44 protein-coding genes, 1 tRNA gene, 3 pseudogenes and 1 riboswitch (2 of these 49 cut by a window edge) are annotated in these 57,671 nt (G+C 61.5%); of the genes and pseudogenes, 23 read left to right on the top strand and 25 right to left on the bottom strand.

Annotated elements, in window-relative coordinates:
- The 5 genes from AB6O04_RS11625 to AB6O04_RS11645 form a co-directional block, all read right to left on the bottom strand.
- A protein-coding gene (locus tag AB6O04_RS11625) for an ABC transporter permease (RefSeq protein ID WP_368564087.1) crosses the window boundary here: on the bottom strand, positions 1 to 1,172 show its 5' portion. The gene continues 49 nt to the left of window position 1, outside the view; only the first 1,172 of its 1,221 coding nucleotides appear in the window; the start codon lies at positions 1,170 to 1,172; its stop codon lies off the left edge, out of view.
- Between the two features lie 68 nt (positions 1,173 to 1,240).
- Positions 1,241 to 2,473 carry an ABC transporter permease gene (locus AB6O04_RS11630; protein WP_368564089.1) on the bottom strand — a complete coding sequence of 411 codons (1,233 nt, stop codon included), beginning with the start codon at positions 2,471 to 2,473 and terminating at the stop codon, positions 1,241 to 1,243.
- A 61-nt stretch (positions 2,474 to 2,534) separates the two neighbouring features.
- Positions 2,535 to 3,839 (bottom strand): ABC transporter permease, encoded by a 1,305-nt coding sequence (locus AB6O04_RS11635; RefSeq protein WP_368564090.1) that lies wholly within the window; start codon positions 3,837 to 3,839, stop codon positions 2,535 to 2,537.
- Between the two features lie 9 nt (positions 3,840 to 3,848).
- Positions 3,849 to 4,583 (bottom strand): ABC transporter ATP-binding protein, encoded by a 735-nt coding sequence (locus tag AB6O04_RS11640; RefSeq protein WP_368564091.1) that lies wholly within the window; start codon positions 4,581 to 4,583, stop codon positions 3,849 to 3,851.
- Positions 4,584 to 4,638: 55 nt separating this feature from the next.
- Complete coding sequence (locus AB6O04_RS11645) at positions 4,639 to 5,910, bottom strand: efflux RND transporter periplasmic adaptor subunit (RefSeq protein WP_368564092.1); 1,272 nt, start codon at positions 5,908 to 5,910, stop codon at positions 4,639 to 4,641.
- 190 nt (positions 5,911 to 6,100) lie between these two features.
- On the opposite strand from AB6O04_RS11645, the gene glmS reads away from it, so the two are divergent.
- From glmS to dinB, 3 genes are all read left to right on the top strand, one after another.
- On the top strand, positions 6,101 to 7,927 hold the full coding sequence (gene glmS, locus AB6O04_RS11650) for a glutamine--fructose-6-phosphate transaminase (isomerizing) (RefSeq protein WP_368564094.1): 1,827 nt from the start codon (positions 6,101 to 6,103) through the stop codon (positions 7,925 to 7,927).
- Positions 7,928 to 8,488: 561 nt separating this feature from the next.
- Entirely contained in the window at positions 8,489 to 9,589 is a 1,101-nt protein-coding gene (locus AB6O04_RS11655) for a glycerophosphodiester phosphodiesterase (RefSeq protein ID WP_368564095.1), read from the top strand.
- A gap of 705 nt (positions 9,590 to 10,294) precedes the next feature.
- The gene (dinB, locus tag AB6O04_RS11660; RefSeq protein WP_368564097.1) at positions 10,295 to 11,362 is read left to right on the top strand and encodes a DNA polymerase IV; all 1,068 of its coding nucleotides are present in this window, start codon (positions 10,295 to 10,297) and stop codon (positions 11,360 to 11,362) included.
- 235 nt (positions 11,363 to 11,597) lie between these two features.
- Here dinB and btuB read toward each other — a convergent pair whose 3' ends face one another.
- From btuB to AB6O04_RS11675, 3 genes are all read right to left on the bottom strand, one after another.
- On the bottom strand, positions 11,598 to 13,475 hold the full coding sequence (gene btuB / locus AB6O04_RS11665; RefSeq protein WP_368564098.1) for a TonB-dependent vitamin B12 receptor: 1,878 nt from the start codon (positions 13,473 to 13,475) through the stop codon (positions 11,598 to 11,600).
- A 113-nt stretch (positions 13,476 to 13,588) separates the two neighbouring features.
- Positions 13,589 to 13,926: riboswitch (cobalamin riboswitch) on the bottom strand.
- A gap of 142 nt (positions 13,927 to 14,068) precedes the next feature.
- Positions 14,069 to 14,452, bottom strand: coding sequence for a TfoX/Sxy family protein (locus AB6O04_RS11670; protein ID WP_368564099.1), 384 nt, complete (start codon positions 14,450 to 14,452; stop codon positions 14,069 to 14,071).
- A complete protein-coding gene (locus AB6O04_RS11675) occupies positions 14,449 to 14,934 on the bottom strand; it encodes a GAF domain-containing protein (RefSeq protein ID WP_368564101.1) in 486 nt (161 codons plus the stop codon). Before AB6O04_RS11675 ends, AB6O04_RS11670 begins: the two co-directional genes overlap by 4 nt.
- A gap of 143 nt (positions 14,935 to 15,077) precedes the next feature.
- Here AB6O04_RS11675 and bioD point away from each other — a divergent pair, with 143 nt between their 5' ends.
- Positions 15,078 to 15,746 carry a dethiobiotin synthase gene (gene bioD / locus AB6O04_RS11680; RefSeq protein ID WP_368564103.1) on the top strand — a complete coding sequence of 223 codons (669 nt, stop codon included), beginning with the start codon at positions 15,078 to 15,080 and terminating at the stop codon, positions 15,744 to 15,746.
- A gap of 457 nt (positions 15,747 to 16,203) precedes the next feature.
- Here the strand turns inward: bioD and AB6O04_RS11685 are convergent, their stop codons facing one another.
- The 5 genes and pseudogenes from AB6O04_RS11685 to cydD all read right to left on the bottom strand — a co-directional run bounded on the left by AB6O04_RS11685 (position 16,204) and on the right by cydD (position 22,688).
- Positions 16,204 to 16,596: a phasin family protein gene (locus AB6O04_RS11685; protein ID WP_368564105.1), complete on the bottom strand. Its 393-nt coding sequence runs from the start codon at positions 16,594 to 16,596 to the stop codon at positions 16,204 to 16,206.
- Between the two features lie 372 nt (positions 16,597 to 16,968).
- Positions 16,969 to 17,322: a 6-carboxytetrahydropterin synthase QueD gene (queD, locus tag AB6O04_RS11690; RefSeq protein WP_368564107.1), complete on the bottom strand. Its 354-nt coding sequence runs from the start codon at positions 17,320 to 17,322 to the stop codon at positions 16,969 to 16,971.
- A gap of 195 nt (positions 17,323 to 17,517) precedes the next feature.
- Positions 17,518 to 18,789 (bottom strand): annotated as a pseudogene (locus AB6O04_RS11695) (DEAD/DEAH box helicase); the annotation flags it as partial.
- A gap of 492 nt (positions 18,790 to 19,281) precedes the next feature.
- Positions 19,282 to 20,955 carry a thiol reductant ABC exporter subunit CydC gene (cydC, locus tag AB6O04_RS11700; protein ID WP_368564110.1) on the bottom strand — a complete coding sequence of 558 codons (1,674 nt, stop codon included), beginning with the start codon at positions 20,953 to 20,955 and terminating at the stop codon, positions 19,282 to 19,284.
- Positions 20,952 to 22,688 carry a thiol reductant ABC exporter subunit CydD gene (cydD, locus tag AB6O04_RS11705; RefSeq protein ID WP_368564113.1) on the bottom strand — a complete coding sequence of 579 codons (1,737 nt, stop codon included), beginning with the start codon at positions 22,686 to 22,688 and terminating at the stop codon, positions 20,952 to 20,954. The genes cydC and cydD overlap by 4 nt, the downstream gene beginning before the upstream one ends.
- Before the next feature lie 142 nt (positions 22,689 to 22,830).
- Between cydD and AB6O04_RS11710 the strand changes: the two genes are divergently transcribed.
- The 6 genes from AB6O04_RS11710 to AB6O04_RS11735 all read left to right on the top strand — a co-directional run bounded on the left by AB6O04_RS11710 (position 22,831) and on the right by AB6O04_RS11735 (position 30,632).
- Positions 22,831 to 24,399: a cytochrome ubiquinol oxidase subunit I gene (locus tag AB6O04_RS11710; protein WP_368564114.1), complete on the top strand. Its 1,569-nt coding sequence runs from the start codon at positions 22,831 to 22,833 to the stop codon at positions 24,397 to 24,399.
- A gap of 193 nt (positions 24,400 to 24,592) precedes the next feature.
- The gene (gene cydB / locus AB6O04_RS11715; RefSeq protein ID WP_368564115.1) at positions 24,593 to 25,741 is read left to right on the top strand and encodes a cytochrome d ubiquinol oxidase subunit II; all 1,149 of its coding nucleotides are present in this window, start codon (positions 24,593 to 24,595) and stop codon (positions 25,739 to 25,741) included.
- Between the two features lie 12 nt (positions 25,742 to 25,753).
- Complete coding sequence (cydX, locus tag AB6O04_RS11720) at positions 25,754 to 25,858, top strand: cytochrome bd-I oxidase subunit CydX (RefSeq protein ID WP_368564116.1); 105 nt, start codon at positions 25,754 to 25,756, stop codon at positions 25,856 to 25,858.
- A gap of 271 nt (positions 25,859 to 26,129) precedes the next feature.
- Positions 26,130 to 27,029, top strand: coding sequence for a BRCT domain-containing protein (locus AB6O04_RS11725; protein WP_368564117.1), 900 nt, complete (start codon positions 26,130 to 26,132; stop codon positions 27,027 to 27,029).
- 496 nt (positions 27,030 to 27,525) lie between these two features.
- Positions 27,526 to 29,442, top strand: coding sequence for an AAA family ATPase (locus tag AB6O04_RS11730; RefSeq protein WP_368564118.1), 1,917 nt, complete (start codon positions 27,526 to 27,528; stop codon positions 29,440 to 29,442).
- Positions 29,443 to 29,777: 335 nt separating this feature from the next.
- Complete coding sequence (locus AB6O04_RS11735; RefSeq protein WP_368564119.1) at positions 29,778 to 30,632, top strand: alpha/beta fold hydrolase; 855 nt, start codon at positions 29,778 to 29,780, stop codon at positions 30,630 to 30,632.
- Positions 30,633 to 30,747: 115 nt separating this feature from the next.
- On the opposite strand, the gene AB6O04_RS11740 is transcribed toward AB6O04_RS11735, so the two are convergent.
- The 4 genes from AB6O04_RS11740 to AB6O04_RS11755 form a co-directional block, all read right to left on the bottom strand.
- Positions 30,748 to 32,004, bottom strand: coding sequence for a type II toxin-antitoxin system HipA family toxin (locus AB6O04_RS11740; protein WP_368564120.1), 1,257 nt, complete (start codon positions 32,002 to 32,004; stop codon positions 30,748 to 30,750).
- Complete coding sequence (locus AB6O04_RS11745) at positions 32,001 to 32,384, bottom strand: helix-turn-helix transcriptional regulator (protein WP_368564121.1); 384 nt, start codon at positions 32,382 to 32,384, stop codon at positions 32,001 to 32,003. Before AB6O04_RS11745 ends, AB6O04_RS11740 begins: the two co-directional genes overlap by 4 nt.
- Before the next feature lie 484 nt (positions 32,385 to 32,868).
- Positions 32,869 to 34,038, bottom strand: coding sequence for an IS256 family transposase (locus tag AB6O04_RS11750; protein WP_368564123.1), 1,170 nt, complete (start codon positions 34,036 to 34,038; stop codon positions 32,869 to 32,871).
- Between the two features lie 1,070 nt (positions 34,039 to 35,108).
- Complete coding sequence (locus tag AB6O04_RS11755; RefSeq protein WP_368564124.1) at positions 35,109 to 36,506, bottom strand: hypothetical protein; 1,398 nt, start codon at positions 36,504 to 36,506, stop codon at positions 35,109 to 35,111.
- A gap of 327 nt (positions 36,507 to 36,833) precedes the next feature.
- On the opposite strand from AB6O04_RS11755, the gene AB6O04_RS11760 reads away from it, so the two are divergent.
- The 4 genes from AB6O04_RS11760 to AB6O04_RS11775 all read left to right on the top strand — a co-directional run bounded on the left by AB6O04_RS11760 (position 36,834) and on the right by AB6O04_RS11775 (position 40,801).
- Positions 36,834 to 38,072: a DNA cytosine methyltransferase gene (locus AB6O04_RS11760; protein WP_368564126.1), complete on the top strand. Its 1,239-nt coding sequence runs from the start codon at positions 36,834 to 36,836 to the stop codon at positions 38,070 to 38,072.
- Positions 38,065 to 39,111: a hypothetical protein gene (locus AB6O04_RS11765; protein ID WP_368564128.1), complete on the top strand. Its 1,047-nt coding sequence runs from the start codon at positions 38,065 to 38,067 to the stop codon at positions 39,109 to 39,111. Before AB6O04_RS11760 ends, AB6O04_RS11765 begins: the two co-directional genes overlap by 8 nt.
- A gap of 175 nt (positions 39,112 to 39,286) precedes the next feature.
- Positions 39,287 to 39,964, top strand: coding sequence for a recombinase family protein (locus AB6O04_RS11770; protein ID WP_368564130.1), 678 nt, complete (start codon positions 39,287 to 39,289; stop codon positions 39,962 to 39,964).
- A gap of 162 nt (positions 39,965 to 40,126) precedes the next feature.
- Entirely contained in the window at positions 40,127 to 40,801 is a 675-nt protein-coding gene (locus tag AB6O04_RS11775; protein ID WP_368564132.1) for a hypothetical protein, read from the top strand.
- Positions 40,802 to 41,072: 271 nt separating this feature from the next.
- On the opposite strand, the gene AB6O04_RS11780 is transcribed toward AB6O04_RS11775, so the two are convergent.
- The 5 genes and pseudogenes from AB6O04_RS11780 to AB6O04_RS11800 form a co-directional block, all read right to left on the bottom strand.
- Positions 41,073 to 43,025, bottom strand: a complete 1,953-nt coding sequence (locus AB6O04_RS11780) for an ATP-binding protein (protein WP_368564133.1) — start codon at positions 43,023 to 43,025, stop codon at positions 41,073 to 41,075.
- Positions 43,022 to 44,245: an SIR2 family protein gene (locus AB6O04_RS11785; protein ID WP_368564134.1), complete on the bottom strand. Its 1,224-nt coding sequence runs from the start codon at positions 44,243 to 44,245 to the stop codon at positions 43,022 to 43,024. Before AB6O04_RS11785 ends, AB6O04_RS11780 begins: the two co-directional genes overlap by 4 nt.
- 284 nt (positions 44,246 to 44,529) lie before the next feature.
- A complete protein-coding gene (locus AB6O04_RS11790) occupies positions 44,530 to 45,906 on the bottom strand; it encodes a tyrosine-type recombinase/integrase (RefSeq protein WP_368564158.1) in 1,377 nt (458 codons plus the stop codon).
- A 63-nt stretch (positions 45,907 to 45,969) separates the two neighbouring features.
- Positions 45,970 to 46,098 (bottom strand): annotated as a pseudogene (locus AB6O04_RS11795) (DUF6538 domain-containing protein); the annotation flags it as partial.
- A gap of 85 nt (positions 46,099 to 46,183) precedes the next feature.
- Positions 46,184 to 46,260 (bottom strand) — tRNA-Met (locus AB6O04_RS11800).
- A gap of 119 nt (positions 46,261 to 46,379) precedes the next feature.
- Between AB6O04_RS11800 and AB6O04_RS11805 the strand changes: the two are divergent.
- From AB6O04_RS11805 to bfr, 3 genes and pseudogenes are all read left to right on the top strand, one after another.
- Positions 46,380 to 46,871 (top strand): annotated as a pseudogene (locus tag AB6O04_RS11805) (RNA pyrophosphohydrolase); the annotation flags it as partial.
- Between the two features lie 172 nt (positions 46,872 to 47,043).
- Positions 47,044 to 47,259, top strand: coding sequence for a bacterioferritin-associated ferredoxin (locus AB6O04_RS11810; RefSeq protein WP_368564135.1), 216 nt, complete (start codon positions 47,044 to 47,046; stop codon positions 47,257 to 47,259).
- A gap of 264 nt (positions 47,260 to 47,523) precedes the next feature.
- Positions 47,524 to 47,997 (top strand): bacterioferritin, encoded by a 474-nt coding sequence (gene bfr, locus AB6O04_RS11815; RefSeq protein ID WP_337344194.1) that lies wholly within the window; start codon positions 47,524 to 47,526, stop codon positions 47,995 to 47,997.
- Here the strand turns inward: bfr and AB6O04_RS11820 are convergent.
- The 3 genes from AB6O04_RS11820 to AB6O04_RS11830 all read right to left on the bottom strand — a co-directional run bounded on the left by AB6O04_RS11820 (position 47,967) and on the right by AB6O04_RS11830 (position 53,121).
- Positions 47,967 to 50,402, bottom strand: coding sequence for an ATP-binding protein (locus AB6O04_RS11820; protein ID WP_368564136.1), 2,436 nt, complete (start codon positions 50,400 to 50,402; stop codon positions 47,967 to 47,969). The two genes, bfr and AB6O04_RS11820, sit on opposite strands and share 31 nt — an antisense overlap.
- A 2-nt stretch (positions 50,403 to 50,404) precedes the next feature.
- The gene (locus AB6O04_RS11825) at positions 50,405 to 52,432 is read right to left on the bottom strand and encodes an EAL domain-containing protein (RefSeq protein WP_368564137.1); all 2,028 of its coding nucleotides are present in this window, start codon (positions 52,430 to 52,432) and stop codon (positions 50,405 to 50,407) included.
- 83 nt (positions 52,433 to 52,515) lie between these two features.
- Positions 52,516 to 53,121 carry a DUF4126 domain-containing protein gene (locus AB6O04_RS11830; protein ID WP_368564138.1) on the bottom strand — a complete coding sequence of 202 codons (606 nt, stop codon included), beginning with the start codon at positions 53,119 to 53,121 and terminating at the stop codon, positions 52,516 to 52,518.
- Positions 53,122 to 53,215: 94 nt separating this feature from the next.
- Between AB6O04_RS11830 and AB6O04_RS11835 the strand changes: the two genes are divergently transcribed.
- From AB6O04_RS11835 to AB6O04_RS11860, 6 genes are all read left to right on the top strand, one after another.
- The gene (locus AB6O04_RS11835) at positions 53,216 to 53,947 is read left to right on the top strand and encodes a DUF6776 family protein (RefSeq protein WP_368564139.1); all 732 of its coding nucleotides are present in this window, start codon (positions 53,216 to 53,218) and stop codon (positions 53,945 to 53,947) included.
- 2 nt (positions 53,948 to 53,949) lie between these two features.
- On the top strand, positions 53,950 to 54,378 hold the full coding sequence (locus AB6O04_RS11840) for a polymer-forming cytoskeletal protein (protein ID WP_368564140.1): 429 nt from the start codon (positions 53,950 to 53,952) through the stop codon (positions 54,376 to 54,378).
- 89 nt (positions 54,379 to 54,467) lie between these two features.
- Complete coding sequence (locus tag AB6O04_RS11845) at positions 54,468 to 55,190, top strand: DUF6776 family protein (protein WP_368564141.1); 723 nt, start codon at positions 54,468 to 54,470, stop codon at positions 55,188 to 55,190.
- Between the two features lie 26 nt (positions 55,191 to 55,216).
- Complete coding sequence (gene erpA, locus AB6O04_RS11850; protein WP_368564142.1) at positions 55,217 to 55,603, top strand: iron-sulfur cluster insertion protein ErpA; 387 nt, start codon at positions 55,217 to 55,219, stop codon at positions 55,601 to 55,603.
- A 268-nt stretch (positions 55,604 to 55,871) separates the two neighbouring features.
- A complete protein-coding gene (gene nudC / locus AB6O04_RS11855) occupies positions 55,872 to 56,798 on the top strand; it encodes an NAD(+) diphosphatase (RefSeq protein WP_368564143.1) in 927 nt (308 codons plus the stop codon).
- 77 nt (positions 56,799 to 56,875) lie between these two features.
- Positions 56,876 to 57,671 carry the 5' portion of a cobalamin biosynthesis protein gene (locus tag AB6O04_RS11860; RefSeq protein ID WP_368564144.1) on the top strand. The gene runs 104 nt beyond the window's last position, so 796 of the gene's 900 nt are visible here — the first part of the coding sequence; the start codon lies at positions 56,876 to 56,878; its stop codon lies beyond the right edge, outside the window.

Consider the following 57,671-nt stretch of genomic DNA (forward strand, 5'->3'; position numbering starts at 1 on the left):
GCGCGCCGCGCGGGCCAGGTGACGGCCAGTTGGGTGAAAAGTCCGATGGCCAGCACCGCCAGCGCCTGCCAGTAAGCCGGCATCGGCTCCGCCGTCCACGGCATGGGCATACGGTCGATGGCGAAGGGGAACAACAGCCAGCCAAGCGCAATACCACCGCCTGCCAACAGGAGATTCTCCAACCGCACGACCCGCACAATCTGCCTTTGCGTCGCGCCGACGGCGCGGTGCAAGCTGATGCGCAATGCGCTGTGCTGCACCCATAGATTGCCGGCCACGGCGATGCTCAGCAGGGTCAGCAGCCACCAGCCCGCGGCGCATGCGGCGATGGTCCAAGCCCATCGGCGGTCGTCCTGAAAGTAGGTGTGCCGCAGCTGCTCAAGCGTCACCGCCTTGGTCACGGCGCGTTCGGGGAACAGGCGGGCGAGGTAAGCCTGCACGGAGGCGGCCACTTCGGTACGCCGGTGCGCGTCGGCACGGACCATCAAGAACCAGCTTGCTGCATCCGTCGGCTTCAACGGAAGGACGAATGTGGCTGATTCCATCGCACGTCCGTGGCTCGCTTTTGGTTGCGGCAGCCGCTCGATGACGCCGACTATCCTTAGCCGTTGCGGCATGCCGTAGATGGGGCGATCCAAAGCGGACCCATCCGGATAGAGACGGTGCGCCAGCCCGGTGGTGACGAGTGCCGGAAGTTCCTTATGCACCATGTGTGTTGGCGAAGCAGGGATCATCGTGTACTCGGTGGGTTGGAACAAGCGCCCTTGTGATAGCCGCAAACCCAATGTCTGCGCCAATGAACCGCTGTCGAAGTAGACGTTCGCGACTAGATGCTCTTTGTCCATCTTGGGGTGGGACGACACCGCGGAACTCCAAGCGTTAGGCCCATACGGCGCTTGATTGCTCAGCGTCGCCTCGCGCACTCCAGGTATTTCCCGAAGGCGGTTCACCAGCTCATCGGGGTCGATGGGCGATGCGCCTTTCACCAGCGGATAGAACGCCAGCAGTTCAGCATCGGCGATGCCGCTAGGCACCGCGATTCTGGCTTGATAGCCAACACCCGCCTGCCACGCCAGACACAGCAGGACGAAGCCAATAGCGATCTCCACCACAAGTAATGTGGCGGTTCCCTTGTGGCGGCATAACACGAAAAAGGGTGAACGGAATCCCATGACCCACCCCATCAGGCCAAGAAGTCGCTGCCTTCCCGCACGCAGCGGGAAGGCACGAACAGAGATCGTCAGACGCTGCGAGTCGCCACCGCCGGCGGCACCGCTGCGGCACGAATAGCAGGACCCAATACGGAAGCCTGACCCAGCAACCACAACAGAACCGCGCCTACGGGCAGGTAGAAAAGCGGCAACCGGGGCAGCTCGTATTTGCCCATCAGCAACTGATTGATGCCGTAGGCCAGGGTCATGCCGATGACGATACCCAGTGTCGCCAACAGGAAGTTTTCGGTCTGGAAGTAACGCAGGATCTGACGCCGGGTGGCGCCCAGCGCCCGGCGTATGCCGATCTGCTTGGAACGCTGCTGCACCCAGAAACTGGCCAGCCCGACGATACCCAGCGCCGTAACGAAGAGCAGCAGCACGCAAACCGCGCCCAGCAACCAGGCCATCGAGCGTGGCGCCTGATAGAACTCGTGACGCAACTCCTCGAAGGTCTTGGTGTTTTCGTCAAGGATGATCCGGTTTGAACTGTTGGCGCGCAGCGTGGCCACCGCCGTCTTCAGGACCTCGTCGCGCCTGTCCGGGGCAGTGCGGATTACATAGTTGCCGCCGACGTTGTAGTGAGTCCTGACCGGGAAAATCGTCGAGTACTCGCGTGCGCTGGGCCCGCCCTGCATGCTGGGCCGCACCAGGTGTTCGACGACGCCAACGATGCGGATAGGCGCATCGCCCCAGCTATAGAACGACTTGCCCACTGCATCCTCACCCGGGAACAGCTTGTCCGCCATCTTGCGGGTGATGATGGCGGCAGGAATGTTGCCCGGCGAATCCGGTTTGTTCAGATCCTCGAACTCAATGAATTCGTCAGGCTCGAAAACGCGTCCGGCAACCAGCTTTAGTCCCAGGGTTTCGATGAACTGGTCTTCGGCCATGTAATTGGTCGCGCTGAGCGTGGACTGCTGTTGGTCCTGGCTCAGGCGAACGCCGCTGTTCCAGGACGAATTGACGAACGGCACCTGATTGATCACGGTCGCAGCGGTGACGCCAGGAATGCCGCGCAGCGCGGCCAGATCGGCCTTGGTCTGCGCCGCGGCGTTGTCATCGCTGCCGATGCCGGTGAGTTGCACACGGACCAGTTCTTTTTCGGCGATGCCGCTGACTTCGCGGACCTGCGTGATTCGCTCGCTGATCATGAACAAGGCATTGCAGATGATCGCGCAGGTCAGCGCGATCTCGACCACGATCAGCGCAGCGGCGGTCTTGTGGCGCATCAGCGTGGAGAGGATGGGGCGGAATTCCATGACGGTTCCTCGGTATTTGCGTCGCCCTCTCCCACGTGCGGGAGAAGGTGGATGGGTGGGATTACTGTGATTTCAGCTGTAACGCCGGCGCTACCTGCATTGCGCGCCAGGCAGGCAGCAACCCCGCCAACAGGCTCGCGGCGATCGCCAGCACGAACGTGGTCAGCAACATACCCAGGTCCAGGTGCGCGAGTTCCGCATAGCTCGAAGGTTGCTGGCGCACGGCCCACAAACCCAGCAGCGAGAGTCCCAGGCCGAGGATGCCACCGGCCAGTCCGATCGTGCCCGCCTCGACCAGGCACTGCGCGAAGACGGCGCGACGCGACGCACCCAGGGCACGGCGTACGCCGATCTCGCTGCCGCGGCGCAGGAACTTCGCTAGCAGCAAGCCCACCGTATTGACCAGGCAGACCAGCAGGAACGCGAAGCCAAGCCAAAGCTGCATCACCACGTCGCTGGGTACGACCTTGTTGTGGTCCAGCCATTCCATCACGTGGCGGAGGCGCACATTGGTCGGCCGCTCATAGCGGCCCGATGCGCGCTGCTGGTCGGAATAGTTGGTCAGGTAGTTTTTGTACTCGGAGACTTTTTCCGGCGAACTCAACTGCACCCAATACTGGATCCAGACGCAGGGGGCATTGACGCCGGTGGAATCGCCGTTGCTGTCTCCCCAGCAGTCCATGCTGCCGCTACGGCCCATCTCGAGATCCCGCGAGGTGGTGAAAGGCAGGAACACGTTTTCCAGTTCACCATAGCGATCGCTGTTCATGTCGTAGAAGCGCGGGGTCGGGCGCCACTCGTCTTCGATGATGCCCACGATAGTGAAATCGGCCTTATCCAACCGCACCGCTTTGCCGACGTTGTTGCCGCCACCGAACAGTTTTTCGTTGAGCGAATTTGAGATCACCGCCACCCGCGCGCGCGCATCGTCCTCCTTCGCTGTCCAGCCGGTGCCGTACAGGAACGGAACCTCGAACATCGGGAAGAAGTCGGCGGAGGTGTAGCGCGAATCAGAGAAGAATGGCGCCAGGCCCTGGCGGTTCGGCGTGATCGATAGCCCGCCGCCCGTCATCATTGCCTGGCGCTCGCCGCGCTTCTCGCGCAGCAGGGTTTCCGCATCGAGGCGAGTTACCTGCTGGGCAGGCTCCTCGCCGGCGACATAACCCTGCATGACTTCCGGATCGAGTTGCGGATAGAACAACGTATGGCTCTTGCCGGGCAGGGGGTCGCCGGACAGCACGTAGAACACGGTCAACGTGGTCATGCAGGCGCCGATACCCAGTGCGATGGCCAGCACCATCAATGCGGTCAGCGCCTTGTTACGTTTGAAGCTGCGCAGGGCGAGATTGAAGTAATAACCGAACATGGCGGTTTCTCAGATAGAAGTGGAGGCCGACAGGCTGGATTCGGCCGAATGCGCCGCGCGGATCAAGGCAGGTTCCACCGACAGGTCGGTGGCCATGCCGTCGACGATGTGCACATTGCGTTGCGCGCGCGCGGCCAATTCCGGGTCGTGGGTGACCATGATGATCGTGGTGCCCTGCCGGTTGATTTCTTCCAGCAGTTCCAGCACGCCGCGTGCCATCTGCGAGTCCAGGTTGCCGGTAGGTTCGTCGGCCAGGAGCAATTTCGGGCTGCCGGCCAAAGCGCGTGCGATGGCGGTGCGTTGCTGCTGTCCGCCAGAGAGTTCAGACGGGAAGTGCTTCATGCGTGAGCCCAGGCCCACGCGTCCCAACGCATCCTCGATACGCTGCTTGCGTTCGCTCGCCGGCATACCGCGATAGCGCAGCGGCACGTCGACGTTATCGAACAGATTCAGGTCTGGAATCAGATTGAAGCCTTGGAAAATGAAACCGATCTTCTGATTGCGCATGCGTGAACGCGCGTCGTCATTCAAACCGCTCACGTCCTGGCCGTCCAGCAGGAACTGGCCGCTGGTGAAGGTTTCCAACAAGCCGGCGATATTGAGGAAGGTGGTCTTGCCGGAACCTGACGGACCGGTGACGGCAACGAACTCGCCGTCGCGGACGTGCAGCTCCAGCGAACGCAGCGCGTGCGTTTCCACTTGTTCGGTACGGTAGATCTTGGACACCTGGCGCATTTCAAGCATGGCGGATTCCTTTTTTGTGTGCGTGGCGGTATAGCGAATGAAATTGACGAATGGATCAGTTGACGGATACGCGCGCGGCATCGCCAAACTGGTCGCTGCCGGAAACCACAATCTTGTCGCCGGCTTGCAGACCGCCCAGGATTTCGACGGCGTTGAGGCTGCTGACGCCCAGCTGCACCGGCCGGCGCACGGCGGAGCTGCCCTCCATGACATAGGCGTAGCGACCATTGCCTTGATCGACGAATGGACCGCGTTCGACCAGCAACACGTTGCGGCGCGTATCCATCAGGATGCGCGCGCTCAGGCGCTGGTTCTGGCGCAGGCCGGGCGGCTGCTTGTCGCTAAAGCGCAGGCGCGCGTTGACTTCGCCGTTGACCACTTCCGGCGAGACGGCGGAGACTTCACCTGGATAAGGTTCGCCGCTGCCGCTGGTGAGCTTGGCCGGCATGCCGATGGCCAGATCGCGAGCGAAGCTCTCCGGCACCTTGATCTCCACTTCGAACGCCGACAGATCGACCACGCTCAGTACCGGCGCATTGATCGCTACGTTGGAGCGCTGCACAGCCTGCACCTGCCCGACCTGGCCGTCGAAGGGCGCGCGTAGCGTCAGCGCGTCGACCTGTCGCTGCACTTCCATCACTACGGCGCGTTGGCGGTCGGCCAGCAGTCGCTTGTTGCGGGTGTCCAGGCCGGCGCCTTCGCTTTGCAGTCCGAAATCCTTGCTGGCATGGGCCAAGCCGATCTCGGCCTTGCGCAATTCATCCTGCGCTTTCATCACTTCGATCTTAGGTACGGCGCCCCCGTCGAATCCCTGCTGGTAACGCTGCAGGTCGCGCTGCGCGGCCTGCCGATCGATCTCGGCCTGGTCCAGCAGCTTGCGAGCATTGGCGCGAGCCAAGGTGGCATCCAGGGTGGCGCGGCTGGCTTCGGCTTCCAGGCTGGCCAGCGTGGCCTGTTCCTGCGCCAGCTTGCTGCGCAGCTCGGGGCTGTCTATTTCGGCCAGTGGCTGGCCTTGCTTCACCACGTCGCCGGCCACGACCTTCAAGGTGACCACGCCGCCAGCGATGGCATAGAGCGTGGGGCTGTTGGAGGCGATCACCCGGCCATCGCCGGCGATGTCGCGGACCAGGTCGCCGCGCTTCACTTCGGCAATGCGGACCCGGCTGGCATCGAACGAACTGGAGCCGGACAGCCATCCGCGCGCTGCGAAGACGATGCAGATCAGCAGCACCAGACCGCCGCCGGCAGGCAGGACCCAGCGGCGCCACGGCGCGCTGCTTTGCGAGTGGCTGAGAGGGCGGTCTTGAGCGGAAGTGTCCCGAATCATCGATGGCATGCGTTATGTAAGGTGTCCCGCTCTTGTAAGCAGGATGCATGCCATATGTAAGGCATTGATTTAAAGGGGATTGTCTTGCTCCGTATTGGTGTCCGCGTGTCCGCGGACACTTGCCGGACACGCGTCGATGACGCCGGACAAGTAGAATTTCGGTCTATTCAACACAGGATGGTAGTGGCCTATGTGCGGCATTGTCGGCGCGATTGCGGATCGCGATGTGGTCCCGGTACTGATCGAAGGACTGAAGCGGCTGGAATACCGCGGCTACGACTCGGCCGGCATCGCCGTGGTGGAGGCTCATGACGTACGCCGCGTGCGCCGCACCGGCCGCGTGTCGGAGATGGAAAATGCCGCGGCCGCCGAAGGCTTCAACGCCCAGCTGGGCATCGGCCACACCCGCTGGGCGACGCACGGCGGAGTGACGGAAGCCAATGCGCATCCGCACATCAGTTACGGCGTGGCGCTGGTGCACAACGGCATCATCGAAAACCACGAAGAACAGCGCGAGCGCCTGCGCCAGCTGGGCTACGAGTTCGAATCGCAGACCGATACCGAAGTCATCGCGCACCTGATCCACCACTACCTGAAGCAAGGCGACGATCTGTTGGGCGCCCTGCAACGCACGGTCAAGGAACTGACCGGCGCCTATGCGCTGGCGGTGGTGAGCCGCAAGGAACCCGAGCGCATGGTCTGCGCGCGCATGGGTTGCCCGCTGCTGATCGGTGTGGGCGAAGGCGAAAACTTCATTGCTTCGGACGTATCGGCCATCCTCCAGGCGACCCGCCAGGTGATCTTCCTGGAAGAAGGCGATACCGCCGAAGTGACGCGCGATGCCGTGCGCGTGTTCGATGGCAACAACCAACCGATCGAGCGCGAAATCCATGTCTCCGACGTGTCGCTGGCCTCGCTGGAGCTGGGCCCGTACCGCCATTTCATGCAGAAGGAAATCCACGAGCAGCCGCGCGCCATTGCCGACACCATCGAGGCAGTGATCGAGGAAGGCTTCTCGCCCCGGTTGTTCGGCGCCAATGCCGAAGCGGTGCTGAAGGACGTGGAAGGCGTGCAGATTCTGGCGTGCGGCACCAGCTACTACGCCGGCCTGACCGCTCGCTACTGGATAGAAGCCATCGCGGGCCTGCCGTGCAGCGTGGAGATCGCCAGCGAATACCGTTATCGCGCCGCCTACGCCAATCCCAAGCATCTGGTGGTCACCATCTCCCAGTCCGGCGAAACGCTGGACACGATGGAAGCGCTGAAATACGCCAAATCGCTGGGCCACAGGCACACGATGTCGATCTGCAACGTGCCGGAGAGCGCCATCCCGCGCGCCAGCGACCTGGTCTGCTACACCCGTGCCGGTGCGGAAATCGGTGTCGCGTCGACCAAGGCGTTCACCACGCAGCTGGCGGCGCTGTTCCAGCTGACGGTGGTACTCGGCAAGTTGCATGGCCGGGTAACGCCGGAACAGGAAGCCGACTATCTGGAGCAGCTGCGTTTCCTTCCCGGCAGCGTGCAGCACGCGTTGAACCTGGAGCCGCAGATCGCCGTGTGGGCGGAGCGCTTCGCACCCAAGTCCGATGCATTGTTCCTAGGCCGCGGCCTGCACTATCCCATCGCCCTGGAAGGCGCGTTGAAGCTGAAGGAAATCTCATACATCCACGCCGAGGCCTATCCCGCCGGCGAGCTCAAGCACGGCCCGCTGGCGTTGGTGGACGCCAACATGCCGGTGGTCGTCATCGCGCCCAATGACAAGCTATTGGAGAAGGTCAAATCCAACATGCAGGAAGTGCGCGCGCGCGGTGGCGAGCTGTTTGTGTTTGCCGACCAAGACAGCAACTTCACTGAATCCGAAGGCGTCCACGTCATCCGCACGCCCCGCCATACCGGCGTGCTGAGCCCGGTGGTGCACACCATTCCCGTGCAGCTGCTGGCCTATCACACCGCCCTGGCGCGCGGTACCGACGTGGACAAGCCACGCAATCTGGCCAAGTCGGTGACGGTGGAATAGCCAAGAATCGCGGTTGACCCACGCAGAGCCGAGCTTGCTCGGCTGCCTTTCCCGACGCCAGGTGATTCATGGTTTGTGCGAAGAGCAGCGGAGCAAGCTCCGCTCTACGAGGAACGAATAGGCGTGGGTGACTTACGTAGAGCCAAGCTTGCTCGGCTGCTTTTCCTGACGCCAGGTGGTTCATGGTTCGTGCGGAGAGCAGCGGAGTCCCCCAAGGGGATGTAACAAGCTCCGCTCTACGAGGAACGAATAGGCGTGGGTGACTTACGTAGAGCCGAGCTTGCTCGGCTGCTCTTTCCGACGTCACGGTGGTTCATGGCTCGGCCGCCTTCATGGGCGGATATCATCGACGCAGCGGCGTGGCAGATCTGGCGTTGTCAGCGACGCTGGAATGAAAGCCGTCGCCATGCTGTAACAATCGGCGTGGAGAATACGCTTCGCAACGCGGCACCTCTCTCCTCCCGCGTTGCACTCAAAGCCCGGCTTCTGTCGGGCTTTGCGCTTTTTACGCTGGCGCGGTGTTGCCAATGCGCGCTATATCTTCGCCATGAGGACCGGATCATGCAGCGGGTCTTGTTTGCCATTGTCGTCGCCGCGGCCGGGTGGATCACCGTGACGGCTTCCCCCGCCATTGCCGCGGAGCGCCCGATCGCAGAACGGGTGGTGGTTATCGGCCACCGCGGGGCCAGCGCGCTGCGTCCGGAGCACACGCTAGTAGCGTATCGGCAGGCGATCGAAGACGGCGCGGATGTGGTCGAGCCGGACCTGGTGTCCACGCGCGACGGCGTGCTGGTGGCGCGTCATGAAAACGAGATCAGCGGCACCACCGACGTGGCGGGGCGGCCCGAGTTCGCCGATCGAAAGCGCATGCGCGTTATCGATGGCCAAGAAGTCGAAGGTTGGTTCGTCGAGGATTTCACGCTGGCCGAGTTGAAGACCCTGCGTGCCCGCGAGCGCCTGCCGCAGCTGCGCAGCACTGACCACGACGGCCAGTATGAAATACCCACGCTGGAAGAAATCATCGCCCTGGTGGCCGCTGAATCTGCCGCACGTGATCGGGTCATCGGCTTGATTCCGGAGATCAAGCACCCGTCTTATTTCCAGAGCATCGGTCTGGCGATGGAAGACAAACTGTTGGCGACGCTGGCGGCGCACGCGTACACGCGCACGGCGCCGGTGACCATTCAATCCTTCGAGATCGCCAATCTGCGCGAGCTGCGCGGGAAGCTGGGGGATTCGCCGGGCAATATTCGCTTGCTGCAATTGCTGGGCGACCCCGAAGAACGGCCAGGCGATGTACTGGCTGCTGGCGGCGAACTTCGCTACGCCGAGATGATGACGCCGGCCGGACTACGAACCATCGCGAAGTACGCCGACGCCATCGGGCCGTATTCGCGCAGCGTCATCGCCGTCGACAAGCGGGGCCAGCTGGGCGAACCGACCTCGCTCGTACGCGACGCGCATGCGGCAGGGTTGCAGGTGCAGCCGTATACCTTCCGGCCGGAGAATCAATTCCTGCCACGCGCGCTTTGGCTGGGCGAAGATCCACGGACCCGCAACGAAGCCGGCTCCATCGCCGAAATCCGCGCGTATCTGAAGACCGGCATCGATGGTTTCTTTACCGATGATCCGGCGGTGGGGCGCAAAGCCGTGGATCGGTAGAAATCCGTACGGGCGATGGGATTTTTTGCCGTATCCAGCGCCGAATCATCGTCATACCCCTGTAGGAGCGGCGTCCCGCCGCGAGCTTTTCCCGTTAGATTGCGACACAAGCGAAGAGCTCGCGCCGAGACGGCGCTCCTACAGGAGATGAGATGTCGTAGGAGCGGCGTCCCGCCGCGAACTCTTCCCGTCAGATCGCGATAGAAGCGAAGAGCGATTGAAGCCCTCCGTTCGCCATCTGGACGCGCTGCGGCGCGTTCTTGGCCGCGCGCGCTGAATGGCTATCGGGGCGCGGAGCGGCGTCCCGCCGCGAGCTCTTCCTGTCAGATTGCGATAGAAGCGAAGAGCGATTGAAGTCCTCCGTTCGCCATCTGGACGCGCTGCGGCGCGCTCTTGATCGCGCGCGCTGAATGGCTATCGGGGCGCGGAGCGGCGTCCCGCCGCGAGCTCTTCCTGTCAGATTGCGATAGAAGCGAAGAGCGATTGAAGCCCTCCGTTCGCCATCTGGACGCGCTGCGGCGCGTTCTTGGTCGCGCGCGCTGAATGGCTATCGGGGCGCGGAGCGGCGTCCCGCCGCGAGCTCTTCCTGTCAGATGCGATAGAAGCGAAGAGCTCGCGCCGAGACGGCGCTCCTACATGGTTCTATGGTTGAACCTAGAAGCCTTGATAGCACCCACTGCGACGCTCCGGCGGCACAATGGGCGCATGCGCAAGATCATCCACATCGACATGGACGCGTTCTACGCCTCGGTGGAGCAGCGCGACGATCCGTCGTTGCGCGGCAAGCCGGTGGTGGTGGCGTGGCGCGGGAGTCGTTCGGTGGTGTGCGCGGCCTCATATGAGGCGCGGAAGTTCGGCGTCCGTTCGGCCATGCCGGCCGTACGCGCTGAGCGGCTGTGTCCGCAGGCGGTGTTCGTGCCGCCGGATTTCAGCCGCTACAAGGCCGTGTCGCGGCATGTGCGGGAAATCTTTCTGCGCCATACCGACTTGGTGGAACCGCTGTCGCTGGACGAAGCGTACCTGGACGTCACCGAGCCAAAGTCCGAGCTACCCACCGCGACCGCCATCGCCGAAACCATCCGCACGCAAATCCGCGAAGAGACCTCGCTCACCGCATCGGCCGGCGTAGCACCCAACAAGTTCCTGGCCAAGATCGCCTCCGATTGGCGCAAGCCGGATGGTTTGTTCGTGGTCCGCCCGCATCAGGTGGAAGGCTTCCTCACCCCGTTGCCGGTCGGCTGCATTCCTGGCGTAGGCAAGGTGATGCTGGGCAAGCTGCAGGCGCTCGGCATCCAGACCGTTGGCGACCTGCGCGCGTTGCCGCGAGAGGAACTGGAGCAACGGTTCGGCAGTTTCGGCGGCAGCCTGTTCCGGCGCGCACGCGGTATCGATGAGCGGCCCGTGGAACCTAATCAACCGGTGCAGTCGATTTCCTCCGAAGACACGTTCGCACGCGACCTGCCGATCGGCGAGTTGGATGAGGCGATTCGACAACTGGCGGGAAAAACCTGGGAAGCCACGCGCAAGACCGAACGCGTAGGCCATACCGTGGTGCTTAAGTTGAAGACCGCGCATTTCCGCCTTCTCACCCGTAGCTTCACGCCTGACGTTCCACCCGCCTCGGTTGAGGAGTTCACTGCCATTGCGTTGTCGTTGCGTGACCGGGTGGATCTAGCGCCGGACACGCTTTATCGCTTGGTAGGTGTGGGACTGTCGGGATTCCGCGAGCGCGAAGAAGTGGTGGAGCAGGGCTCGTTGTTCGATGTGTTGTAGAGCGGACTAATTCCTTGTGGAAGTGGTGGTGGCATGCCACCACCGGTGGGTCGCGACGTTGATGTTTCCGGTCGCGACTCACGTCGCTCCCACAAGATCGTCCGCCCTTGTGTGGTTCGTCGCTTTTGTAGGAGCGGCGTCCCGCCGCGAGCTCTTCTCATCAGATCGCGATCAAAGCGAAGAGCTCGCGCCGAGACGGCGCTCCTACAGAGTTATCTACCGTCAAAAACCGCCGTCAATCCTGCGCCTGATACCTCAGGCTCAACCCATACTCGCGGCCGCGCTGGTAGTACCAGGCGACGGTTTCGTATTCGCGGTCGAACACATTGTTGGCGCGCGCCTGCAACGTCCACTCATCGTTGATCGCGTACTCCACCCGCAAGTCGAGCGTGCCGTAGCCCGCCAGGCGCATCTGGTTGGCGGCATCGTCGTAGCGGTGGCTGGCGCCGGCGAAGGTGGTGCCGATGCGGAAATCACCGAAGCGGCGATCAATATCGATGCGCCCGCTGTTGCGCGCGCGGCGAGCCAGCAGGTTGTCGTAGTTGAGGTTATCCGTGCCGGTGGGCGTGGTGCGCGTACGGTTGCGTGGATCCACGTGGCTCAGCTGGGCGGAGATTTCGAAGCCGGCGATCTGCGTATCGAAGGTGAATTCGGCACCGCGGATGCGTGCCTTGTCGATGTTGTTCGGCAGGAAGATGCTGGAGTCGTAGGACACCAGATCGTCCACGCGGTTCTCGAACACGTTGAACGTCCAGTTCCAGCTATCCGCGTACTGCGCGACGCCTACGTTCAAGCTCTTGGACGATTCCGGCTTCAGGTCAGGATTGCCGAAGAACGGGTAGTACAGATCATTGATCGTCGGCGCCTTGAAGCCGGTCCCGTAGCTGGCGGTCAACTTCAGGCCCTTGCCCAGCGACAAGCCATAACCCAGGCTGCCGGTGGCATGATCGCCAAACTGTTCGTTGTCGTCCTGGCGCAGGCTGGCCTGTAGTTGGTGCTTGCCAAATGTGCCCTGATACTCGACGAAGCCGGCCTTGTTGTCGCGGCTGGTGCCCGTGAATTCGGTGTCGCTCTTCACCACGTCGTCCTGCCAGTCCAGCCCGGCAGTCAGCAATTGCCCTTCCGCCAGACCGAAGTCGGCCTGCAACGACGCCATGTCGCGGCGTGTTTGGAAGACGCCCATGAACAGTTCGTCCAGATAGTCGTCCGAGTGATCCTTGTTGCGGCCCACCGACAGCACCACGTTCAACTTGTCCGAAGGCGCGTAGCGCAACTTGCCGCCGATCACTTGCTGCAGGGTTTCCGAACGATTGACGAAGCTGCCGTCGTACTCGTTCTCGCCGTCAGCGTTGAGGAAGCTGCCTTCCAAGGTCCATGCCTCATCGAAGCGCACGCCGCCGCGGACGTTCAACGAAACGTTGCGGTAACCATCGCGGTCGGGTTCGTCAGTGAAGCAGCCCTTGAAGAGCGTTCCGGAACCGCGGCAGGCGTTGATGCCGTCGGTCTTCTGATAAGCCGCATTGGCGCCCAACCAGGCGCGTTCGCCGCCATAGCTGAAACCGCCGCTGGCTTCGCGCAGGTTGTTGCTGCCGCCGCCAACGCGGAAGCTGCGCGACAAGCCCTTGCCGCCACGACGGGTGAAGATCTGGATCACACCGCCGATGGCTTCCGATCCATACAAGCTCGAGCGCGGGCCGCGCACGATTTCCACGCGTTCGATCTGGTCGATCGGCAGGTCCTGCAACGCGGGCAGGCCGGCGGTGGCGGAGCCCACACGGACGCCGTCGATCAGCACCAGCACATGGTCGGATTCGGTACCGCGCAGATTGAGCGTGGTGATCTTGCCCAGACCGCCCTGATTGGAGAAGCCGATACCGGCGCGGCCGCGCAGCAGTTCCGACAGCGATCGTGCCTGGCTGCGCTCGATCTCGGCACGGCCGATCACCTGGGCCGGCACCAGACTGTCTTTCACCGAGACTTCGGTGCGCGTGCCGGTGACGATCACTTCGTCCAGGTCGGTAGTGCTGTCGCCGCTTTGCGCAGCCGCAACAGCGGGAAGGCCCAGCGCGACGGCCAGAGAAAGGGTACGGAAAGCCGGAAACCGGAACGGCATGAATCAACTCCATCGCGCACAAGCGCATAGCGGAACGTGGAGTTGCAGCACAAAGGGAAACGAAGCGAACGGCGCGCACGCGGCGCACGGCACGCCGCGACGCCCTCCGCATCGCAACCAGTGAGCTCCAAGGCCGGTCTCCGGGCTCGCGAATGAGCGCTGACGCGCTCGACCTTGGCGCCTTCCCGTGCGTCGCACAGTGGCGGTTGCCTTGGTACGGTTCGCTTACCGTTGCGGGGGCAGCGCCGGAATTGCCTTTGTTGATTTGGAACGAATTCGGCTTGAAATTGCCGAATCGGTTTTTCCCCCCACCCTTGCCCTCCCCCGCTGCGCAAGGGAGGGAAAATGGAGGGCACTCTTGCGAGTGCCGCATCTATAAGGCTTCACCGGCTTCCCGTTTCAACCCGATGGCGAGATCCGCCAGCAGGTCACCTTGAAGCGCCGCGATTATAGGCGCAGACGCGCCCATGCGGGAAACAACCTGCCCGGCTCAGCGTGCTTGGCTCTACAAAGGCGCGGATGAACTCCTCCCACAGGATGGTCATGCCGACACTGCCGCTATGACAGGCTGACAGCCAACGTAATATCTTGGCTCAGTCGTCGCTGTCGCTACCGCCGCTGGGAGAATCGAACATGTCGAAGGACGGCGCGGCGCCTTCGTCATCATGAGAGCCCTGCGTCGTGGTCACCGGCGCGGCAGCGGGCCGTCCACGGGGGGGCGGCAGCAGCGCAGCGGCTGCGTCGTAGGCCACCAGCAACTCGCTGCGGCGGTTTTCCGGCAACTGCTGCCAATGGCAATCCAACAGCGCGCCTTCCAGCGCGTACAGCAGATTGAGGCTGGGGCGAAAGCCGGCGCGCTTGACGCGCATGAAGGCTTCCACCGATCCCACTGCGGCCAAATCTTCGCCGGTTCGCAGGCCCACCTGTCGCAGCCACGCGGCGGATTTAGGACCGATATTGCGCAGCTTGACGGTCATGTCAGCGATTCCAGAAATGCCTGGGCGATAGCTTCCAGGCCCCGCTGGTCGTCTTCGTCGAAGCGCCCAACGCGCGGACTGTCCAGATCGAACACGCCGATCAGGCGATCGTCCTTCACCAGCGGCACCACCAGTTCCGAACGCGACGCCGCATCGCAGGCAATGTGGCCGGGAAAGGCATCGACGTCTTCCACACGTTGGGTCTGGCGGGCACGCGCGGCGGCACCGCAGACGCCCTTGTCCAAGGCAATGCGCACGCAGGCCGGCAATCCCTGGAAGGGACCGACCACCAGCTCGTTGCCGTCGTAGAAGTAGAACCCCACCCAGTTCAGATCCGGCAGCGAGTGATACGCCAGCGCCGACAGATTGGCGGCGTTGGCGATGCGGTCGGTTTCACCGGCCACCAGCGCGCGCGCCTGGGCTAGCAGCTGCGCGTACTGTTCCGGCTTGCTGCCGGTCAAAGTCTGGTTGGCGAATGACATTGCTTGATTTTAGCCCTTTATGGATGGCCCGGCGGTGCGCGGTCTTATCATGACCAGATGCATAGGAAGAACAACGCAGTAATGGTGGGAATACGGACGCAAGCAGCCCTGGACGCACGGTTTTGCCCGCAGCAAGGTGAAAAGTGAATAGCGTCTTCGTCACCGGCACCGACACCGGTGCGGGCAAAACCATGGCGAGCACTGCTTTGCTGCACGCCATGCGTGCCCAAGGGCTACGCGCCGTAGGCATGAAGCCCGTCGCCAGCGGTTGCGATGCGACCACGGACGGTTGGCGCAACGAAGATGCCTTGGCCTTGCAGTCCGCCAGCGATCCCATACCGGCGTACGGCGACCTGAACCCTTACGCCTTACCGCAACCGCTGGCACCGGAGATCGCCGCGCGCGAAGCGGGTGTGGAGATCGCGCTGGAGCCGATCATCGCCGCCTTCGAACGGCTGCGTGCGCGGGCCGACGTGATCGTTGTGGAAGGCGTCGGCGGCTGGGCGGCACCGCTGACCGCGACGCTGGACCAAAGGCATTTGGTTGAGGCACTGGGGTTGCCGGTGGTGTTGGTGGTCGGCATGCGCCTGGGCTGCCTCAACCACGCGCGGCTCACCGCGCGCGCGGTGCAGGCGGATGGCGCAAAGCTGGTGGGTTGGATCGCGAACGAGATAGACCCGCAAATGGAGCGCCGCGACGAAAACTTCGCCTTGTTGAAAGCGCGAATGCCGGTGCCGTGCTGGGGTCGTCTTCCGTACGCGCGCGCGGCGGATTCACGCGTGCTGGCGCAGTACCTGGCACCGGTTATGTAGCGTGCGCTGTGCGCATGGTATGGATGCTGGGAGGAGTGCTTCCCTTCTCCCTCTGGGATAAAGGCATGCGGCTTACGACCCATAGGGTCGTGCATGCCTGAATGCCCTGCGTGCTACGCAGGGCCGGGGCGCGAAGCGAGGTGGCGCGCAGCGACGGATGAGGGAATGAGGTATCCGTTTGTAGCGAACGCCACTAGCGAGTCACTGCCATTCCCTCATCCGCCCTCCGGGCACCTTCTCCCAGTGGGAGAAGGGAAAGTCGCTGCAACACCCACGAATCTTTTTTCACCCAATAAAAAACCCGGCAGCGTGGGGGCTGCCGGGTCGGCCGCACGGAGGGAGGGGAGCCGTGCGTTAAACAGGTTTGCTGAAGCTGGGTATTGCGATTTGGCAGGGGAAAAGCTCGCGGCGGGACGCCGCTCCTACCTTCGGGACGCCGCCGGGGCGGCGCTCCTGCTTACTTGGCCTTGGCGGTCTTGGTCGCCTTGGCCACGGAAGCCTGGACGCTGTCGGTCACAGTCTCGATCTGCGACTTGGCCAGCTGACCCAGCGCTTCGCCGGTCTTCAGGCTTACGCCAAACACTTCCTGGCCGGCAGCGACGAGGCGCTCGGTGTTGTCCTTGGCGACCTGCAGGCCCTTCGGCCACAGGGTCTTGTAGGCTTCCAGGTCGTGGGTTTCGGCCAATTCGCTGAAGTAAGCGGTGGTGGCGTCGATGTTCTTTTCGAAGGTCTTCAGCTGCACGCCGAAGATCGCTTCAGCGTTCTCAAGCGCCAGTCGGTTGGCGCGCGCAGCGGCAGCGGCGAACTGATGGGTGAAGGTGCTGAAAGTGTCGTTGAATTGGGCAGACATGGCGTACTCCAGAGGATTTGCCGTTATGTTGCGTCGCAGCATATACAGACATTTGTTGCAATGCAACAACAGGCGTACGGTCTTCCGACGAACGGTAGGTTCCTATTCAGAATCAAGCGCTTGCAACGGCCAACGCCCTTGTAGGAGCGCCGTCTCGGCGCGAGCTTTTGCTTCTATCGCGATCTGCCCGAAGAACTCGCGGCGGGACGCCGCTACTACGAAGGTAAGGAAGGTGAGGGAGGCATGGGCGAGCGTCGGATTTTGTAGGAGCGCCGTCTCGGCGCGAGCTTTTGCTTCTACCGCGATCTGGCAGGAAAAAGCTCGCGGCGGGACGCCGCTCCTACAAAAGCGATCGACCCACAAGAAGTGCCATCAACCGCGGTAACGACTACCCGCAGTGCAAGTCTCATGCACCACCACTTCGCTCAGTAGCGGGAGTTGCGGCTTCAATTGTTCCCAGATCCACACCGCGATGCGCTCGCTGGTGGGATTCTCCAGGCCCTCGATGTCATTGAGGTAATGATGATCCAGCCGCTCGTAGATCGGCTTGAAGATCGCCTTGATGTCGGCGAAATCCATTACCCAGCCGGTATGCGGATCCAGGTCGCCGGAAACGTGCAGTTCGATACGGAACGAATGCCCATGCAGGCGCGCGCATTTGTGCCCGGCCGGGACGTTCGGCAGGCGGTGCGCGGCTTCGATGGTGAAGACCTTGAAGATATCCATGGTGCGTATTGTAGGTGGCGTATGGCGAAACGGCCGTCGCCCCGCGTATGTGCGTGACGACGACCGCATGATTCAAACCCTTCGCTCATCCCTCCCCGCGAACGGAAAGGGGCGGCAAGGCGACGCTACTTAGGCGCGGGGACCCTGGCGAAAACCGCCCGGCTTGCGGGCGCCGTCGCGCGCGCCGCTGCTGTGCTTCTTCGGACCGGCGTGCGCGTGACGCGGCGCTTCGGAGTGCGGACGGCGGGCATGCTTGCGCGGTGCCTGGTTGCCGGCCGGACGCTCGCCGGCGGGGTTGTTGTTGCCCCAGCGGATCGGCGTTTGCGGTTCGAAACCGGGCACGTCGCGGATTTCCACGTCGCGCTTCAGCATGCGGGTGATCGCCCGCAGCAGCTTGGCTTCGTCCTGCGCCACGATCGAGATCGCTTCGCCCTGCGCGCCGGCGCGGCCGGTACGGCCAATGCGGTGAACATAGTCTTCGGCGACCATCGGCAGGTCATAGTTGATGACGCGCGGCAGCTGGTCGATATCGATACCGCGCGCGGCGATGTCGGTCGCCACCAGCACATTGATGCGGCTGGCCTTGAAGTCCTTCAGCGCGCGCAGGCGGGCGCCTTGCGACTTGTTGCCGTGGATTGCAGCGGCCTGAATGCCGCTTTGTTCCAGGAACTTGGTCAGCTTGTCGCAGCCATGCTTGGTACGGCCGAACACCAGCGTCTGCACGCGGGTATCGGCGGCCAGCAGGTGCAGCAGCAGGTCGCGCTTGCGGTGGCCGTCGACCGGATGCACGCGGTGGCTGATGGTGTCGGCCACGGTATTGCTGGGCGTCACCTGGATCTGCTGCGGGTTGTGCATGAACTCCAGCGCCAGCTGCTTGATGCTTTCCTCGAACGTGGCCGAGAACAGCAGCGTCTGGCGGCCCTGCTTGGGCAGCTTGGCCAGGATGCGCTTGATGGCGGGCATGAAGCCCATGTCCAGCATGCGGTCGGCTTCGTCCAACACCAGGATCTCGATGCCGGACAGGTCAACGCTGCGGCGGTCGATGTGGTCGATCAGGCGGCCAGGCGTGGCCACCAGCAAGTCAACGCCGCGACGCAGCGCTTCCAGCTGCGGGCCCATGCCGGCGCCGCCGTAGATGGTGGTGCTGGGGATGCGCAGGTACTTGCCGTAGCCACGCAGGCTGTCGTGCACCTGCACGGCCAGTTCGCGGGTGGGGGTCAGGACCAGCGCGCGCGGCTTGCGCGGGCCGCGGGCGGACACTTCCTGCGGCGAGGTGGCCAGGTGCTGGATCAGCGGCAGGCCGAACGCAGCGGTCTTGCCGGTGCCGGTCTGGGCGCCGGCCAGCAGGTCGTGGCCTTCCAGCGCCACCGGAATGGCCTGGGTCTGGATGGGGGTGGGCTGGGTGTAACCCTCGTCATTGAGGGCGCGCAGCAGAGCGGGCATCAGCCCGAGATTTTCGAAAGACATTGCGATTGAAGCTCCAAAGTCGGCCGGCCGGACACACGAACTGACGGTCGCACAAGCTTGTGCGGCAAACGTTCAACGCGAGGTGCGGAGTGGCCGTTACTCGAAGCGTTCCCTGAAACCGCGCTGCGAGAGGGTGTGCGGAGTCGCCAAAACGGCGGTTCCGAGTTTGCGCAACGAAAGAAGTCGGAGCGGGGCGGGCGCGGGATTCCACTGGGAAATCCCGGCGACGGCGGACCATTGGGGAAACGAACGGCCGCTGGCAAACGGAGCGCACTGTAACCGATCTTGGCGGCTAAAGGGGAAAACCGGCTGTTCAGGGTGAGGAGGGTTCAGTTGACGATAGTCCCTTCTCCCTCCGGGAGAAGGTGGCGCGCAGCGACGGATGAGGGCATGAGGTGTCCGCTTGTAGGGAAACTTGGATTGAAAGTCATTGCCATTCCCTCATCCGCCCTTCGGGCACCTTCTCCCAAGGGGAGAAGGAATCTGATGCTCCTACAGCCGCCCTTCCTCCCACAACCGCCCCTCCACCAACCGATACCGCCGATGCACCACCCCCGCCGGCAAATCGTCATGACTGATCATCAACACACTGCGGTGGCCACTGGCCAGCGCCAGGTCCTGCAACAATTCGGTGGCGGTGTCGTGGTCCAGGCCTTCGGTCGGTTCGTCCAGCAGCAGAATCGGGGCATCCCGCAACAGCGCGCGGGCTAGCGCCAACCGGCGCGATTGCCCGGCGGACAAGGTGGCGCCGTTTTCCCCCACCCACGTATCCAACCCATGCGCCGACGCGCGAAACAATGCTTCCAGCTTCACCTGCGCCAACGCATCCCAAAGCCGCGCGTCATCCGCGTCGGGATCGCCCATCCACAGGTTGTCGCGTACGCGCCCGGCGAAAACGGTTGCATCTTGCGGTAGCCAAGCCAGCTGGCGCTGCCATTGCGCCGGGTCGAAGTGACGCAGATCGCTTCCACCAAAACGCACTTCCCCTGCTTCCGGATCGCACAAGCGCAGCACCAAAGCCATCACCGAAGATTTCCCGGCGCCGCTATCGCCGCAAAGCGCGATGCGTTCGCCCGGCCGCAGCCGCAGGTCGACGCCATCCAGCACCCAGCGCGGATCGCCTGGCCAGCGGAAGCGCACGTTGCTCAATCGCAGCTCGCCGGTTTCGGGCACCGGCAACATCGGTTCGGCGATAACCACCTGCGTCGTTTGTCCGGCGATATGCCGCAAGCGGTGAGAAGAAGCCCGCGCCGCCTGCCACGATTGCCACGCCAGTCCAATGCCTGCGGCGGCTTCCAGCAACGCCACCGTCATGAACAGAAGACCGGCAGCAGCAGGCGGCGATAGCGTTCCAGCGTTGGCAGCAGTGAGCAGCAGCCATAGCATGACCGGCAGCGTCAGCGCGGCGATCAATGCATGCGCAGCAGTGCCCGCCGAAAGCCGCCGCTTGCGCGCCCGCTCGCATCGCGCCAGCGCATTGCTGCGCTCATCAATTCGTGCGATCCAATCGCCACCGGCATCCAGCGCAGCCAAGTCGGCGGCACCTTCAATACCTTCCTGCACCACGTAACGCAGCGCGGCACGACTATCGGCGCGTTCGCGTTCCAGCGCGCGTGCGCCCATCGTGGTCGCAACCGGAACGGCGAGACCCAGCAACAACACCGTCACCGCCAACAACACACCGGCGACCGGCAGCACCACCAGCGCCACAGCGACGCACACCAGCGCCAATCCGCACAATGCCAGCAGTGGCCCGATGGCGCGCACCAGCAAACCGTCGACCGTTTCAATATCCGCGACCAGCCGCGCCAGCAGATCACCCACACGGTGGCGGCCCAGCTCCAACGGTGCCAGTGGCAACACACGTGCGAAGAACCACACGCGCAAATCGCGCGCCACGCGCAGCGTCACGTCATGGCCCACCAGCTTCTCCGCATAGCGCGACAGGATGCGCGCAAAGGTCAATGCACGGATGCCGGAGGAAGGCCCAAAGAAATTAAAACCCACCGCAGCAGTGCCCGCCAACGCCGCCGCGGCAAGAAAGTGCCCGGCCAAGCCCAGCAAACCGGTACCTGCCAGCAAAGTAAGCAGCAGCAAGCCAATGGCCAGCGCGATCGGCCTGGTGTGCTTGGAGAAAACCTCGCGGTAGCCGTCAGACCGTTTCATCGTTCTGCTACCTGCTGAGACAACAAACCTTCCGGCAATTGCAATACCTGATCGGCGATGTGCAGCGCAGCAGCGCTGTGCGTTGCCATCACCAACGTGCGCCCTTGCGAAAACTCCGCAATCGCACGCAGCAGGGCGGCTTCAGTTTGCGGGTCAAGAAAGGCGGTGGGTTCATCCAGCAGCAACAACGAAGGCTCCCGCAGGAATACGCGCGCCAACGCAATGCGGCGCGCTTCGCCTCCGGATAGACCGAAGCCACGTTCGCCGATCACCGTATCCAGGCCTTGTGGCAAGCGCGCCGCGAACGCCATCACCTGCGCCGCTTCCGCAGCCGCATGCAACTGCGCGTCGGTGGCACCCGGACGCGCCATGCGCAGGTTGGCGGCGATGCTGCCGTGGAATAGAAACGGCCGTTGCGGCGCATAGCCGATGCGAATGCCGGCAGGCACGGTGACCTGTCCGGAAGAAGCGGGCAACCAACCCGCAAACGCCTCCAACAACGTGCTCTTGCCGCAGCCACTGGGACCGACCACCGCCAAGCGCCCACCTGCCGAAAGTTCGAAAGACAAATCATCCAGCACGTCATGTGCCGCACCAAGCGGCCTTAGCGCGAGATGCCGCACCGAAATCGCCGGCGCACCACACTCACTGTTTGCATCTTCGACGTGAGGTGGCGCAGGGGAGATTACGACGGATGCGGCGACCTTCGCCTCGCCATCAAAGGTAGTCTCCAGCGTACTTTCCAACTCGCCCAACGCCGCCAATGCACCAGCACGGTCGTGATAATGCGCCGCCAATCGCCGCAACGGCGCATAGAACTCCGGCGCCAACAGTAGACAGAAAACCCCAATGCCCAAGGTCAGCGGCGGGCCCCGGAAATCCAGCATGCCCAAATAAGTCAGGCCCAGATACATCGCCACCATCGCCACGCTGAGCGAAGCGAAGAACTCCATCACTGCAGACGACAAAAAAGCGATGCGCAGCACCTTCAAGCTGCGCTCGCGCAGGTTGTCGGCCGCATCGGCAATGCCCGCAAGTTCCGCCTCGGCCCGGCCATACAACCGGATCAAACCCAGGCCACGCAAGCGATCCGCAAAATGGCCGCTCATCCGCGTCAGCGCCTGCAACTGTCGGCGGCTGGCCGCTTCCGCGCCCCAGCCCACCAGCATCATGAAGAGCGGGATCAACGGCATGGTCAGCAGCAGCACCGTGCCGACGATGCGATCGACAAAGAACACCGCGACCAGCAGGAACAGCGGCACCGCCACGACTTCAATCCGCGCCAATACAAAACCACCGAAGTAGCCTTCCAGCGCATCCACATGCGTGCCCATCAGCTCGGTCAGCGCGCCGCTGCGCTGCTGGCGCAGCTTCAAAGGCCCTTGCGCGAATAAACGACGCACGATGCTTTCGCGCAACCGAAGGCGGATGATCTCGACCGCGTCATCGGCGCACCGGCGGCCGCACCAACCCAACCCCGCGCGCAGCAACCCGATCAGCAACAGCCATGCCAGCGGAACGCCGACGGCAGCCGGTGCAGCGTTTTCAACAAAAACCTGCTGCACGGCCCACGCGATCATTGCCGCCTGCGGCACCAACAGCCAGCCGGCCACCACGGTTGCGGCAGCAGCCCATCGCAAACGCGCGCGCGCGGGCAAAGCCAACGCATCCAGCCGGCGCGCCGCTGACCGGCGCAGCACAGCGTCAGGCAAGGCTACGGCGGTGTCATCCATGGGAAGACCGGCTGGCGTGGATCCTGCTCATTGCACGCATTCTCTCCTGTAACCCGACCCGCCACCTGCGACGTCTTGTCGCATCCCGCAGGAAGGCTGGCCGGCGCAGAATAGCTTCAACCTAAACGGGGAACCTGCCGCCATGCCGGATATGACCGTCGTCGAACTGTCCCGCCTGCAATTCGCGTTGACGGCGATGTACCACTTCCTGTTCGTGCCGCTCACGCTGGGCTTGTCCTTCATGGTCGCCATTATGGAGAGCGTCTATGTGATGACCGGGCGCGACATCTGGCGGCGCATGACGTTGTTCTGGGGCACGTTGTTCGGCATCAACTTCGCCATGGGCGTGGCCACCGGCATCGTCATGGAGTTCCAGTTCGGCACCAACTGGTCCTATTACAGCCACTACGTCGGCGACATCTTCGGCGCGCCGCTGGCCATCGAAGGGCTGATGGCGTTCTTTCTGGAAGCCACCTTCATCGGCCTGTTCTTCTTCGGCTGGGACAAGCTGTCGAAAGTGCAGCACCTCATGGTCACCTGGCTGGTGGCGCTGGGCAGCAACTTCTCCGCGCTGTGGATCCTGATCGCCAACGGCTGGATGCAGAACCCGGTCGGCGCGGTATTCAACCCCGACACCATGCGCATGGAAATTTCCGACTTCGCCGCGGTGCTGTTCAACCCGGTGGCGCAGGCGAAATTCGTGCACACCGTCAGCGCCGGCTACGTGACCGGCGCCATGTTCGTCATGGCGATCAGCGCGTTCTATCTATTGCGCGGCCGCCACCGCGATCTGGCCAAGCGGTCGATGGCAGTGGCCGCCAGCTTCGGCCTGGCCGCATCGTTGTCTGTGGTGGTTCTGGGTGATGAAAGCGGCTATGTGGCCGGCGAAAGCCAGAAAATGAAACTGGCGGCCATCGAAGCCATGTGGGAAACCGAACCCGCACCCGCCGGCTTCAACGCCTTCGCCATTCCCGACCAGGAAACCCGCACCAACAGCTACACACTGCACATCCCGTACGTGATGGGGCTGATCGGCACGCGTTCGTTGAACACCGAAATGCCCGGCATTCTGGAACTGGTAGGACGCGCCGAGGTTCGCATTCGCAATGGTCTGGTTGCGTACGAAGCACTGCAGCGGCTACGCAAGGATCGCGAAGACACGCAAGCGCGCGAAGTGTTCGAAACCCACTGGCGCGACATCGGCCACGCCCTGCTGCTGAAACGCTACCGCGAAGACATCGCCAACGCCACCGAGCAGCAAATCGCCAGCGCTGCGTTCGACACCGTGCCGCGAGTGGCGCCGCTGTTCTGGAGTTTCCGCATCATGGTGGGGCTGGGCTTCTACTTCATTGCGTTCTTCACCCTGGCGTTCTGGCTGGCGACAACGCAGCGGCTGGATAAATACAAGTGGTTCCTGAAGCTGGCGTTCTACAGCCTGCCGCTGCCATGGGTGGCGATCGAGCTGGGCTGGTTGATAGCCGAGTACGGCCGGCAACCGTGGGTGATCGATGGCGTGCTACCCACGTTCTTCGCCGCCTCCGGATTGCAGCTGCATCAGATACTCACCACCTTGATCGGCTTCATCACCTTGTACACGGTGCTGGCGGTGGTGGAGATATGGCTGATGAGGAAGTTGATCCTGAAAGGACCGGAGGCCACCGCCGAAGCACTGGACGCCGTGGTCACCGGCGCACAGCCAGCAACCGCCTGACGTAAATTGAAGATGAAGACATGAAAAATTGCCGTCATGACCAGCCATTCGGCTGTTGAAAATCACCTCCCGCGTAGGCGGGAACCCAGTGTCTTTAGTTTTTCGAGGCGTTGAAGTCGCTGGGTCCCCGCCTGCGCGGGGATGACGACGAGAAACAAGAAATCGCCAAACCGTCCCCAACAGAGACCCACCCATGGACACCATCCCACTCGACTACGAAACCCTGCGCCTAATCTGGTGGCTGCTGCTGGGCGTGCTGCTGATCGGCTTCGCGGTAATGGACGGTTTCGACCTAGGCGTGGCCACGCTGCTACCAGCAGTCGCACGCCGCGACGAAGAACGCCGCGTGGTGCTCAACGTCATCGGCCCGGTGTGGGAAGGCAACCAGGTCTGGTTGATCCTGGGCGGCGGCGCCATCTTCGCCGCGTTTCCTGCGCTCTACGCGGTGAGCTTTTCCGGCTTCTACCTGGCCATGTTCCTGATCCTGTTCGCACTCATCCTGCGGCCGGTCGGCTTCAAGTTCCGCAGCAAAGTGCCCGACCCGCGTTGGCGCGCCGTGTGGGATTGGTCGCTGTTCGTCAGCGGCGTAGTGCCGGCGCTGGTGTTCGGCGTCGCGATGGGCAACGTGCTGCTGGGCGCACCGTTCCATTTCGACGAAAACCTGCGGCCCATCTACACCGGCGGCTTCTTCGCACTGCTGTCCCCATTCGCCGTGCTGTGTGGCCTGGTTAGCGTGGCGATGCTGATCATGCACGGCGCCGGCATGCTCGCGATGAAAACCGACGGCGACATCGCACTGCGCGCACGGCGCTATGGCGCCATCGCCGCGGTACTGACAGCGGTGCTATTCGTACTGGCCGGCGTATGGCTGGCCAAAGGCGTGGACGGCTATGCATTGCTGGGAACCATCGACCCTGCCGGCGCTTCCAATCCACTGGCGAAGCAAGCAATCACCGCACCCGGCGCCTGGCTAACCAACTATCAATCGATGCCCTGGACCCGACTGTTCCCCATCCTCGGCGTAGCAGGCGCACTACTGAGCGCCATCCTCCTGCACAGCGGCCGCGCAGGCCTCGCCTTCATGGCCTCGGCACTGTCGATAATCTCGATCATCCTGACCGAAGGCTTCGCCACCTTTCCCTTCCTGCTGCCGTCATCCACCCACCCATCCGCAAGCCTGACCCTCTGGGACGCGTCCTCCAGCCACATGACACTCTTCATCATGCTGCTGGTCACCGCCTTCTTCCTACCCATCGTCCTGCTATACACCGCCTGGGTCTTCCGCGTCCTGCGCGGCAAGGTCAGCAACGGCAGCGTCAGCCAGAATCACAACGCCTACTAAGGAGTCGCAACCATGTGGTATTTCTCGTGGATACTAGGCGTTGGCCTGGCGGCTAGCTTCGCCGTTCTTAATGGCATGTGGTACGAGATGCGCGAGGGGGGATCGGGAGGCGGGTGAGTAGAGCCGCAAGCAAGAAAGTTAAAAAAGCTTGTGTTGGACGAAGCATCCTGCGAAATAGATCTACGTCCTGGAAGGAGCCGGGCGTGGGCGCAACCAAGCACCAAAGACCGAGAGAGCGTGGCTGAGGCGCCAACGGCTCAGCTAGCCGACGGGGAGGTGCCGGGTCGTCTCCGGCTCTTCCAACCCGCGAGCGCTCTTTGTTAATTCCAATTGTGGGTGAAAAGCGAGCAAGCTACCCTTCCAGGGACAAGTAATGGAGGGGAGTGTGATGCATCCAGATTATCAGCCCTATATAAAGTTCACCGGCAGGGGTCGCCTGGATAAATCGGTGAACTCTCTCATGGGAATCATCGAAGGCATTGCCATTGATGGTTCAATCAACAACACGGAGTTGAATTTCCTAGATCTCTGGCTCTCTGAGCACGGGGAGTTACGGACTCGTCACCCATTCAACGAACTGATCCCCGTCGTAGAGGCATTAGTCGCCGACCGCGTCCTCTCTATCGAAGAGCGGGCCGACCTCACTTGGCTCTGCGAAAAACTTACTTCCTCAGAGTTTTATGATCAGACGACCTCTGACCTCCAGCGCCTTCACGCAATACTTGGTGGAATCATCGCCGATACGCGCATTAGCGAGGAAGAACTACGAGGGCTCACCGACTGGATGGAGGACCACAGCCACCTCAGAAGTTGTTGGCCTTTCGACGAGGTTGGAAGCCTGATCACGTCGGTTCTGAAAGACAAGCGCATAGACGACGAAGAGCATGCGATGCTCCATGATTTCTTTTCAGAATTCGTTGCGCTTGCCGATGATCGAACCCTCACAAGCCCGCTGGTACAGCGAGATAATCAGGCAATCGTTGGTCTGTGTGCTGTATGTCCAGAGATTAGCTTTGACGGGAAGCACTTCGTTTTTACCGGCGCATCGGCACGATTCAAACGCTCACAGCTTGCAGAGACCATAACTTTATTGGGCGGAAAGCTGGCTGCCAGTATGTCTAAGAAGGTCGACTATCTAGTTATTGGATCAGAGGGAAATCCTTGTTGGGCATATGCGTGCTATGGCCGCAAGGTCGAACAGGCAATAGAGCTTCGAAAGGCGGGAGCGCGGCTCCTGATTGTGCATGAGCATGACTTCCACGATGCTATCGCTGATTTTAGACAATGACCTTTTTTGGGGCGAATACAGTTGAAAGGGAGCTCTATCCCTTCGGATATTTGTAGCAGATCCGGAGTTTCGTAAGGACACTTCTCGGGGAAGGGAGATGTTGAGGAAAGTAGTTAAGGTGCAGAACATCGGATTGCTGCGGAACGGGTCACCGACTCCCGCGGACTTCGATCAAGTCACACTCGTATACGCGGACAACGGGAGGGGTAAGTCCGCTCTCGCTACCATTTTGCGTGCCGCGGCTGCACACGATGGTGAGGCGCTAGCGCGTCACCGTACGATCGACACTGACGGGGAACCGGCGCTAGAGCTCGTGTTCGCCGACGCTGCCGGAGGGGGCAATCCCGTCAAGCTGCACCTTGGGTCTTGGACTGGCACTCGGCCTACTGTTCAGGTGTTCGATCCCGGTTTCGTGGAGAGCAACGTATTCTCCGGCCAAGAAATCCGACCTGATCAGCGGCAAGCACTCCTTCAGTTCGCGCTAGGAGAGGAGTCGGTGTCGCTGGAGAAGCAGCTTGCTGCTTTGGTGCCCCAGATCGCTGAGGCCACTAAGCGCGAGACCGATGCGAGTAAGCGCATCGCGGCCTTCGCGAAGGCGATTCCTATTCGGGACTTCATCAAGCTGGATGACGCTCCGGACGCCGAGGCGCAGATTAACCTTCTGAGATCTCGCGTAGAGGCCGCCAAGAACGTGGCCCCTCTCTCGCAGCGCCCAATGCCAGAGTCGCTGCCCCAGATCGAGCTTGACCTCGCGGTTTTCTTTTCGATTCTGCAGACCACCTTCTCAGGCATGCGTGCTGACGCTAGGGAGGCCGTGCAAGCGCACTTCAAGCGGCATGAAATGACGAGCGGGATAGAGGCGTGGGTGACCCAAGGCCGGACTTATGTGGAAGGTAGCGACTGCCCGTTCTGTGGGCAGGATCTCGCAAGTGCCGATCTAATGGAGGCTTACGACTCGTACTTCAACGCAGAGTACAACGATCTCATGGCCAAGGTGGGTGTGCTGTCGAAGGGAGTGGAAACACGCTTGTCTGATAGCAAGCTGGACAACTTGGAGCCACGTGTGGCTGCCAACGAAGCCCGAATAAAGGCATGGGCTGATCAGCTGGATTTGAACGTGCCTCAGTTCGATCTCCAACTGGCACGCTCCTCGGTATCAGCCTTGCGTGCAGCGATGGGCGAGCTGGCGGCACAGAAGCAACTAAGCCCACTTGCATCGGTCGGAACGGCAACCGACGTAGCCTCCGCAACCACGCTACTCGCGCAGATCCAGCAGCAAGTCACGGCGTACAATGAGGCTGTAGCTGCGACGGCGCTGCGCATTCGCCAGTTTCTCGCTCAGTTGAATTCGGAGTCCCCTGCGGCACTCGCGGCCAGTGTCGCTCGTTTGGAGTCAGTCGTTGCACGCCGCTCTCAAGGAGCCAGGCAAGCGGTTGAGGACTTCGTGGCAGCCGAGGCGGTAAAAAAAGAGCTCAACGGAAGGAAGACGGCGACACGTAAGGCGCTGGACGACCTCCTGCCTAAGACAATGAGTACGTATCAGGGTCGAATTAACACGCTCCTTAGAAGGTTTGGCGCCGGGTTTGAGATTGTTCGACTTACATCCGATTACACCGGAGGAGTACTTCGCTCTGACTACGCACTCCAGATCCGAGGGCGTTCAGTTGAGCTGGGTAAGAAGGGCGCGGCGGGGCCGGGATTCGGGAGAATGCTGAGTGAAGGAGATAAGCGCACTCTAGCGTTGGCCTTCTTTCTGGCAAAGATTCAGGGACTGCCGGGGAACCTGCGAGGGAATACGGTCGTTTTCGACGATCCCATGTGCAGCTTTGACCAGCGTCGCCGAGAGAATACGATCACGTCGATCATGGAGGTTGCTTCACGCGGCGGGCAGGTCATTGTTCTGTGCCACGATCCGTACTTCCTGAGAGACCTGAGAGATCGCATTGAAGGCCCGGGATTGGGTGTGAAGACAGTGGTCCACGAGATCAAACGCGTGCAAGACGACTATTCCCAATTCGCGCCGTGCGACTTGGATCGTATCTGTGAATCGGATCACCACAGGTCCCACCGCATAGTTAAGGACTACATGGAAGGATGCAGTACAGAGGACCGAAGGGCGGTGGCGCGAGAACTAAGGCCGCTGATTGAAGGGTTCATGAAGCAGAGGTTTCCCCCGCCCATCTTGCCGGCTCGAGCGAACTTAGGGGCGATCCTCAAGTTGATTTCGGCTGCAGCTCATTCCCCACTGGCGCATGCGCGGCCGTACCTCAGCAAGCTCAATGCGTTGAACCAATTCGACACCAAGTACCACCACAATGACGGGAACGATCTGGGCATGCCGGACGATGTCGAACTTCAGCAGTTCGCACGTATGACGCTTGAGGTCATCTATGGAGACTATAGGGCGCCGTGAAGGGTATGGATGGGCGCGCCAGGATTGCTAAGGCGACCCGTCCCACTCAGGCTGTCCCGACAGCTCCAGCAGCTCTACTACTGTCTGGAGGACAACGAGATCGGTTGTGGTGCCGCACCGCCCGGTACATGTGCTGCCCAGCTCGTGCCTCAAGTTTTCTGCGACTCGGTGGTCCGGGATGCTGTACGCCTTCCGGCTTGCAGACACACGCCCTGATTGGACTAGAACTGGCCCATCTGAAAGACGGCCAATCACCAAGTGGGGTTGCAGAAAACACGATAAGTCAACTTTTAAAGACTTTACGTCACCCATAGTCCCGTGACAGCTAGCAAAGTATGTCCACCGGCAGCCAGCCAGGTGCCATCCATCTCCTAGCCACCATCGAGGACATTCCCGTGATCAAGCTCATCCCCGCCGTTCTGGCCGCTGCCTTGGCCGCCGCCATCAGTCCGCTAGCTCAGGCCGGCAGTTCCACTTCTGGTTCCGACCACAGCCCTGTAAAGAATGTGGTCCTGGTCCACGGCGCGTTTGCCGATGGCTCGGGCTGGCGCGGGGTCTACGACGATCTGACTCAGCGCGGCTACCGCGTGACGATCGTGCAGAACCCGCTCACCTCGCTTGCCGATGATGTGCAGGCCACCCAGCGCGTGCTTGATCGCCAGGATGGGCCCGCGATTCTGGTCGGCCACTCCTGGGGCGGCACTGTCATCACCGAGGTGGGTGTCCATCCCAGGGTCGCCGGGCTGGTGTATGTCTCCGCCTTGGCCCCGGATGTCGGTGAAACGACAGCGCAGCAGTATCAGGGCTTTGCGGCGACGCCGGAATTCGTCATCGATATCCAGAAGGACGGCTACGGTCATTTGAACCCGCAGAAGTTCAAGGCAGGTTTCGCCCATGACGCCAGCGATGCCGATGCCGCCTTCATGCGGGACTCGCAGGTGCCGATCAACATGTCGGTCTTCGAGACCCGGCTGACGCAGGCGGCGTGGCGTACCAAGCCCAGCTGGGCGGTGATCGCGACCGAGGACAAAGCTTTCGATCAGGCAATGCTGGTGCATATGGCCAAGCGCATCGACGCCAAGATCACCTACACCCCCGCCAGCCATGCGGTGTACATGACTCAGTCGAAGGTCGTGGCCGAGGTCATCGATCGCGCGGCTCACGATGCCAAGCCGGCTGGAAAAGATTGACCCGCTACGTCGATCCAAGCGCACGTAACCAGGGGCGAGCAGGTGCTCGCCCCTGGTCCTGGTACTGCAGCTCAGGCGGTTGCGCAGCGACGACACCAAGGCGGGCCGTTAACGATCAACGATCGACATCGATGACGCCTTGCATTCTGGCCACCTCTGCGGTGTGTGCGCCCAGTTCACGTGCTAGTCGCTCCCAATCGCGCAGCGCTCCTCGCACCTGTTCGGCGACAGCGGTCGCCGCCGCTGGCTTGAGGCGGTAGTAGTCCGCGGTGTCCAGCAGCAGGCGTGAATCCGGCGACGGGTCGGCCTCATTGATCGCAAGCACATGATGGTCCTTGTCCGGGTTGGGATTGACGTCGAATGCCGGACACAGCTGCCAGCCGTCGCCCACGCGCAGGAAGCCATGATTGCGCAGGTGGTCGTCGCGGTTGCCGATAAGGATGTTGAAGAGGGCGCGGCGGAACAACTGCTCCAGGTCGCGCGCGATCTGCTGCGAGGTGCCGGCGGTCTCGATGACCTGGATCAGGTCCAAATAGCTGTGGCCCTCACTCTCGGTGGCGTCCAACAGGGTCATGGCCGAAGCGAACGCGCGGCGCGAGTCCGGTGTGCGATCGAAGCGCTGCACCGCGTAGGTGTGGCCGCGGTTCGACAATGGCATCAGTTTGGCGTCGGGCATGTCGATGCCGGCGGCAAGCGAGAGCCGGTAGGTCAGGAATTCCCACAGCCCCACGTCATGGCGGTCGTCGTTGGATGGGAACTTCGCCAGCCAGAGCTGACCGCGTGGGTCGCGAAAGCTCGCCTTGGGCCGCGCGCCGCCGAGCGATGCCCCTGGCGCCACCAGTTGCTTGATCCAATGCACCATCTGCTCGGAGTCGTCCGTCTCGCCATGCTCCACTTGCGCCGCAATCGCTTCCAACTCGCGCAAGTCAGTGATCGGCGGCGCGCTGAGTGCGCGGTCGTCCACGTACTGCACGGACTCCGGGTCCACCAGACGCAATGCACCCATGCGCGATTCGTCGTTGACGCCGATCAGGTAGTCCCACGGGCGCAAGTTGCGCGGTCGACGGCCTTGCTCACGCGCCTCGATAGCTTCACGTCGGTCCATCAGTTGCTTGCCCCAATGGTCGGGGGAGCAGTCGATGAAGGCGCCGGTGAGCGCGCTGGCGCCTTCGCGGGCGTAAAGACGCCCCCCGGCCAGGTGCAACTCCGGGTCCAGCGCGAACGCGCGCATCGGGCCGGCATCGGCCAGCCAGCGGCCGTCGTACTCGAAGCTGATCGCGTCCCCGGTCCTGCTCGCCGACCGCGTCAGACGCCCCACGGGCATGCAACCACCGAGGGATTCGTCGTCGATCCAGACATCCAGCTCGTTCACGGCTTACGACTCCGCGGTGGGGCAGGAGGGATCCGGGTTGGCGGCGTGCGTGAGGGTGGCGTCCGCGACGGCGGCGTATTCGCCGAATAGGGGTTCCTGAGTTCGTTGTCCTGCAATTCGCGGCCAAGTGCGTCCTGGGCGGCGATGAGATCCACGTCCGCGACCAGGCCCAGCACGGTCAGCACACGCAGCATGGTGGCCAAACTCGTCGACGGGTTGCCGTCTTCCAGCTTGCCGATGGTGGGGACGCTGACACCCACGCGGGCCGCCAGCATCTCCTGGGTCATCTTCCGGCGCAGGCGCGCAGCGCGCAGGCGCCGACCCAACGCCTCAATCTGGCGCTGAGCTGAGGGGTGGGTAGGTGGGGTTCGTTTGGCCATACAAAATTAAATTACATTTATTAGGTAAAAATGCAACTTTATTTTGTATATGATGCCGCTTATTGTTCATATTCAGTAAGCTGGCTACGCCTCATTTTTGCCAGGGACCTCAGGCACGAGAGGCCGCCTTTGACCGCACCAGCCGTTTTCGTTGCTCCGCGGTACTTCCGGGGGGGACAGGGGTCAGACTACATTTCTCCGTGGAATCTATTCCGGATTCCCACAATGAAGCCCGCCTTGAACGCAAAAGCCCCGCATTAGCGGGGCTCTCGGTGAAACGCCTGTCTGGTGGCTATGGGTGGACTCGAACCATAGCCACCAAAGGTAGCTCAAAGCTAATATTTCCGGGCATCTCAGACTGCCGCAGAGCGCACAATGTAGCATGCTATGTAGCACTTCCTGTAGCACCAAGCGTGACACCGGCTGCTCCCAAATCCATCTTCAGGGAGGCCGCAGAGGAAACAACCTGGGATGCGGTAACTCCCTATTCGTCCGGCCCGAATTGGATGGCGAAGCGGTTCAACGCCGCCTTCCAGTCGTGAACCGGAAGGGACCAACGGCGACTAATATTTCGCAATGCCAAATAGAGCAGCTTGAGCAAAGACTCATCGTTCTGGAAAGAGCCACGGTAGCGCATGACGCGCCTAAGACTCATGTTGATCGACTCGATCGTGTTGGTGGTGTAGATGATCTTGCGTATCTCTTTCGGGAAGTCGAAAAACGGGGTCAGTTGCGCCCAGTTCCGTCGCCACGCCTGGCCGATCGTTGGGTACTCAGCGTCCCATTTCCCTTCAAAGTCACTGAGCGCTTGCGCTGCAGCTTCGATCGTCGTCGCCGTATAAATGGGCCGAAGATCAAGCGCCACCTCCTTGCGGGCCTTCCATGAAACGAAATCAAGACTGTTCCGGACCATGTGAACCACGCACAGCTGCACGGTAGTCTTGGGGAAAACGGTCGCTATCGCTTCGGGGAAGCCCTTTAGTCCGTCGACGCAGGCAATATGGATATCTTGGACGCCGCGGTTCTTGATCTCCGTCAATACCTGGAGCCAGAACTTGGCGCCTTCATGCTGTGATATCCAGAGTCCGATTGCTTCTTTCTGGCCGGTGATTGAAATTCCAATTACAACGTAAACGGCTTTTGCACGTGAGGCGCCATCGCGGACACGAACGTGTATGCAATCCATGTAGACGATTGGGTAGACCACATCTAGTGGGCGCGACTGCCAAGCCTTGATCTCGTCTGCCGCGGCATCTGTGACCTTTGATATCGCTGCGGGGGTGAGGTCAACTCCATAGAAATCCAATACCTGCTCTTGAATCTCCCGTGGTGTCAGGCCTTTCGAGTACATTGCCATGATCTTGGTGTCGAGCCCCTGAGGAATCGTTCGCCCTCTGCCTGACGCTCTTTTCGTTGGTGGCGGCGCGCCGCTATCAAGCCCGACGTTTCCCACATCCGCCGCAAGCTCATGGCTCAGCTGTGCTTGTGATGGCGTCACACTCTGGCTGGCCTGCAGATTCAAGGATCGAGCTATCAGCTGCTGAGCAAGCTGTTGGATGAGCCCATCGTTGCCGAGAAGCTCTTCTGGTCGTGGCCGCTCAGCAAGCAAGGCCTCAATGAGCTCGTTGGGTATCGTCTGCGTACGTTTCGACATGGCGTCATAGCCCCGTGATCGAGAGTCGCAATTTCTACGGTCACGCTGTTACTTGCGTGTTTCACTCGGAAGATAGATGTGTAAACAGAGGGGGAGAGTAAGAATATGTGCGCGGCCGCGCGCTTTGTGTTGTTACGCGCGGCACATTTCTGTCCGCCCGCAGCAGTGATCGCAGCGGTTGATCTGGGAAGAAGGCGCCATTTGGCGGTCCTGCTGCGGCTCACGGCTGATGGACAGTGGGTGCATGGACACCCATCGATTTCGTGGTGAACGGAGTGCACCTGAAGTTTTCTGACGGCCCCGCCTAGGTGTGGACAGCTATGCCGTCCGCGCGCGGCGCCTGATGGTCCTGAGGCGAGTAGTGGGCACTACCGTGTTGCGGATCGCTGGCGTGTGGCTCTCGAGCGCACTGGCCAACGCCTGTAGCGCCTCCCCGGTATGCCGCAGGACGTTCCCCTTGCTTGCTGGATACTTGTGAAGCTCAGTTGCGAAGGTGGCTCCGTCGCTGGCCTGGTGTTCCCAGCGGCGATGAGAACCTCCCCCCAACCGATGCAGCACCTTGGCTGCTTGCACGTGGCGGTACTCTAACTTCCGCTCCGGCTGAGGGTCTGTTTCATGGGCCATGCAGACGGCCAGCCATACCGCAAGCACCTGATCCGCGTCGACTCCACGCGTACCTAAGAGAGCCCAGATGTTTCTCGAGCGCGCCTTAGGGGGCATCCCCCGAAGCCTAAAGGCGCTCTCAGGGGCGCCTACCGCCCACATCTTGGTCTTCACCCGGTCAAGTGCATTGACGACTGCAGGGAGACTAGCATTGGCTTTTAGCCACGCAAGAGCCGCAGCCCGGAATGGCGCTAACTGCGCGGCCGTGTAGCTCGGCTTGGAGTAGCTGCCATGCCGCCTGAAGTGCTCTACATGAGCACGGCAGTAGTTTTTGTTCAGTCCCTTCCCCGTACGCGCCATCGTCGGACGATCGCAGTTAAGGACGATGCAAACGGGATAGCCCTTCTCTGCAGCAATCCTCGCGGTGAGCTTCTGATGACGTGGGTTAACGAAGCCAGATACCATCTTTACTCCCCCCTCTTATGGGGAGCTGAAGGTGAAACTGTAGGTGTATAAGCAAGTGCAGGCGTTAGTGCACTCGTCGTAGAGACCCCCTCCGCCCCTTCCCTCCTTAGATCAGAAGCCCAGCTTGGCAATAGACGCTCGTGTCCATCAGCGATGGCGACGTCCACTGGTACGGATAGGCCCAGAATCGTGTATGCGGTCTCCTCCATGATCTGCTTCACCCGGGGTGCATCGTCCCACGCGACGAGGAGGCAGTCGTGATTGGGGAAGCCATGTATACCCTCTGCCATCATTCTATGAATGCAGGTCAGCAAGATGGTGCTCTCCACGCGCTGCTGAATCAGATAGAAGCTGCTCCCGAAGAGATGGGCTATCGCACCATGGTGATCGGTCACTAGCGCCAAGACCTGTTTAAACGACATCTTGGGCGGAAACGAATCCTGTAAGCCGATTGGGAACCTGCTTGACGGTCCCTTCCTCGCTAGTAAGGCGTTCAGAACGACTTTGACGCCACCTCTGTGTCGCTCAAGTCCAGGTACCGCATACAAATCACCCTGCGGAGGTACGGCCCTCGCAACCGAGTACGCGATTCGGATGCCGATCTGCCCGTAGTCCAGTTCCACCGGCTCACAGCAATCAATTTCGAGCGATCTAAGTCGGCGGTCCTTACTCATACGCTGCCAGAAGCCGCCGTTCAGGCGGCCGCATCCGTCGAGTGAGCCTGTGAAGTGACGGCGCATAAACCGGTAGCCGGTGTCAGGGTCTTTCTCGCTCGCAGAGGAGGGCTGCCAATCAACAACAGCGTCGAGAAGCCATGCATTAACCTGGTTCATCTCCTCGCGAAGATGCTCGACCTGCTTTGACTCGGGAAGGGGGAGATCATTTGCCTTACCACGGACGCGCTCGGTCCGTAGCACCAAAGGATCGCCCTGGAGCTTGAAAGCTCGCCCAATGTCACCGAAGGAGACCTCTGCGGTCTTGATAAGATCTCGCAGGCACTGTGCCGCTCGGATGGTGGTGCGTCGCCCGGCGCCGAACTCACCGCGGAATCCTTTCCGCATATCGATGAGCCGAGCGTCCGCTAGTGCGCGCAGGAGGTCCGGAAAGCGCTCCGTGAGGAATGGGGCTGGACGGGCCTTTGGGCTGTAGTCAGCCTTGCTCAAGGATACGTAGAGCCAGCCTTCCGGTTCCATCAGGTACCAATGGGTCAGGTCAAGCGCCAAAGCTGTCGTCGCTTGCTCGAATCTCAACCGATCTGCGGGTCGCCTCGCCCGGGTACGGCTCTCGAGCTTCTCGATGAGCTCTCTGAAGGCCTCGGAGAGGTTTTGGGCCGCTTCACTCAATGGAAACTTGGAGGGGTCAAACGGACGCTCACGCGCCTCAACTTCTTCAGTACTCATCAGTCGCGCGAAAATCGACCACCCGCATGGGTGGAAAAACAAGAGGGGAAGGCGTGTCCGGAAGCGCTTCCGGAAGCGCTATTGTGCCTGATAGGTGGGCATGTCCGCTCTAGCCGTTGCGCTCAAGCTGATCGTTGACCACGGAGACAACCTGTCTTCCTGGCATATAAATCATATACTTAGGTTTGGTTGCGGGCCTACCTGCTTCTGGGACAGACCCCGGACACGATCCAGTAAGAATCTGTCGCGAACCCGGTCGCACTCCATGCGATCCTGAGAGCTAGAGTAGCCGCACGCGCGGCTTGTTACCGAAGGACGAATCTAAGAATGGCTTTTGAATTGGTGACCGATCATCCGTCAGGCGATCACGAGATAGCCCCTGCGAAGCCGCCAGCAACCGGTCATCGCACGAAAGATCAGCTCACCACAGTGGAGCTCTTCTGCGGCATTGGCGGTTTCCGCCACGCTGCAGACAAGGTGGGCCTAAAAACGGTGTGGGCAAACGACTTCAGTTCCGCTGCGTGCAGCGTATACCGCCAGAAGTACGGTAACGACGTACTGCACGAGGGAGACGTTAAGGGGGCACTCGATTTGATTCCTCCACACGACATCCTTACAGGGGGATTTCCCTGTCAACCCTTCAGTGCAGCGGGAAAAAAAGCAGGCATTCGCGATCCCCGGGGAACGCTGTTCCAGACAATCGTCGATGTCGTTCGCCAAAGGCGCCCAAAGCATTTCGTTCTAGAGAACGTGAAGCGTCTATTGTCGATGGAGCATGGTGTCCACTTCGAGACCGTCCTGTCAGCTCTTTCGACGCTGGATTACTTCATCGAGTGGAGGGTTTTGAATGCTAAGGATTTCGGGTTAGCGCAGAACCGCGAGCGGGTAGTTATCGTTGGGACGCGATTGGACGGTCCAGCTGTAGGCTTCTCACCGTCAGAGGCGCTCCGCTTAGCAACACCGCAGGAGCTGCCGCATGGTCTGAATTCGATGTTGAACCAGCTGTCTGGCTGGACTTCCTTCCATAAGCACAAAGCAAGATTTCCATTGTGGGGTGTTGCTCTAAACGGGAGATACCTGTCTGCCGACCCAATCGCCTTTGCGGCGGCGTTGCCGCAGGTGTCACTACTCGATGTGCTGGACCGAAAAGTGCCTGTCGAGTATGACTACACCGAATCCACGCTCGAGCGCCTCCATATGAACGAAATCGTCGATAGGTTCGTGAATGGCGTTGAGATTATTAGCAATCAAAGCGGCGGGGCTCGAATGGGATACACGATCTTCGGAGTTCGAGGTTTGGCTCCGACACTCACAGCATCGACCAGCCGCCACTATGAACGCTATCAAGTTGGAAAGCGCTATCGCAGGCTAACGCCGCAAGAGTATGCCCGTCTGCAAGGCTTCTCCGATAACCACTGCTCCGCAGTGAAGCCGTACGATCAGTACGCGCTGTACGGAAATGCGGTCCCGCCGCCGATGGTTGAGTGGGTACTTCGACAGTTAGTGGGGAAGCGGAAGCCGCTCGTTGTCAAAGCATCCGGCCAAAGGGAGATGATTGGTGTCTGATGAAAAGGCTGCGCTTCGCGCAATCGTGCGAGAAAACCTGGACGCCATAATGGCAACCCTCAATGCAGCCCTGAAAGGTGAGGGTCTTGAAGTGCTTGAGCCGGTCATCGCCCGCATTGCTCGGGGAGGACAACTGCCTCATTGGTATCAGGAGCTTAAAGAGCGCCATACCATTGTGAACCTTGATGGTAAGACCATCGGCTCCATTCTGGAGATGCTGCTTGTTGCGGTACTAGAGACCGGTGTTTTAGCAAAGGCTGCGATTAAACTTCGGGTCAACCCGGCTCGCGGTGTTGATCTGCCAGACCTAGATCTCGGCGTAAAGTCGCCTTCTAAGAACTACTGCACGAGCGAACCGTTCTTCTCGGCATATGAGCGCCTATACGGCAACGAATATGACTGTCTGGTCTTGCTTACGGACTACCAAGAGGCGAAGAAAGCGAAGGGGGACTTTCGGCTACAAGTTCAAAGCTGGAGATACATGAGAGGCAGTGAGATTGCCGATTTTGAGCTTTGCAGGATCGCTCGCAAGCACCGTGATTGGTTGCTCGCGGAAGGCACTTCAACCGCGATGCGTGTTTTTAGGTTTCTCGCTTACGTGAATCAAGGCGACTGGAGAGCGCGTTGGCTGCTAGTCCTAGCCGACCACATGAAGGAGCGACCCGAACAGTTCGACCAGATCCTGGAGATAATCAAGAAGGACTATGCGAAGCAGAATAAAACTAGGTTGAAGAACGACAGGGAACTAATCCCAGAGGCTGACCTCAGATCGCTTCAGAAGATCTTTGGGGTCGACCCGAGGCATCTAGGGGTCATCAATGAGCTTGAGAATTGGGTTGGTGAGTTTCTAAAAGACGCGTCGCGGGCTCCCAACGAGAACGAAGAGAAGCGCCTCGTGCACTGCCCTTTGGACGGAAAGATTGGATTGAGCTTCGCCTTACAGTGGCGGTACAACTTCGGTCGAGCTTTTGGCGCGTCTAATGAGGAGTTGGCGCTTTCGGGGGATCTCTGCGCGACCACACAGGGCGATGTGGCTTGATTCCCGCGCCGTTGGGACAGAGCCTCCAGTCCTGACGTCACAGCGCCAACTGGATGTGGCTGCAATGTGATCCGTGATAGCGACGCGGGGCGTTTGCGCCCAGCGCGAGATGCTTGTGCTAGTCGGTCATTGCCTGTACAAATACGCCTAACGAGCGTTACGCGGAATTGTACAGATGAAATTCGTTGGCTATGTGCGAGTCTCCACGGCCCGACAAGGGCAGTCGGGCTTGGGTCTGCTGGCTCAGGAGTGCGCCATCCAGCAGCACGTCGTAGGGCGAGGCGGAAACTTGGTCCAGACCTTTAAGGAGGTGGAGAGCGGGCGCGACAACTGCCGTCCACAGCTTGCGAGGGCACTGGAACTGGCAAGGCTCACCGGGGCCATCTTGGTTATCGCCAAGCTGGATCGCCTGTCGCGCAATGCCGCCTTCCTGCTGGCCCTTCAAGAGAGTGGGGTCAGGTTCGTTGCCACGGACATGCCTGATGCCAACGAGCTGACGGTAGGCATTATGGCGCTCGTCGCCCAACAGGAACGCCAATCAATCTCTGGGCGCACGCGGGAGGCCCTGCAGGCGGCCAAGGCCAGAGGAACCAAACTGGGTAACCCCAACGGTGCAGCGGCGCTCCGTCGCGCAGCCAAGGGCAACGAGGCGGCTGTTAAGGCAACACAAGAGATCGCCGGTGCCCGTGCAGAGGCCCTAAGGAACACCGTGGAGGAGCTTCGGTCGATGGGTAAGGCGTCGCTAGGGGAGATCGCCGAGGAGTTGAACTCCCGCGGTATCCTCACAGCGCGCAACGCGACCTGGCACCGCTCTTCGGTCTCGAACCTCCTGAGGCGCCTCCAAGTGGCCTGAGGTGCACCCCTCCCACGGGGGAAGCCCGGAGCAGACCGGAGTTCAATACCCCAACGCAAATTTTTGCCAAATCATTCGAGATCCCTTCCAAGTCTAGTTTGGAGGTTCCAAGCTGAAGATGCGTGCACAACAGGTGCACATGTCCAGTCGAGGGGAAGGGGTATGGCAACGAGTTCTCAGAAGCTTCGCGAACGTGCGGGCGCTGCACTTAAGTTGGTGCGCGAAACCAAGCCCGTATTGGCCGAGTTGGGTATCGAGATTGACGAGAGGTCTGCGGCAGCGATTCCGTTGGTGTTGGCGTCGATGGACGCCGCGGAAGCAATCTATGCACTGTTGATTAACCAGCCTGAAGAGTCATGGGTGGCGGCGCTGATTATGCAGCGCTCACAAATGGAGTACGTACTGAGGTCGGCGTACTTCGCTAGGGCTGCGAGTAAGAAGGAGCTGCTGCGATTCAGGAAGAACGGTGCGATGCCGAAGCGGGGCAAGCGACCGATCTACATTGCGGAGGTGGCTACAGAGGCCAGCCAGCATTTGGGATGGGAGAAGACGAAGCTGCTTGCAACCGTCAGAAGCCACCACAAGCATCTTTCTGGGTTGGTCCATGGTGGCAAGGAAGTCCTGGCGATCTACACCATGCACGACACATGGGGCGACCTGACCATCGATTGGGAAGACCTGATTGATCACGTCGACAACGTCATGGTGTTCGTACAGTTGGCCTTGGGTGTCGCCATGTCGCTCTCGCCGCTTGACGCAGAGGGTCTGGACAAGGCCGTCCGTCCGATCTACGACAAAGCTCACGCGTACTTCGGAAACAGAGGCCCGGTCTCGTGATGCTCCATCGCCCGGTTCCGAGGGGGTACGACGCGACGAAGCGACCGGAAAGGAAACGCGATGGGTGACAGTGGGTGTCCTGAGATCGCCTGTCACGTTCACACCGGGCGACGGCGTCGCAGTTCTAGGAGTTGTCCTACCTGATCGCTTCCTCGTCGGATGCTTCTGCAGCAGGGAAGGGCGGCTTCAGGCGCTCCTAGAAAGCCGTCCTAATGCACCCAACATGGGGGCAGTGCTGGCGCCGGATAGACCCCACCACGAACGGCGATTGTCAAAATGGAATCTTGTCGTCGTCGTCCGGCCGATCAAGGTTGGCGACATACGGAGCAACAATGCTCTTCGCGATATGTGCTGCCGTAGCCTTGATGTCTTGGGTGGCTGCAGTAATCCCCGCGGAAACGGTAGCGGCTGCGGCTACTGCAACGCTGAGGGCTTCTTCAATGGTGGGCGTAACTTCCGTATTGAGGTGGGGCGGACTGCCACCGGGCTTCCAGTGATCCTGATAACTCGGTCCCCGAGAGTCTGGGCGCCGGATTGGCTGATCTACCATGATGGTCAACGGGAAAGGAAAGTCTACGCCGACGATAGCTGCATGTCCCGGCGCAAACGTCGGGAGTAGCGCCACTGATGCACGATCGATGTCACCGCAGGCTCTCTCGACCAACTCCCTATCCTTGTGGTTGGTTAGGCGGTGAACCATCATCGTGCCCATCTGGCTCAAGACGCCTTCGGGAAGGTCGCGAGGGCGCTGAGTAGCAAGAGCTACAGTGAGCCAGTGCTTGCGTCCTTCTTTGGCGATTTGATCGAAGGCGTCGAGTTGAACCATTGCTTCTTCGTCCCCAATCCTGCGATTGAGGAAGTTGTGAGCTTCATCCAGGAAGACAACCACTGGCTTCTCGTTTCTAAACGCTCCGCCTCTCGCTTGGGAGAGGAGTTGACGACCTATCGCATTCGCAACGATCTCGCGCGCGTTGAAGCTGTAAGGTATGGACGCGAGAGAAATACGGAGCACTGGTGCCGAACTCCGGAAGAACTCGGCAATGACATCAAGGAGGTTATCTCCTGAGTCGCTGAAGAAGACTCTTAGCTCCTTGCCATGGGTGACAGCGTTGATTCGCGAGATGAGTGGCGAGCACCATCCGCTTGCGCCGTCGTCGCTACCGCCGAAGAACCCCGCCTTGTACTTGGTGTTTGGGTAGCAGCATTCTTCGACCACCTGTGCGGCTAAAAGTGTGACGTCGAATGGCGCGTTGGGTGCTTCGATCTCGCTTCGCAGTGCCAGTAGCGCTGCCTCGAATGGTTGGCGCGGCTTATCGATCTTCGACACCAAGCCATTCGCGAGTATTTCGGCGCGTTCAAGCGCAGTTCGCAACGAGACTCGGCTTGAATCAGTGGAGTTCGCCAAAATATGCGCGATGCGAAGGCTGTGTAGTGCCTCTCGCAGCTTTGGTCCCTGCACTTTCCCTGAGGGCTGGAAGAGGGCGTAAAGATCTTGCTCATCAAGCGCGGAAAAGGGAAGGTGAGCCTCGCTTTCCCCGTGAGCTGATGCTCCTAGCGAAACGTGCTGCGCCAAGTCGTCGAGAGTGTAGAATTCTCCAGTAGCGTCAATCAGGATGGCCTTGCCATTGGCCCCTGCGACTTCCTCGATTAGCTTGGCTACTGTGTAGCTCTTTCCTCCGCCGGTAGCACCAAGGATCGCGCAGTGCCTGCCGAACAATCTTTCGGGGGAGATTTGGATGCGCGCTTCGGGCAAAGCCATGGCGGTGCCGAGATCAAGGCAGACTTGCGGTTGCACGCCACGTTGCTTAGCCACGAGCATGCCAAGGAGGGCCGGAGCGGGGGCATACACCGCGCTCCCGAGGCGTGGAGGTGCCTCGATGCCAGGCGACAACTCGTCCGACACTTGGTCGAGAGTGGCTAACAGATCGACCTCGCCGATGGGATCGACCGCCTTCGGCTCATCGAGCGATGGGTTTATTGCCAATCTCTCGCGTTCGAGGAGACGAACTGCAGTGACCCGCCCGAGGATCACCCGGTGGTCCACTTCGACAAGCACGTACTCCCCAACCTGTCCGGTGCCCAGCGGGCTTCCGTAGAGCATCGTTTGGGGTCTCGCGCTACCAGCGCCGAGATTAATCAGCACGCGCCCGGGATAGATCGCACAAACCGAACCGAGCCTTCGGTTGCTATCTAGGATGCTACCGCGAACGGCCGGATTGTTCATCGCAGCAGCTCGCGCAAAGTCCTGCGGAGTCGGTCCTCCTCCGTCTCAGTACCCGCATCCGGCATCAGGCGCGCGAGAGTCGCAAAGTCGCAGTCGATTAGGGTGATTCTTGAGTCGCCTCGCTCTGCGAGTTTGCGCAGGTCGTCGACCTTTTCGCGATAGCTCAAGTGCAAGGCGTCGCAGTGTTTCTCGCAGCCCCAGGTCGCAACTACCATGTGAAGTCCTAGGTTCCTTCGGACGGCAGTAAACAGCATCTCCGAGAGATGGCTATCTGAGAAACTGAAGCCGGCGACGATGAGGCCAAGATTCGGATGGCGTAGCGAGGTCTGAAGTTGCGAAATGGCCTCAAGGAACGGCTGGGTGTAGGTCAGCTCGAATTTGTCGCTTCGTGGATAGATGATGACTGGTGACTCCGGCTTCTCGCGCCGAAGTATCTGTCCGTTCTCAAGCTCCCAGTCGACAGAGCCGTGAAGTTTGATGAGGTGGGCGACGCCGCCGACGTACTCGGGAGAGCGGACTTCCGCTCTGCGGCGCACGAAGTCCACGTCATAGTTGCCACCATCGAACGCTGGCGGAGTCTCGCGACCGAATCCGTCGATAAGCAGGATGCCGCTTCTTGAGGCCGCCTGCTCGATGCATAGATCGTAGTTCGTCGTGAAGATGCGCGGCCGTCCCTTGTCCGGAGACCGCCTCGCAATGAGGCGAAGGACGTGAGCATGATCGCCTAGTGCCTCCGTGTTCACGAACTCACTGCAAGCCCGAGCAATTACCTTTTCTGCAGTATTGATGAACGCCTGAGCGTCCGAATCAGGGTCTACCGGTGCGCGTGCAAGGTGCTGGCAGTGGGAAAGGAACTTTTCTATGTCCCCAGTCGTCTCGGGCTTGGTGGTGTCGTTGACTTTGGCTTGCATTTCGGTGAAGACGGTTCCCGTTGCATCCTTCACGGCGCGCCAGAGATCGCTCATCTTCGGGCCGCCAATACCAGCCGAAGGTCCAAGCCCGAAGAGCGTTAGGGATTGATCTGCCGAGAGCGCTTGACCCAGTGACTGCGCGACCTTGCGTTTGCGGTCTTCGGCCCGCTTCTCTTCATCAGTATCATCGGTCGCCGCTAGCGGCAGCCATTGGCCGCTGGTCCACGACGCAAACACCTTTGGTATTGGCGGTGTAGCACTCGCCTCCACTGTCGCCAGCTGCGCAGTGTCGTTCGTTCCTTCGCTCATGTGTCCCCCACTTTGTCCATATGGCCCGCACCGCAAACGGCACCGCGTGCCCCTCAAGGCAACCTAAGCTACCTCCAAGTGGACACGCGCTACCAGTGAGTACGAAGGTGTAGCGCCAGAGGGCTTGGAAGTGGAGCACCATCCGGGGGCAATTGCGGCACAAGAAAACAGTAAATAGCTGATTTAAAAAACATTCTATTCTTGGTGCTTAGGAAGGGCGTCGGCTCCCAGCACCGTCAGGCCCAGAAGCGCTGAGCGCCAGTACGCAGGCAAGGGTTGCCCGATCAGATCGGCAGCGCTAGTTGGTCTATGACTGCTTTCAGCGTGGCAAGGTCAGTGACCGAGCCGTACCGCCCGGTAGAGATGCTGCCCAGCTCATGGCCGAGGATCTCCGAAATCTGATACTCAGGGATACTCAGCGCTTTTAGACGAGAGGACACGGTATGGCGGAAGCTGTGTGAGGCAGTCTTCTTCGCATCTTCGATCCCCGCCGAGCGCAGGACATAGGCCAGCCGCTTCTGCAGCTTGTCTACGGGGCTTCCCTTGGGGTTCGGGTTGGTGCGCATCTCCTTCGGCCACAAGAAGCCTGAGGGCGCAGAGCTGGCAAACTCGGGAAGTCCAAGTTCGATAAGGCGGGGATGCATCGGCACCAGGCGCTTGCTCCCGGTTGTTTTGAGGTATTTGTCGTCTTCGATTTCATTGATATCGAGCACCCAAATGCCTTTCTGTTGGCGCACGTCGTGAGCGCAGAGCTGCGCAGCCTCTCCCAAGCGGCAGCCCGTGAAAGCCATGATGCGGGGCACCCAGTACTCGACCGGCAGCAGCCCTCGCTTGGCATCGAGCTTGCGGAAATAGGCGCGTAAATCCTCGTCGTCGAACGGGTGCCGGTCCTCGGATGCGCGGCCAGTCTCCATGTTCTTCAGAATGGCTGCCGGGCTTTGGGTGATATGGTCGTGCTCGACGGCCCAGTTGAAGAAGCTACGAATGGCCTGGGTATAAGCGTTCACGCTATTTGGTGCCAAGCGAGGCACTGTCTCGTCATCACCAGCAGCCTCGAGTGCCTCTCTCGGAGTCTTCCCCGGGAACCGCTTAGTCATGTTTGAAGGCAGGCGTGCCAACTCTAGGCCGAAGCGCCGCATGTCGTTCTTGGTGACATTTCCGATGAAAGGATCACCGAGCATGTCTGAGAGCAAAGTCAGATACCCACGGACCTGAAACTCCGTTCGCGAGGTCCAACTCTTTCGCGCCACACGTTCATCGCCGTATTGGCGGGCTAGCTCGGACAGCCGAGGAGTGGCTTTAGGAGTCTCTTGAGGGGTTGATAGTGGGCTGACGTAAACCGGAGGGCGCTCCAGCGGCTCACCACAAAGCGCCTCAAGCTCGGCCTTGATGCCTTTCAGTTGTGCCTCCATGAGGCGGCGGGCGAGCTTGCGGAGGGCGTCCTCCGCCGCGCTTGGAGCCATTTCCCTGGCGAGCTGAAGGGCAGGTTCCGGGTCGGCATGGGAAAGTGCCCCTGCAAGCTCGTAGGCGCGATCTGTCAAATTCCAACGGTACTGGTCCAAGCCAGTCTCCTCCCACTCAAGCGCAAGCGTGTCCTCGATCTGATCGAAGGTCTTTGCCGTGTACTGAGCGACCAATCGGTCGAGCTCCTCGCGAGTCATGTTGGCCCCCTGTCGGCCCACTGTCGTTAGGAGGCACCCGATGTGCGTCTCCCACAAATTGAGTCGGCGCAGTGCCTCTCGCCGGTCCTGTGTACGCAGGCTGCGGGTGATCTCAGCGCGCCCCAAGAGGGTCTTCAGAAGAGCCGGAATGATGATCCGGGAGGTATAGGTTTGGCCGCGTCGCTGTAGCACTTGCTGTAGCAATCCCTGTAGCGCGGACGCTGGGACGCTTCGGAAACACGCTAAGTGCCTGCCTTTGCTGGGCTTTCCTGCGGAATGGTGGCTATGGGTGGACTCGAACCACCGACCCCAGCATTATGAGTGCTGTGCTCTAACCGGCTGAGCTACATAGCCGTACAGGAACCGCACATTTTTCCGGTTCGTGGTGCTTCTGTCAATCTAGGGCCGCCGGCTTGTGGGGCGGGCGCGGGCGTGGCACAGTCGGAGCCAGTAGATATTCAGGAGTCCGCATCGTGATCGATCCGGACGGTTACCGACCTAACGTCGGCATCGTGTTGATGCGCCCGGATGGACGGGTGTTCTGGGCGCGACGGGTGCGCCGGGACGGCTGGCAGTTCCCCCAGGGCGGGATGAACACCGACGAGACGCCGGTCGAGGCGATGTATCGAGAATTGCGCGAAGAAACCGGCCTGTTGCCCGAACATGTCGAGGTTCTAGGCGCCACCCCCGGCTGGCTGCGCTATCGCCTGCCGCACCGCGCCGTGCGCCGCAATGAACGCCAGGTTTGCATTGGCCAGAAGCAGGTCTGGTTCCTGTTGCGGCTGGTTGGCGACGAAACCCATCTGCGCCTGGACGCCACCGATACCCCGGAATTCGATCACTGGCGGTGGGTGGATTTCTGGTACCCCATCGAGCACGTGGTGATGTTCAAGCGCACGGTCTATGTCCGCGCGCTGGGCCATCTGGCGCCGTTCGCCCGGCATGTGGCCGGGCCACAGGCGGTCCCGCAGATGCTGCACGACCCCTGGACATCCGAGGGTGCCCGGCGCGCTCGCCCGCGAAACCGCTCGGCACGTAAATACGGTCAAAGCAGCGAAACCGGAAACAATTGACAATCATTCTCATTCCGGGTGGAATGGCGCCTAGGCCGCTGGGGCCTGTAGGAACCGAGCCACCGTGTACGTCTGCATCTGCAACGGCGTGACTGAAAGCCAGATCCGCGAAGCTGCCGCCAATGGCGTCCGCAACGTGGCCGAACTGACCATGCGCACTGGGTGCGGTGCCAGTTGTGGCAGTTGTTTGGATACGGCGGTGGAGGTGCTGCAGAGCGTTCATGGGGATGAAGAGCGGCAGTCTTTGTTGCCAATCTTGGGGTTGTCGCACGCTGCTTGAGGGTTGGGTGATTTCCTTCTCCCTCCGGGAGAAGGTGGCGCGCAGCGACGGATGAGGGCGTGAGTTGTCCGCTTGTAGTAAAGGCTGTTGGGGAGTCATTGCCATTCCCTCATCCGCCCTCTGGGCACCTTCTCCCGGGGGGAGAAGGGAAGCGCCTCCGCTTTTCGGCTCGGTCGGCCCCCCAGATGAACACGATTCGCGTTACGTCATGGGGCGGGGAAAATCGCTAGGCTTCCGTCATCCCACGTACGACGGAGCACGGCCATGAAGGGCGACGCCAAGGTCATCGAGTTTCTCAATAGGGCGCTCTATAACGAGCTGACCGCTATCAATCAGTACTTCCTGCACGCCAAGATGCTGAAGAACTGGGGCCTGAAGGAATTGGCCGAACACGAATACAAAGAGTCCATCGACGAGATGAAGCATGCGGACAAGTTGTCCGAACGCATCTTGTTTCTCGATGGGTTGCCGAACTTCCAGGCGCTGGGCAAGTTGCGTATCGGCGAAAACCCGCGCGAGGTTTTGGAGTGCGATCTGGCGCTGGAATACGAAGCGCTGCCGGTGTTGCGCGAGGCGATCAAGCATGCGGAATCGGCTTCGGACTACGTCAGCCGTCAGTTGTTCTCCGACATCCTGGATTCGGAAGAAGAACATATCGACTGGCTGGAAACCCAGCTGTCGGTGATCGACCGTATCGGCGAACAGAATTACCTGCTGACGAAACTCGAAGACGAGTGAGTCTGCCCCTGGGCTGCCAATGGGCGGCCCAGCTGTTGCGAGGCATAGCCTTGCAGCGCCAGGCGCGCACGCGCGTATTCGGCAATGACCAACGCCACGGCAACGGCCGGGCGCTCCAGCTTCATTGCACGCGCGCCCAACTCCACGCGTTTGGCCGCGGCCGACAAAGCCATTGCACCGACATTGGCGCTGGATGATTTCAGCGTGTGCGCAGCGTCGCGCATGGCGTCCAGGTCCGGAATTGCAGCGCCTTTTTCCAATGCGGAGATAAGGCGCGGCGCGTCTTCCAGGAACAAGCCGATGATGCGCGCGGTTTCGTCGCCGGCGATCTCGCGCAGCTCTTCCAGCAGGCTCTGGTCCAATACCGGGAAACTCTGCGATGGCGGGCGTGCAGTGGCGACGGCGGGAACGGCAGCGGCCGGTTCGGCGACGGGAGCGGCACTGCGCAGGGCGAACTTCATCAGGTTCGGAATCCAACGATGCAGGCAGCTTTCCAGTTGCTCGCGCGACACTGGTTTGGCCAAATAATCGTCCATGCCCGCATCCAGGCAGCGCTGACGATCGCCCGCCATGGCATTGGCGGTCATCGCCACGATGGGCAGGCGGTGGCGGGATTCCAGTTCGGCTTCTCGCTCGCGCCAGCGCCGGGTCGCGGCGTAACCGTCCAGCACCGGCATCTGGCAATCCATGAAGACCAAGTCGAACGGCTCGGCGATCATGCGTTTCAAGGCCACCTCGCCATCGGGCGCGGTTTCGCAGTCGAAGCCGAGCGCCGCCAACAACTTCTGCGCTACCAGCAGATTCACCGGATTGTCTTCGACCAACAGCAGCCGCGCACTGGCAGGCGTTCTGGATGCGGCTTCCGCATCGGCGATCGCTTTTTGCAGCGACTCCGACGCGGGCATCGTGATGGGTTCGGCGTCCAGATCGGCCGCGGGGAAGATATCGTCGATCGTCGGCGCATCGGATGTCGCTGGCGGCATGTCAGGCTGCGCACCCAACAACGAAGCGCGCAAATCCGCATCCGGCGCCTGCCGCGGCAACAGCGTGCTGCCGGAATGAAGTTCCTCCGGCACCACATCATCGCCGTATAGCCAGACCAGGCGCAGGGCGTCGGGGTCGGAACGGCGCGCCAGCGCGCGATGCAACGCGCGTGCGGTGCTGCGTATGCCGCTGGCGTCAGCCAACACCGCTACATAGTCGTAGCGGCCGTGCTCGTTGGCCAAGCGCAAACGGTCCAGCGCTTCCTGCGTGGTCTCCACCGCGGTGGCATGCATGCCCCAGTTGGTTACCAGCATCGAAAGGCGCTGGCGCAAGCGCGTATCCGGCGACACGATCAATACACGGCCGTTATCCAGTGTGCCGTCGTTGCGCGGGCGCAGATCGCCGATGACTTTCATCAGCGGTATTTCGAACCAGAACGACGAACCGCGGCCAACTTCCGACACCACGTCGATGCGTCCGCCCATCAGATCGACGATGCGTTTGCAGATGGCCAGGCCCAGGCCAGTGCCGCCGTAGAGACGGGTGGTGGAAGCATCGGCCTGGGTGAAGGAATGGAACAAGCGGCTGCGCGTCTCATCGTCGATACCGATGCCGGTATCGCGCACTTCGAAACGCAGCAGATGTTGCGCGGCGGTTTCGCCCAACCGGCGTATCACCACGGTGATCGAACCGCGCTCGGTGAACTTGATGGCGTTGCCGACCAGATTGGTGAGCACCTGGCGCAAGCGCACCGGATCGCCACGCACGGGCAGCCGGACGGAGGGGTCCAGCTGCAGCGTCAAGCGCAGGCCTTTGTTTTCCGCCGGCCGGTGCATCAGCTGCAGCACGCCGTCCAGTAACTCCCGCAGGTTGAAGCCGGTGATCTCAAGTTCCAACTTGTTGGCTTCCAGCTTGGAGTAATCGAGGATGTCGTCGACGATGCGCAGCAGTTGCTGCGATGACGCACTGGCGGTATTCAGCATCTCGCGCTGATCGGGTGCCAGCGACGCGCGCGACAGCATGTCCAGCATCGGCACGATGCCGTTCAATGGAGTACGGATTTCGTGGCTCATAGTGGCCAGAAATTCGCCCTTGGCCATCGCCGCGGCTTCGGCCGACTGCTTGGCCTTCATCAGCTCCTGTTCCAACCGGCCATGGCGCTGCAGTTCCCGGCGCAGGTTGTCGCGTTCGGATTCGGCAATGGCGGCGCGGGCTTCCACGCCCATCTGCCTGCGGCTCAAGCCGCGCGCGCCGAGTGCCGCGATGACAGCCAGCACCACCGTCAGGGCGCCGCCGGCCAGTCCCAGCAATCCCCAAGGTCCGCCGACGCCGAGATGGCGCAACAACAGGAATGCCGCCGTGGCGGCAGCCGCCACCAGCGCCAGCCAAGGGGCGACCAAGCTGCGCCCGCGGGCAGGCATGACTACAGCACCGCGTTCTGGAAATCGAAGCCGAGTTCGGTGCCGACGGCCTGCACCAGATTGCCCTGGATGAAGTCGACACCGCCCATCCACATGGCGGCGGCCGCCTGCGGTTCTTCGATCTGCTGGCCGATCACCTGCAAACCTTGGCGGTGGGCCTGATCGATCACGCTGCGTAACTGATCGCGCAGCACTGGATCGGTATGAGCTTCGGCGAAGCGGCTGGAAACGCGCAGGAAGCCCAATGGCAACTGGGTCAGCAGGGCGTCGGCTTCCTGGCCGGGTTCGAACTGGCTAAGACAGAACTGCACGCCCGCCGGCATCAATTGCTGGCAGAACTGTCGCAGGGTGACGGTGTGCACCAATGCATCGGCCAGGCGCAGGTCGATCACCAGTGACGTGCCCTCGATGCCGCGCGCGGTCAACGTATCCAACAGCCACTGCGCATGAGTTTCGCGGGCCAGCGAGCGCGGCGACTGCGACACGAACAGACGCAGCGACGGACCCGTCGCCTGGCGCTCCGCCAGGACAAAAAGCGCGTGTTCCAGCACCCAGTGATCGATCTGCGCGATACCGCCTGCCGATTCGGCGGCCGGAATCACTTGCGACGCCGGCAACAATGACCCGTCCGGCTGGCGCAGCCGCAACAGCACCTGGTATTGCGCCTGGCCGCTGCCGGTTACGGCCACGATGGGCTGGTAAGCCAGCTCGAACTGACCATCGTCCAGCGAAAGGCGCGGGCTGCTTTCATCCACCTGCGCCGGCTCGTAGGCGGCCATGTTGGATGACTTCAGGCGCGCTTGCAGCACGGCGCGTTCGGTGGCTTCCAAAGCACTGCCGGCATCGGCGAAGCCCCGCGCCAGCGCGGTGTAGCCGATCGAACCATGCAGATTGAGCGTTTCATCTTCGCGCACCTGGAAAGCATGCGAGGTCAGCCCGTCGAGCAGCCGTTGCGCATGCTGATCCAGCTGGGTTTCATCCAATCCATTGGCGAACACCAGAAAACTGTTGTCGTTGAGCCGCGCCACGGGATAGGGATCGGCTACCGCCGCCATTCGCCTGCCGGCCTGGTTCATCAGGTTCTCGAAACAGGCGTAGCCATACCGTTCGCGCAGGCTGAGCGCGCTGCCGATTTCCAGGAAGAACAAACCACCCCGCGAGTGTTGCTGCAACGCTTCTGAAAGCCGCTGCATGACCGACGTGCGCGTGGGCAGTCCTGTTTCCACGTTGATCGGGTGGCGAGGCGCAGTGGGCAGGCTGCGCTGGCGCGCGCGCTGGATGCGGTTGGAAACCGCGGCAATCAGATGGCGCGGACGAATAGGTTTGTTGAGGAAATCGTCGGCACCGCTTTCCAGTACTTCGAACTGCCGTTCCGGGTCCGGATCGCCAGTCAGGAAGACGATAGGCAAGTGCAGGTATTCGGGCTGCTGGCGGATGAGCATGGTCAGGCTTTTGCCATCCTGGCCCGGCATGTGCAGATCCATCAGCACCAGGTCCGGTTTGAAGCGGCGCAACGTATCCAGCACGCCATCGGAACGCATCTGCACTTCGGCCTGCATGCCGGCGCCGTGCAGCACGCTTTGGGCAAACAATGCCTGGCCGCGATCGTCTTCGACGATCAAGATGCGGTACGGCGTTTCCTTATCATTCTTAGGCTCCCCGTCGGCGTCTTCGACGGGAGCAGCGGCGGCGGGAGGCTTGCTGGCGGCCGAGCGCCGGGAGGGAGGCAGGGAAGCCATCAGGGACGGCGCTTGCTGATTCGCGGCAAGGGGCTCGACCGCCGGTGGCGGGGTCGCTGACTCATTGGCGGACAACTCGACGACAGTGACTTCATTCGCTGAGTCCTGCATATCCGGTTGGCTGGCGACGGTTTGGTCGGCCGCTGACGAATAGGTCTCAGGCTCATCGGCCTCCGCCGCCGGCGCATCGCTCGCCCAGCGCCGCCAATAGCGTGGCGGCGGTGATTCCGCTCGCAATCGCGAACGTGAAGGTTCACCCGGCGAGCGGGACGTCGTATCAATGGCAGACATCAGGCTTCCCCAAGCTGAGCCCCATTATGCGGTGAAGTTCACGTGCATGGGCGGGCGTACAGGCGTTATATGACGGATCGGTTTCATGGCAAGGGAGCGCTTTCTTCCGGCGGCCTCAGCAGGCGACCAAGCCCGCGCGACAGCTTGCGCCAGACCCACCACACCAGCAGCGCTACCAGCAGCGACACTCCCACTACTATCGATAACGCAAACCAGGGGTAGGTAAAGGCCAACGACAGGCCGCCGACCACCGCGACGTCCTCGGTGACCGACGCCGCCCAGTTGCTGACCGGCTCCGGCGAGGTGTTCAACAAGGCGCGCGAACCGCTTTTGAGCAAGTGGCTGGTCAGTGCCACGCCAGCGCCCGCCGCCAGCACGCCACCGCTCAGATCGCCGTCCGGCGACAGGGTGGCCGCGGCCAGAAAAGCGCCCGCTGGCACGCGGGCCAGGGTCTGCAGCAGGTCCCAGCCCGAATCCACGCCGGGGATCTTGTCCGCGAAGAACTCGGTGACCGCCAACGCGCCAGAAGTACCCAGCACCCACCAGGATTGTGTGACTTGCAGTGCCGGCGGCAGATCCAGCCAGCCCAAAGCGCCGGCCAAACCAATGCCGAAAACAGTCAGATAGACCCGGATGCCGGCCATCCATGCCAACAGTATCCCAATTACGAAAAGATGTGCTTCGGACATCTCTACGATTCCCTATAGACTCAACGGTTCTGTTGGACCCACGAGTATAGGCCCCCTTTTCGGCTGCTGCCCACGCACGCCGGGACGGTTTCGAATGACCGCGCATCCTCCTTCCCGCTACCGGATCGTCCCGCGCCAGCCCTCACGGCGGCGGTTCGCACTGACCTTGGTCATCCTGGCCTGGGTGGTGTCGGTGGCTGCCGCCTGGATAGCGGCCACCTATACCGCCGCACCCAGCCTTACTTACACCATCGGGCGTCTCCAGCAGGTGGAGAAGCAGCTGGGCGAACAGAAGAAGCAGTTGCAGGGGCTCAGCCAGCGCGAGGCCACCCTGGCGGTATCCGACCGCATCAGCCGCGCCGCCAATGCCGAGGTCCAAGCCACTCTGGCCGAACGCGACGAGGAGATCGCCGGCCTGCGTGCGGATGTTGCCTTCTATGAGCGGCTGGTGGGTTCCACCAGTCAGCGCAAGGGGCTGAATGTGCACCTGGCCGAGTTCGCGGTGGAGCCGGGCGGTACCTGGCAGTACCAGATCATGTTGACCCAGACCCTCAACCGCGGCGCCATCAGCCAGGGGCAGATGCGCTTTTTGGTGGAGGGCGTTCGCGACGGCCAGCTGGCGACGGTGGAGTGGGACGAGCTGCACCAGAAGCCGAGCGCCGCAGGGCAGGAATATTCGTTCCGCTATTTCCAGCAGTTGAACGGCAACGTCATGCTGCCGCGCGATTTCACCCCGCAGCGCGTCAAGGTGACGCTGCGCGGCGAGGACGTGGCGGTGGAACAGGCATTCGATTGGAAACTCGCTACCTCAGCCGGAGGCAAATAAACATGTTCAAGAACAAACCCACGCGCGCGGACGTTGGCGCCATCGACACCCTCATCGGCCCGCAGGTAACGCTACGGGGGGATTTGATCTTCAGCGGCGGCCTGTACGTGGAAGGCCATATCCAGGGCAAGGTGCTGGCCGAAGACGGTGCGCGTGCTGTGATCACGCTGGCCGAACAAGGCAGCATCGAAGGCGAAGTGCGTGCGCCGGTGGTGGTGATCAACGGCCGTCTGGTCGGCGATGTCTACGCGGAAGAGCGCATCGAACTGGCGGCCAAGGCACGCGTGCAGGGCAACCTGTACTACAAGGTCGTGGAAATGAGTGCCGGCGCCCAATTGACCGGTCGCCTGATTCACGCCGACGCCATGCAGGCGGCCTCCGCCGCCGGAACCCGGGCCGAAGCTGAAGAGCGGGTGATGGCCGACGCCTGATGGCAGGGCCATCCCAATAGCGTTAACAGGCCCTAGCCGGACGTTCTGTTCAGAGCGCCCTTAGTAAGCCGGGGCTATGCTGCCCGGCTATGGATCAGACCCCTCCTGCGCAAAAGCCCGGCCCGCTGCCGCTTGGGCGCTACGCCGTGGTCGCCCTGGTCATGCTTGCCCTGCTGTTCGGTGGCTGGGGGCTATGGCAGGTTCTCGTTCCCCTGCAGGGGAGCACGCCTTCCGCGGCGCAGGCGCGCGACCAGCAGCGCCGCATCGATGAGCTGGAGCAGCGCGCCGCCACCCTGGCCCGTTCGGATCAGATCAGCCGCGACGCCAACCGCGACCTGCAAGGCACGCTGGCCGAACGCGATGAGGAAATCGCCGGTTTGCGTGCGGACGTGGCCTTCTACGAACGCTTCGTGGGCGCGACCGCGCAGCGTCGCGGCTTGGCGGTGCATGAGCTGAAAATAGAGCCGCAAACCGATCAGGCGTGGCATTTCACCGTCACCCTTACCCAGAATCTGAACCGCGGTGCGGTCAACGCCGGGCGCCTGCTGGTGTCGGTGGAAGGCACCCGCCATGGCAAGTTGCAGCGCTTGGGTTGGTCCGATCTGCGGCAACAGGCCAGCGAACCGGGCCTGCCGTATTCCTTCAAGTACTTCCAGCAGGTGGAAGGCGATCTGGTGTTGCCGCCGGATTTCCAGCCGGTGCGGGTGTCCGTGCGGCTGACGCCGCAGAGCGGGTCCACCGTGGAACAGTCCTTCACCTGGGCCGCCGCCACCGGAAAGGTCGGTGCCGTGGGTGCTGCCGGCTTGAACTAGTGGTGGCCAGCCCCCATGCTTCGGCCATGAGCACCGTCGTTTCTCTCCCCAGCGCATCCCCCGCGCCTGATTACCAGTCGATCGATCGCCCGCTGAATTTCAGCGCCGCGGCGGCAGCCAAGGTGCGCGAACTGATCCAGGAAGAGGGCAACGAAGCGCTCGCCCTGCGGGTCTACATCCAGGGCGGTGGTTGTTCCGGATTCCAATACGGTTTCGAGTTCGACGAGAACCGCGCCGACGACGATCTTGCTGTGAACACCGACGGGGTGACCCTGTTGGTGGATCCGCTGAGCCTTCAGTACCTGATGGGCGCGGAAGTCGACTACGCGGAAAGCCTGCAAGGTGCGCAGTTTGTCATCCGCAACCCCAACGCCAAGACCACCTGCGGCTGCGGCAGCAGTTTCAGCATGTAGGGCCTGTTAGCACTTATGGAGTAAGTCGCGTTGTTTCCCTATGGCCGCCAGGTGGTGTTGCGCAGCGCAGTGCCTTGCTGGTGGCAAGGTCAAGCTGCGCGGGGCCGCATGGTGGCCATAGGGAAGCAACCCGAGGGGCCGGGCCTGCGGGCGCGCGTGGCGGCGTCATCACTCGGTTGCGTATCGACATACGCGCCCTTGTTCTTCCTTGCCCCGCACGTCCGCAGACCCGGCGCGGCATGCTCCATAAGTGTTAACAGGCCCTGACGTGCTCGGTAATTCCCTGCCTGCGCCCGCGCTTTCCGGTTTTGCCTTCGCGGGCAACACGCTGGACCGCGCCGATGGTTTGCGTGACGATACCGATGCATTGGCTGGTCTTTGGCCACAAGCACGCATTCTGTTGATCGACGCCGAAGGCAACGCCTACGCCGATGACGTGGGCCAGTTGCTGGCACCCACCGGTGCCGAGCTTGGCGGCGGACCGGGCACAGCGATTTTTCTGGGCCTGAAAAATGGAACCGCATGGTTCGCCATCAGCGCCGCCCACGTGGCTTTCATTGCACCGGAACGAATCGATCTGCGTCGCGCTGCCGCGGTGTGGCCGGACTTCGAAGCCGGCGTATTCGCCATGGCGCGTGCGTTGCTGCATTGGCATTCGCGCACGCGCTATTGCAGTGTCTGCGGCGGTGACATCGGATTTTTTCGGGCAGGTTATCTGGGCCGCTGTGCGCGGTGTGGTGTCGAACACTATCCACGCACCGATCCGGCGGTGATCGTTGCGGTGAGCGACGGAGAGCGTTTGTTGCTGGGCCGGCAGGCTTCCTGGCCGGCGCGTCGCTACTCGGTGCTCGCGGGATTTGTTGAGCCGGGCGAAACGTTGGAGCAGACCGTTGCCCGCGAAGTATTCGAGGAAGCGCACGTCCGTGTGCGCCACAGCCGTTATCTGGCGGCGCAGCCGTGGCCTTTTCCCGGCTCACTGATGCTGGGTTTCACTGCCGAAGCAGAACCCGACGTGCCGCAAGTCGATGGCGAACTTGAAGACGCGCGCTGGTTCACCGTGGAAGAAATCGGCGCGGCGCGTCAGCGCCAGGGGCACGACGATGGCGACGGTCTGCTGTTGTCGCCATCGATTTCCATTGCGCGTTCGCTGATCGAACACTGGTATGCCGGGATGACGGGCCGCTCCAGCACATGATCGCCCACGGCCCGGCAACGCGGCGACCCGCCATTAACGGCCAATCAAGCTAAAATCCTGCGACGGAGGGAAGCCGCATGTCCATCACTTTGGTTGCCGTGGTCGTCGCATTGGTGTTGGGCCACGTGGCGCCGGCGTTGGCTACATCCGCACGGCAGTTTCACTGGTACGGGCACTGGGTGCGCTGGCTGAGTGAACATTTTTCGGAAGGCAGCCTCTGGCGCGGCCGCTACGGTATCGCCATCGCCTTGCTGCCGCCGTTGATCGTGGTGGGCTTGTTGCAGTGGGCGTTGGACGAGCCTGTTTACGGTTTGATCGGACTGCTGTTCGGCATCGTCGTACTTGTCTACGCTTGGGGCCCACGCGATCTGGATGTGGATGTCGAAGCGATTATCGACGCTCACGATCCGGCCGGGCGGCGCGAAGCGATTGCACGGTTGTGGCCACAGGACGAGCCCATGGTGGCCACCACCGATGGTCCGGCATTGGTCGAAGCAGTATTCCGCAGTGCGTTGCGCCGCTGGTTCGGCGTGTTTTTCTGGTTTCTGTTGCTCGGCCCTGTCGGTGGCTTGCTTTATCGCTTGGTGGCGCTGGCGAGCGAGGGCGAATTCGCCCGTCACTTGCCGCCTGCAACGTTGGCGGGTGTTCGAAGCTTTTTGGGTCTGCTGGATTGGCCGGTGGCGCAATTGATGACACTCGCCATGGCGCTGGTGGGCAATTTCGACACCGTCTTCAACGCATGGCGCGCGGCGGGCGGCAATCAATGGCAGTGGGAATCCGATTTCCTGGGCCAGGCGGCGCGGGCCAGCGTGAGAAGCGAACTGGCGGAAGAAGCCGAGGAGTATGCCGAGGAAGGCATGGTGCAGACCATGC

Source organism: Pseudoxanthomonas sp. UTMC 1351, assembly GCF_040948865.1.
Lineage (GTDB): Bacteria > Pseudomonadota > Gammaproteobacteria > Xanthomonadales > Xanthomonadaceae > Pseudoxanthomonas_A.

Excerpts from the sequence above, each read along its gene's own strand:
- AB6O04_RS11830 (WP_368564138.1), bottom strand. The coding sequence starts at position 53,121 with ATGTCCGAAGCACATCTTTTCGTAATTGGGATACTGTTGGCATGGATG.
- AB6O04_RS11785 (WP_368564134.1), bottom strand. The coding sequence starts at position 44,245 with ATGAGCGAAGGAACGAACGACACTGCGCAGCTGGCGACAGTGGAGGCG.
- AB6O04_RS11825 (WP_368564137.1), bottom strand. The coding sequence starts at position 52,432 with ATGTCTGCCATTGATACGACGTCCCGCTCGCCGGGTGAACCTTCACGT.
- AB6O04_RS11840 (WP_368564140.1), top strand. The coding sequence starts at position 53,950 with ATGTTCAAGAACAAACCCACGCGCGCGGACGTTGGCGCCATCGACACC.
- cydX (WP_368564116.1), top strand. The coding sequence starts at position 25,754 with ATGTGGTATTTCTCGTGGATACTAGGCGTTGGCCTGGCGGCTAGCTTC.
- AB6O04_RS11630 (WP_368564089.1), bottom strand. The coding sequence starts at position 2,473 with ATGGAATTCCGCCCCATCCTCTCCACGCTGATGCGCCACAAGACCGCC.
- cydB (WP_368564115.1), top strand. The coding sequence starts at position 24,593 with ATGGACACCATCCCACTCGACTACGAAACCCTGCGCCTAATCTGGTGG.
- AB6O04_RS11845 (WP_368564141.1), top strand. The coding sequence starts at position 54,468 with ATGGATCAGACCCCTCCTGCGCAAAAGCCCGGCCCGCTGCCGCTTGGG.
- AB6O04_RS11710 (WP_368564114.1), top strand. The coding sequence starts at position 22,831 with ATGCCGGATATGACCGTCGTCGAACTGTCCCGCCTGCAATTCGCGTTG.
- AB6O04_RS11735 (WP_368564119.1), top strand. The coding sequence starts at position 29,778 with ATGTCCACCGGCAGCCAGCCAGGTGCCATCCATCTCCTAGCCACCATC.
- AB6O04_RS11725 (WP_368564117.1), top strand. The coding sequence starts at position 26,130 with ATGCATCCAGATTATCAGCCCTATATAAAGTTCACCGGCAGGGGTCGC.
- AB6O04_RS11670 (WP_368564099.1), bottom strand. The coding sequence starts at position 14,452 with ATGACCGTCAAGCTGCGCAATATCGGTCCTAAATCCGCCGCGTGGCTG.
- AB6O04_RS11750 (WP_368564123.1), bottom strand. The coding sequence starts at position 34,038 with ATGTCGAAACGTACGCAGACGATACCCAACGAGCTCATTGAGGCCTTG.
- AB6O04_RS11760 (WP_368564126.1), top strand. The coding sequence starts at position 36,834 with ATGGCTTTTGAATTGGTGACCGATCATCCGTCAGGCGATCACGAGATA.
- glmS (WP_368564094.1), top strand. The coding sequence starts at position 6,101 with ATGTGCGGCATTGTCGGCGCGATTGCGGATCGCGATGTGGTCCCGGTA.
- AB6O04_RS11640 (WP_368564091.1), bottom strand. The coding sequence starts at position 4,583 with ATGCTTGAAATGCGCCAGGTGTCCAAGATCTACCGTACCGAACAAGTG.
- AB6O04_RS11745 (WP_368564121.1), bottom strand. The coding sequence starts at position 32,384 with ATGGCCAAACGAACCCCACCTACCCACCCCTCAGCTCAGCGCCAGATT.
- cydD (WP_368564113.1), bottom strand. The coding sequence starts at position 22,688 with ATGGATGACACCGCCGTAGCCTTGCCTGACGCTGTGCTGCGCCGGTCA.
- AB6O04_RS11780 (WP_368564133.1), bottom strand. The coding sequence starts at position 43,025 with ATGAACAATCCGGCCGTTCGCGGTAGCATCCTAGATAGCAACCGAAGG.
- AB6O04_RS11755 (WP_368564124.1), bottom strand. The coding sequence starts at position 36,506 with ATGAGTACTGAAGAAGTTGAGGCGCGTGAGCGTCCGTTTGACCCCTCC.
- dinB (WP_368564097.1), top strand. The coding sequence starts at position 10,295 with ATGCGCAAGATCATCCACATCGACATGGACGCGTTCTACGCCTCGGTG.
- cydC (WP_368564110.1), bottom strand. The coding sequence starts at position 20,955 with ATGAAACGGTCTGACGGCTACCGCGAGGTTTTCTCCAAGCACACCAGG.
- btuB (WP_368564098.1), bottom strand. The coding sequence starts at position 13,475 with ATGCCGTTCCGGTTTCCGGCTTTCCGTACCCTTTCTCTGGCCGTCGCG.
- AB6O04_RS11835 (WP_368564139.1), top strand. The coding sequence starts at position 53,216 with ATGACCGCGCATCCTCCTTCCCGCTACCGGATCGTCCCGCGCCAGCCC.
- AB6O04_RS11645 (WP_368564092.1), bottom strand. The coding sequence starts at position 5,910 with ATGATTCGGGACACTTCCGCTCAAGACCGCCCTCTCAGCCACTCGCAA.
- AB6O04_RS11675 (WP_368564101.1), bottom strand. The coding sequence starts at position 14,934 with ATGTCATTCGCCAACCAGACTTTGACCGGCAGCAAGCCGGAACAGTAC.
- queD (WP_368564107.1), bottom strand. The coding sequence starts at position 17,322 with ATGGATATCTTCAAGGTCTTCACCATCGAAGCCGCGCACCGCCTGCCG.
- AB6O04_RS11770 (WP_368564130.1), top strand. The coding sequence starts at position 39,287 with ATGAAATTCGTTGGCTATGTGCGAGTCTCCACGGCCCGACAAGGGCAG.
- AB6O04_RS11775 (WP_368564132.1), top strand. The coding sequence starts at position 40,127 with ATGGCAACGAGTTCTCAGAAGCTTCGCGAACGTGCGGGCGCTGCACTT.
- bfr (WP_337344194.1), top strand. The coding sequence starts at position 47,524 with ATGAAGGGCGACGCCAAGGTCATCGAGTTTCTCAATAGGGCGCTCTAT.
- AB6O04_RS11655 (WP_368564095.1), top strand. The coding sequence starts at position 8,489 with ATGCAGCGGGTCTTGTTTGCCATTGTCGTCGCCGCGGCCGGGTGGATC.
- AB6O04_RS11685 (WP_368564105.1), bottom strand. The coding sequence starts at position 16,596 with ATGTCTGCCCAATTCAACGACACTTTCAGCACCTTCACCCATCAGTTC.
- AB6O04_RS11790 (WP_368564158.1), bottom strand. The coding sequence starts at position 45,906 with ATGACTCGCGAGGAGCTCGACCGATTGGTCGCTCAGTACACGGCAAAG.
- AB6O04_RS11635 (WP_368564090.1), bottom strand. The coding sequence starts at position 3,839 with ATGTTCGGTTATTACTTCAATCTCGCCCTGCGCAGCTTCAAACGTAAC.
- AB6O04_RS11820 (WP_368564136.1), bottom strand. The coding sequence starts at position 50,402 with ATGCCTGCCCGCGGGCGCAGCTTGGTCGCCCCTTGGCTGGCGCTGGTG.
- erpA (WP_368564142.1), top strand. The coding sequence starts at position 55,217 with ATGAGCACCGTCGTTTCTCTCCCCAGCGCATCCCCCGCGCCTGATTAC.